This window comes from Variovorax sp. 770b2, from assembly GCF_900115685.1.
Lineage (GTDB): Bacteria > Pseudomonadota > Gammaproteobacteria > Burkholderiales > Burkholderiaceae_C > Variovorax.
This window is the reverse complement of record NZ_FOXJ01000001.1, coordinates 1-57127: the sequence shown is the minus strand read 5'-3', so window position 1 is coordinate 57127 and position 57127 is coordinate 1. Positions and strand designations below refer to the sequence as shown.

The 57127-nt window shown below is 63.0% G+C and carries 53 protein-coding genes and 1 tRNA gene (1 of these 54 cut by a window edge); 26 read left to right on the top strand and 28 right to left on the bottom strand.

Annotation, left to right across the window (positions count from 1 at the left end; translation table 11 throughout):
• The 6 genes from BM133_RS34385 to BM133_RS34380 form a co-directional block, all read right to left on the bottom strand.
• On the bottom strand, positions 1-31 hold the beginning of the coding sequence (locus tag BM133_RS34385; RefSeq protein WP_143100042.1) for a hypothetical protein. The gene continues 410 nt to the left of window position 1, outside the view; only the first 31 of its 441 coding nucleotides appear in the window; its start codon is at positions 29-31; its stop codon lies beyond the left edge, outside the window.
• A 165-nt stretch (positions 32-196) separates the two neighbouring features.
• Positions 197-2476, bottom strand: coding sequence for a phage/plasmid primase, P4 family (locus tag BM133_RS00255; protein ID WP_093430814.1), 2280 nt, complete (start codon positions 2474-2476; stop codon positions 197-199).
• Positions 2473-2778, bottom strand: coding sequence for a hypothetical protein (locus tag BM133_RS00250; RefSeq protein ID WP_093430812.1), 306 nt, complete (start codon positions 2776-2778; stop codon positions 2473-2475). Before BM133_RS00250 ends, BM133_RS00255 begins: the two co-directional genes overlap by 4 nt.
• Entirely contained in the window at positions 2775-2915 is a 141-nt protein-coding gene (locus tag BM133_RS35050; protein ID WP_177224674.1) for a hypothetical protein, read from the bottom strand. The genes BM133_RS00250 and BM133_RS35050 overlap by 4 nt, the downstream gene beginning before the upstream one ends.
• Positions 2912-3298 (bottom strand): hypothetical protein, encoded by a 387-nt coding sequence (locus BM133_RS00245; protein WP_093430811.1) that lies wholly within the window; start codon positions 3296-3298, stop codon positions 2912-2914. The genes BM133_RS35050 and BM133_RS00245 overlap by 4 nt, the downstream gene beginning before the upstream one ends.
• 179 nt (positions 3299-3477) lie before the next feature.
• Entirely contained in the window at positions 3478-3729 is a 252-nt protein-coding gene (locus tag BM133_RS34380; RefSeq protein ID WP_143100041.1) for a MerR family transcriptional regulator, read from the bottom strand.
• Positions 3730-3909: 180 nt separating this feature from the next.
• On the opposite strand from BM133_RS34380, the gene BM133_RS00240 reads away from it, so the two are divergent.
• From BM133_RS00240 to argG, 4 genes are all read left to right on the top strand, one after another.
• The gene (locus BM133_RS00240; protein WP_093430809.1) at positions 3910-4284 is read left to right on the top strand and encodes an ArsC family reductase; all 375 of its coding nucleotides are present in this window, start codon (positions 3910-3912) and stop codon (positions 4282-4284) included.
• A gap of 58 nt (positions 4285-4342) precedes the next feature.
• The gene (locus BM133_RS00235; RefSeq protein ID WP_093430808.1) at positions 4343-5011 is read left to right on the top strand and encodes a hypothetical protein; all 669 of its coding nucleotides are present in this window, start codon (positions 4343-4345) and stop codon (positions 5009-5011) included.
• A gap of 113 nt (positions 5012-5124) precedes the next feature.
• Positions 5125-5451: a pyrimidine/purine nucleoside phosphorylase gene (locus BM133_RS00230; RefSeq protein WP_093430806.1), complete on the top strand. Its 327-nt coding sequence runs from the start codon at positions 5125-5127 to the stop codon at positions 5449-5451.
• A gap of 23 nt (positions 5452-5474) precedes the next feature.
• Positions 5475-6818 (top strand): argininosuccinate synthase, encoded by a 1344-nt coding sequence (gene argG / locus BM133_RS00225; RefSeq protein ID WP_093430805.1) that lies wholly within the window; start codon positions 5475-5477, stop codon positions 6816-6818.
• Between the two features lie 93 nt (positions 6819-6911).
• On the opposite strand, the gene BM133_RS00220 is transcribed toward argG, so the two are convergent.
• On the bottom strand, positions 6912-7748 hold the full coding sequence (locus BM133_RS00220) for a glycine-rich domain-containing protein (RefSeq protein WP_093430803.1): 837 nt from the start codon (positions 7746-7748) through the stop codon (positions 6912-6914).
• 7 nt (positions 7749-7755) lie between these two features.
• Positions 7756-8808: a UDP-N-acetylmuramate dehydrogenase gene (gene murB / locus BM133_RS00215; RefSeq protein WP_093430802.1), complete on the bottom strand. Its 1053-nt coding sequence runs from the start codon at positions 8806-8808 to the stop codon at positions 7756-7758.
• 43 nt (positions 8809-8851) lie between these two features.
• Here murB and BM133_RS00210 point away from each other — a divergent pair, with 43 nt between their 5' ends.
• Positions 8852-9337, top strand: coding sequence for a YajQ family cyclic di-GMP-binding protein (locus tag BM133_RS00210; RefSeq protein WP_093430800.1), 486 nt, complete (start codon positions 8852-8854; stop codon positions 9335-9337).
• 5 nt (positions 9338-9342) lie between these two features.
• A complete protein-coding gene (locus BM133_RS00205) occupies positions 9343-9987 on the top strand; it encodes a retropepsin-like aspartic protease family protein (RefSeq protein WP_093430799.1) in 645 nt (214 codons plus the stop codon).
• A 14-nt stretch (positions 9988-10001) separates the two neighbouring features.
• On the opposite strand, the gene BM133_RS00200 is transcribed toward BM133_RS00205, so the two are convergent.
• The 5 genes from BM133_RS00200 to BM133_RS00180 are packed head-to-tail and all read right to left on the bottom strand — an operon-like array spanning position 10002 to position 13485.
• Complete coding sequence (locus BM133_RS00200) at positions 10002-10355, bottom strand: RidA family protein (RefSeq protein WP_093430797.1); 354 nt, start codon at positions 10353-10355, stop codon at positions 10002-10004.
• 10 nt (positions 10356-10365) lie between these two features.
• Complete coding sequence (plsY, locus tag BM133_RS00195) at positions 10366-11001, bottom strand: glycerol-3-phosphate 1-O-acyltransferase PlsY (RefSeq protein ID WP_093430796.1); 636 nt, start codon at positions 10999-11001, stop codon at positions 10366-10368.
• A gap of 54 nt (positions 11002-11055) precedes the next feature.
• Positions 11056-11868 carry a DUF6348 family protein gene (locus tag BM133_RS00190; protein WP_093430794.1) on the bottom strand — a complete coding sequence of 271 codons (813 nt, stop codon included), beginning with the start codon at positions 11866-11868 and terminating at the stop codon, positions 11056-11058.
• 8 nt (positions 11869-11876) lie between these two features.
• Positions 11877-12368, bottom strand: coding sequence for an aminoacyl-tRNA deacylase (locus BM133_RS00185; RefSeq protein WP_093430793.1), 492 nt, complete (start codon positions 12366-12368; stop codon positions 11877-11879).
• A 55-nt stretch (positions 12369-12423) separates the two neighbouring features.
• Positions 12424-13485: an aldo/keto reductase gene (locus tag BM133_RS00180; RefSeq protein ID WP_093430791.1), complete on the bottom strand. Its 1062-nt coding sequence runs from the start codon at positions 13483-13485 to the stop codon at positions 12424-12426.
• 127 nt (positions 13486-13612) lie between these two features.
• Here BM133_RS00180 and BM133_RS00175 point away from each other — a divergent pair, with 127 nt between their 5' ends.
• On the top strand, positions 13613-14539 hold the full coding sequence (locus BM133_RS00175) for an alpha/beta fold hydrolase (protein ID WP_093430790.1): 927 nt from the start codon (positions 13613-13615) through the stop codon (positions 14537-14539).
• On the opposite strand, the gene BM133_RS00170 is transcribed toward BM133_RS00175, so the two are convergent.
• On the bottom strand, positions 14536-15231 hold the full coding sequence (locus BM133_RS00170; protein ID WP_093430788.1) for an aspartate/glutamate racemase family protein: 696 nt from the start codon (positions 15229-15231) through the stop codon (positions 14536-14538). The genes BM133_RS00175 and BM133_RS00170 overlap by 4 nt on opposite strands.
• Positions 15232-15383: 152 nt before the next feature.
• Between BM133_RS00170 and BM133_RS00165 the strand changes: the two genes are divergently transcribed.
• Together BM133_RS00165 and BM133_RS00160 are read left to right on the top strand one after the other, a co-directional pair.
• Positions 15384-16217, top strand: coding sequence for a MetQ/NlpA family ABC transporter substrate-binding protein (locus BM133_RS00165; RefSeq protein WP_093430787.1), 834 nt, complete (start codon positions 15384-15386; stop codon positions 16215-16217).
• A complete protein-coding gene (locus BM133_RS00160; protein WP_093430785.1) occupies positions 16214-17566 on the top strand; it encodes an LLM class flavin-dependent oxidoreductase in 1353 nt (450 codons plus the stop codon). Before BM133_RS00165 ends, BM133_RS00160 begins: the two co-directional genes overlap by 4 nt.
• Positions 17567-17842: 276 nt before the next feature.
• Here the strand turns inward: BM133_RS00160 and BM133_RS00155 are convergent, their stop codons facing one another.
• From BM133_RS00155 to BM133_RS00140, 4 genes are read right to left on the bottom strand one after another with little or no spacing between them, the layout of a single operon-like run.
• The gene (locus tag BM133_RS00155; RefSeq protein ID WP_093430784.1) at positions 17843-18196 is read right to left on the bottom strand and encodes a hypothetical protein; all 354 of its coding nucleotides are present in this window, start codon (positions 18194-18196) and stop codon (positions 17843-17845) included.
• 25 nt (positions 18197-18221) lie between these two features.
• Entirely contained in the window at positions 18222-19043 is an 822-nt protein-coding gene (locus BM133_RS00150) for a MetQ/NlpA family ABC transporter substrate-binding protein (protein ID WP_093430782.1), read from the bottom strand.
• A gap of 40 nt (positions 19044-19083) precedes the next feature.
• Entirely contained in the window at positions 19084-19746 is a 663-nt protein-coding gene (locus BM133_RS00145) for a methionine ABC transporter permease (RefSeq protein ID WP_093430781.1), read from the bottom strand.
• Complete coding sequence (locus BM133_RS00140; protein WP_093430779.1) at positions 19739-20611, bottom strand: methionine ABC transporter ATP-binding protein; 873 nt, start codon at positions 20609-20611, stop codon at positions 19739-19741. Before BM133_RS00140 ends, BM133_RS00145 begins: the two co-directional genes overlap by 8 nt.
• A 236-nt stretch (positions 20612-20847) precedes the next feature.
• On the opposite strand from BM133_RS00140, the gene BM133_RS00135 reads away from it, so the two are divergent.
• From BM133_RS00135 to BM133_RS00085, 11 genes are all read left to right on the top strand, one after another.
• Positions 20848-21660 (top strand): MetQ/NlpA family ABC transporter substrate-binding protein, encoded by an 813-nt coding sequence (locus BM133_RS00135; protein ID WP_093434920.1) that lies wholly within the window; start codon positions 20848-20850, stop codon positions 21658-21660.
• Positions 21661-21930: 270 nt separating this feature from the next.
• Positions 21931-23035, top strand: a protein-coding gene (gene prfB / locus BM133_RS00130) for a peptide chain release factor 2 (RefSeq protein WP_143100039.1) whose coding sequence is annotated in 2 segments (ribosomal slippage) — positions 21931-22011 and positions 22013-23035 — 1104 coding nt in all. Because the reading frame shifts where the segments join, the coding sequence is not laid out codon by codon here.
• Positions 23036-23037: 2 nt separating this feature from the next.
• The gene (locus BM133_RS00125; protein ID WP_093430778.1) at positions 23038-23724 is read left to right on the top strand and encodes an HAD family hydrolase; all 687 of its coding nucleotides are present in this window, start codon (positions 23038-23040) and stop codon (positions 23722-23724) included.
• The gene (gene pepN / locus BM133_RS00120; RefSeq protein ID WP_093430776.1) at positions 23711-26416 is read left to right on the top strand and encodes an aminopeptidase N; all 2706 of its coding nucleotides are present in this window, start codon (positions 23711-23713) and stop codon (positions 26414-26416) included. Before BM133_RS00125 ends, pepN begins: the two co-directional genes overlap by 14 nt.
• Positions 26417-26452: 36 nt before the next feature.
• On the top strand, positions 26453-27469 hold the full coding sequence (locus BM133_RS00115; protein WP_093430774.1) for a class 1 fructose-bisphosphatase: 1017 nt from the start codon (positions 26453-26455) through the stop codon (positions 27467-27469).
• Positions 27470-27494: 25 nt separating this feature from the next.
• Positions 27495-27570, top strand: a tRNA-Thr gene (locus tag BM133_RS00110).
• A 144-nt stretch (positions 27571-27714) separates the two neighbouring features.
• Positions 27715-30954 (top strand): helicase-related protein, encoded by a 3240-nt coding sequence (locus BM133_RS00105; protein ID WP_093430773.1) that lies wholly within the window; start codon positions 27715-27717, stop codon positions 30952-30954.
• On the top strand, positions 30951-31802 hold the full coding sequence (locus BM133_RS00100) for a DUF4391 domain-containing protein (protein WP_093430771.1): 852 nt from the start codon (positions 30951-30953) through the stop codon (positions 31800-31802). The genes BM133_RS00105 and BM133_RS00100 overlap by 4 nt, the downstream gene beginning before the upstream one ends.
• 7 nt (positions 31803-31809) lie before the next feature.
• Complete coding sequence (locus BM133_RS00095) at positions 31810-33705, top strand: ATP-binding protein (protein ID WP_093430770.1); 1896 nt, start codon at positions 31810-31812, stop codon at positions 33703-33705.
• Between the two features lie 7 nt (positions 33706-33712).
• Positions 33713-35701 (top strand): site-specific DNA-methyltransferase, encoded by a 1989-nt coding sequence (locus BM133_RS00090; protein ID WP_093430768.1) that lies wholly within the window; start codon positions 33713-33715, stop codon positions 35699-35701.
• Between the two features lie 10 nt (positions 35702-35711).
• Entirely contained in the window at positions 35712-38798 is a 3087-nt protein-coding gene (locus BM133_RS00085) for a type III restriction-modification system endonuclease (RefSeq protein ID WP_093430767.1), read from the top strand.
• A 5-nt stretch (positions 38799-38803) separates the two neighbouring features.
• Here BM133_RS00085 and BM133_RS00080 read toward each other — a convergent pair whose 3' ends face one another.
• Positions 38804-39085, bottom strand: coding sequence for a hypothetical protein (locus tag BM133_RS00080; protein ID WP_093430765.1), 282 nt, complete (start codon positions 39083-39085; stop codon positions 38804-38806).
• 281 nt (positions 39086-39366) lie between these two features.
• Here BM133_RS00080 and BM133_RS00075 point away from each other — a divergent pair, with 281 nt between their 5' ends.
• Positions 39367-39939, top strand: coding sequence for a helix-turn-helix domain-containing protein (locus tag BM133_RS00075; protein ID WP_093430764.1), 573 nt, complete (start codon positions 39367-39369; stop codon positions 39937-39939).
• Positions 39940-39942: 3 nt separating this feature from the next.
• On the opposite strand, the gene BM133_RS35395 is transcribed toward BM133_RS00075, so the two are convergent.
• Positions 39943-41001, bottom strand: a complete 1059-nt coding sequence (locus BM133_RS35395) for an HNH endonuclease (protein WP_177224673.1) — start codon at positions 40999-41001, stop codon at positions 39943-39945.
• A 238-nt stretch (positions 41002-41239) separates the two neighbouring features.
• Between BM133_RS35395 and BM133_RS00065 the strand changes: the two genes are divergently transcribed.
• Together BM133_RS00065 and BM133_RS00060 are read left to right on the top strand one after the other, a co-directional pair.
• Entirely contained in the window at positions 41240-42691 is a 1452-nt protein-coding gene (locus tag BM133_RS00065) for an MFS transporter (RefSeq protein WP_093434918.1), read from the top strand.
• Positions 42692-42811: 120 nt separating this feature from the next.
• Positions 42812-43774: a phosphate acetyltransferase gene (locus BM133_RS00060; protein ID WP_093430761.1), complete on the top strand. Its 963-nt coding sequence runs from the start codon at positions 42812-42814 to the stop codon at positions 43772-43774.
• Positions 43775-43795: 21 nt separating this feature from the next.
• Here the strand turns inward: BM133_RS00060 and BM133_RS00055 are convergent, their stop codons facing one another.
• Both BM133_RS00055 and BM133_RS00050 read right to left on the bottom strand, forming a co-directional pair.
• Entirely contained in the window at positions 43796-44164 is a 369-nt protein-coding gene (locus tag BM133_RS00055) for a helix-turn-helix domain-containing protein (RefSeq protein WP_093430760.1), read from the bottom strand.
• Positions 44139-44459, bottom strand: coding sequence for a type II toxin-antitoxin system RelE/ParE family toxin (locus BM133_RS00050; RefSeq protein WP_093434916.1), 321 nt, complete (start codon positions 44457-44459; stop codon positions 44139-44141). The genes BM133_RS00055 and BM133_RS00050 overlap by 26 nt, the downstream gene beginning before the upstream one ends.
• Positions 44460-44623: 164 nt before the next feature.
• Here BM133_RS00050 and BM133_RS00045 point away from each other — a divergent pair, with 164 nt between their 5' ends.
• A complete protein-coding gene (locus tag BM133_RS00045; RefSeq protein WP_093430759.1) occupies positions 44624-45208 on the top strand; it encodes an HD domain-containing protein in 585 nt (194 codons plus the stop codon).
• A gap of 23 nt (positions 45209-45231) precedes the next feature.
• On the opposite strand, the gene BM133_RS00040 is transcribed toward BM133_RS00045, so the two are convergent.
• On the bottom strand, positions 45232-46185 hold the full coding sequence (locus BM133_RS00040; RefSeq protein WP_093430758.1) for a GlxA family transcriptional regulator: 954 nt from the start codon (positions 46183-46185) through the stop codon (positions 45232-45234).
• 116 nt (positions 46186-46301) lie between these two features.
• Between BM133_RS00040 and BM133_RS00035 the strand changes: the two genes are divergently transcribed.
• Both BM133_RS00035 and BM133_RS00030 read left to right on the top strand, forming a co-directional pair.
• Positions 46302-47183, top strand: coding sequence for an NAD(P)H-binding protein (locus tag BM133_RS00035; RefSeq protein ID WP_093430756.1), 882 nt, complete (start codon positions 46302-46304; stop codon positions 47181-47183).
• 223 nt (positions 47184-47406) lie between these two features.
• Complete coding sequence (locus BM133_RS00030) at positions 47407-49206, top strand: Ig-like domain-containing protein (protein WP_256219020.1); 1800 nt, start codon at positions 47407-47409, stop codon at positions 49204-49206.
• A gap of 129 nt (positions 49207-49335) precedes the next feature.
• On the opposite strand, the gene BM133_RS00025 is transcribed toward BM133_RS00030, so the two are convergent.
• From BM133_RS00025 to BM133_RS00005, 5 genes are all read right to left on the bottom strand, one after another.
• Entirely contained in the window at positions 49336-50253 is a 918-nt protein-coding gene (locus BM133_RS00025) for a hypothetical protein (RefSeq protein ID WP_143100038.1), read from the bottom strand.
• Positions 50250-51299, bottom strand: a complete 1050-nt coding sequence (locus BM133_RS00020) for a DUF6708 domain-containing protein (RefSeq protein ID WP_093430752.1) — start codon at positions 51297-51299, stop codon at positions 50250-50252. Before BM133_RS00020 ends, BM133_RS00025 begins: the two co-directional genes overlap by 4 nt.
• On the bottom strand, positions 51296-54304 hold the full coding sequence (locus BM133_RS00015) for a T6SS effector BTH_I2691 family protein (RefSeq protein ID WP_093430750.1): 3009 nt from the start codon (positions 54302-54304) through the stop codon (positions 51296-51298). The genes BM133_RS00020 and BM133_RS00015 overlap by 4 nt, the downstream gene beginning before the upstream one ends.
• Positions 54301-55302 (bottom strand): hypothetical protein, encoded by a 1002-nt coding sequence (locus BM133_RS00010; protein WP_093430749.1) that lies wholly within the window; start codon positions 55300-55302, stop codon positions 54301-54303. The genes BM133_RS00015 and BM133_RS00010 overlap by 4 nt, the downstream gene beginning before the upstream one ends.
• Positions 55299-57127 (bottom strand): DUF2345 domain-containing protein (locus BM133_RS00005; RefSeq protein ID WP_256219019.1); only part of this gene is annotated, 1829 nt, incomplete at its 5' end. The genes BM133_RS00010 and BM133_RS00005, both read right to left, overlap by 4 nt.

The window sequence follows — 57127 nt, the reverse complement described above, 5'->3', positions numbered from 1 at the left end:
CATTCCTAAAGTCTTCACTCGTCCAATTCATTTGATTCTCCAGATTCCAATGGGGTACAGCACCACGCGAGAGCGGAAAGAGCGTTTAGAGCGTCTTTTTTCTACTTGTTTAGAGCGCTAGAAAAAAGTCGGAGGGATTTTTATAGAGCTAGCTCTTCCCGGCGCTCTAAACGCTCTTTCCGCTCTTTTTCCGCTCTCAAAACTTCCCTTTCATACAAATTCCGAGGAAATACCGCTGACCGCTTGATTCGTGGCGTTTGATTTTTCCGTTGGCATAGTTGTCGAGGGATGAATAGAAGGCTTTCGCGCTCTCCGGGATGGCAACGTGCTTTTCGCCGATCTTGAATCTGCGATAGCTCTCATACAGGTCTTTCTGCACTGCCCTCGCCCCGGCGTCGGTGCTGAACTCCCAGCCTTCGAGGTCCATCCACTCGGCCATTTCGTCTTCGGCCTGCTCGTACTCGGCGCGTGCTTCCACCAAATCCGCAGGCATCGGGCCCACGCGTCGGTTTTGGTGCTCCCATCGAACACCACCCTGCACGAGCCACCAAAGCATCCAAGCCTGCGCCTCAGGGTCGTTCTTCATTTCATCGATGTACCAGCGGTCCGCATCGGCAGAGGCGCCCACCGACTGGTCCCGATTCCACGAGCGCCGGAACGGGAACAGCGCGATCCGATCCATCGTCGCCCTGCTGATGTGCGTCAGGTGAGGCATGTAGTTCGTGGTGATCAACAGGTTCGCGCTGAGCTCAACGCTGCCGCCCTCGGCGTAGTTGGCGCGCACTGTCATGCTCTCGCCGCCGGTGAACTCCTTGAAGAATGCCTCGTTAAGGTGGTTCGTCTTCTCAAACTCCTTCGCGAACACCCAACGAGCCCCAATGGCCTTCACGAGATGAGGCTTGGCCGCTTCGGGGTCGCGTGCCTTGTTGGTAGCTACGAACGCTTTGATATCGAGGTCGGCTGCGTAAGTCCCGAGGGCGTGGTGCATTAAGTTGGCGAACGCACTTTTGCCGTTGGAGCCGTGGCCCGACAGAATGTCTGCAGAGGTGGTGGAGTTGAACCCGCGCAGGCCGGAGCCGAGGCGAGTCTGTAGATACCGCTCCCGCTCCGCGTCGGGCACCCCATCCGCCCGAGAGGTCACCGAACGGACAAACTCGCGGGCACGCAATGCACCCGGGGTCTTGGGCTCCACCTCCGAATACCTCGCCGCACAACGCCGCAGGATCAGATCGTCCTGTTCTTCGGCGCGTAGCATTCCGGTGCGCAGATCGACAACGCCATTGGCGACGGCGAGCACATGCGGGTCCTTGTCGAAGTCGGACGACTTGCGCTGATGCTTCGCTCGGTTCGACACATTCGTCAGGAAGTTCGTCATCGTCGCCATGCCTTCGAGCTTGGCGGCCCACTTCTCCAGGGGTACCGCCTGCTTCAGGATGGTCTCGCGCGACTTCTTCGTCACGTCGTCATCCCCCTTGATCGCCGCGGCACTGCTGCGGATCACCTGCGCTCGGCGGGCGTAGTGCATCGACACCTGTACGGCCAGTTCCGTGGGCTTGGTCTTGCTCCGCGTCCAGCGACCCGCCGAGGCGTCCCAGAATGCCCATTCACTCGTGTCGGGCAGGAAGTAGAAATTGCCCTCACCGAACAGTTGAACGAACTTGGTAGCCGCGCCTTGGTCGGTGAAATTCGTCGCCGCTTGCATGAAGCGGTCGGGATTGCTAAGCAGCCATTTGGTGTTCGCCTCAAGGTTCTCCACCTTGATGGGATCAAGCCGGTACAGCGCCGCAAGGTTCGCACTCTCATCGAGATCAACAAACCAGTTCGCGTCGTTCCAGGTCGCGTACCAGTCGTCATAGCCGAGACGCTTCCCGTCCTTGCTGTGGCCGAAATCGGGGACCGTGGTTTTGACGTGGTGCAGTTGGCTTTCGACCACCAGCGCGACAAGCTCACCGCCGACAAGATCGTTGGTGACGGCATCGCCATCGAACGCAACGAACAGTTCGTCACCCTGCTTGATGCGGCTCAGAATCTCCGAGCGCATGTTGCGGCTGGCGCCGTCCTCAGCATCCGACTCGTGCCACCCCGACACGCCGTTGATCGCCACCGTGGGGATGCCAGTGGTCAGCGCGAACAGAGCAGCCTTCTTGTAGCCCTCCACGATGGCCTTCACCGTCGATTTCTTGAAGGCTGCTTCAGCGTTCTCCGGGTCCATAGACGACAAAAACGCGACGGGCGGAGTCACGCCTCTGCTGCCGAGATATTTGTTGTTGGGCCGGTCGATCCTGAGTTGGTTGTAGGTGTCGGTCCAATGGATGCGATATGCGTCGCAGGGCTCCCCAGTTTCGCTGTCGCGGAATGGGGCCACCTCCGGCGGTTTCGGAGACACCACCGACAGCATCTCAACAGTCAGAAGCGAGCGCGCGAGATCGCGCACCATGAAGGGGGCAGGCTCCACCAGTTTGAGATTCGCGCTCATGTGGTTCCCCTCAAGGCGCGCACCAACAGGACAGCACGCTCGTACCGGTCAGCAGGCAGACGCTCAAACGTCGGCGGGGGTGGCTCGACCAAAGGGTCAGGCAGGTACCGGCGCAGCAGTCCCCGGTACTCCTTGCGGAATGACTTGATCCGGCTGCGCGTCCAGCGTTCGTACTGGTCGTGATGGCTTCGATGCTGCTGCGCCCTAAGCTGGTCGTAGCCGCGCGGCTGGACGCCGAGATCGCAGAGCAGTTGAGTTAGCGACCTGCCGGGATACGTGTAGAAACGTGGCGGCAGCTTCATTTGGCCTCCCAGACCGCTAGGCCGAGAAACGCCACGAGAAAGATCAGCAGTCCAAGCTGGGGGTGAATCTCTTTGGCGACCTCGACAATCAGAAATCCAAGAACCATTGCTGAGGCCCCCACAAGGAACTTGATCATTTCCAGCCCTTTGCGGCCTCAGCGTTGAACGCGGCCTCATCAGCCTCAAGCTGAGCTCGCGCGGCCTGCGCTTCCGCCATCACCCGCTGCTCTGCGGCGATACGATTCATTTCCGCTCTCGTCTCAGCGCTGACCCGAGCAGCAATCTCAGCGCGCTTGGCGGCTTTGCGGGCGGGTTCTTCTTCGCGCCACTTGCGGTATGTAGCGAGCCAGCGTTCGGCGGTGTCGTCACTGAACAAGTGCTGTCGGCCAGCGATCAAGTCCGGTTCCAGATTGGGGCACCCCTTGTCGAGAACAACTTGGGAGAAGTAGCCGTGGGAAATGTTCAGTTCGTCGGCCAGGTCAGCCTTCGTCCATTTTCCAAAGGGTCCAGATGCGGGCATTTCAGCTCCATGCGGCAGCGCAACCCGACGGTTGGACTACCAAAAATTGTTTGGGAAAAAGACCCCCGGTGGCCGCGCTGGTCCGGGGGTTTGAGGCGGAATAATCGGCTTTCGCGACCGACGAGTAATCGTAAATTCCGCGCCCTCGAAAGGCGAGAAAAGAACGTCGTGAAGGCCGACTATCGTTCTTGAGGCGTTGGCGCTACGCAGGCAATGACGTCACGCTTCAGGTACCGGTACACGCCGCCCAGTTTCCTGCGAGGTGGAAGCCACTTTTTGCGCTTGTAGTACATGTTCGTCAGCGACTCGGGCGACATGCGAAGGAACTCGGCAACTTCGTTCGTGAGCATTACCTCAGGAAGATCGGCGCCAAGCTCGACAGGTTGCGGGTTAGCCAAAGCTTTGGCTACTTGAGACAGAATTGTGGACACGATAGTGCCCTCCTGCCCGGACCAGGCGAAAGACAACTATCGGGCTACCGCGCCGAATGGGGGTAGTTGGGTCGAGTCCGAACCTAAAGCGTAACCTGATTCTTCTGCTCTCAGAAAGCGATTTCTTGAGGCTAGGCCCCACGGCCCGTTTCCTAGCTTGTTTCCTAGCGACGCAACAAAATGACGAACCCTTCTCCCCCGAAAACCGTGCTTTACGGAATACCGAACTGCGACACCGTCAAGCGCGCCCGCGCCTGGCTCGACGAACACGGCGTGGCCTACGCCTTCCACGATTTCAAGAAACAGGGCGTGCCCGAGGCCGAACTCGACCAATGGCTGAAAAAGCCGGGCTGGGAGGCACTGGTCAATCGCCGGGGCACCACCTGGCGCAAGCTCGACGAGGCCACCCAGAACGCCGTGGTCGACGCCGCCTCGGCCCGGGCAGTGCTGCTGGCCTACCCGAGCCTCATCAAGCGGCCGGTGGTCAACTGGGGCGCCAAAGCCGGCGTTACGACGGGATTCGACGCCCAAACCTGGGCTGTGAACGCCGTGTAAACCCCGGAACCCCGTCTCGCCGGCCGGCCTCCAACCTCGATCTGCAGGAGAGAACACCATGAACAGACACGTTTTTCGCACCCTCGCGGGGCTTTCGGTGATCGGGCTGCTGGCAACGGGCGCAACCGTCGCGCAGGCCCAGCAGGTGGTCCAGGCCCGGGTGATTTCCGCCACCCCGATCCGCGAGACGACCGGCAGTGACGTCAGCTACAACGTCACCTACGAATACCAGGGCCGCCAGTACACGACCCGCACCACCAGCCGGCCGGGCGCCACGATCCCGGTCCAGGCCAGTGCCTATGGCGTGACCACGACGGGCGCGACCAGCATGCCCGTGCAGCCGCAGCCGCAGATCTACCCGGTCGAGGCCAACAACGGCCAGCAGTACCAGCAAGACCCGCAGTACCAGGAACAGTACCAACAGGGCCAGCAAGGCGGCGGCTCCCCCTGGGAGAGCGTCGTGCCGGAGCCCGGCGTGGTGGTTTCAGGGCAGGGCGCGCCGGTCTATGCGCAGCCGGCCCCGGTCTATGCGCCGCCGGTCTACGTGCAGCCCGCCTACGGCTACCCGTATGCACAGCCCTACGTCTATCCGCCGGTCGGCATCTCGCTGAACCTGGGCTATTCGCGCGGCTGGGGCGGCGGCTACTACGGCGGCGGCTACCGCGGCTACCGCGGTGGCTACGGCTATCGCGGCTACGGCGGTTATCGCGGCGGCTGGCACCGCTGAGCAGGCGGGGCCCGGCCAAGCCCCTAAAATCGAGGACTTTCCCAACCCTGACGGGTGCGCCGCCGGTGCGGTGCGTCCTCGATTAGCCGAGCCCCAAGTGCCGGCGCCACCCAATGACGACGACTACCGACACTCTGAACAGCGCCGCAGTGGCCACCAAGGCCAATGTGTACTTCGACGGCAAGTGCGTGAGCCACAGCCTCACCCTGGCGGACGGCACGAAGAAATCGGTCGGCGTGATCCTGCCGTCCACCCTCACCTTCAACACCGGCGCCCCTGAAATCATGGAAGGCACGGCCGGCAGCTGCGAATACCTGCTGACGGGCGCGAGCGAATGGGTGGCCTCGGGCCCAGGCCAGAAGTTCAACGTGCCGGCCAATTCCAGCTTCCAGATCCGCGTGAGCGGCGAGCCCTACAGCTACATCTGCCACTTCGGCTGAACCGCGAACCCGGAACCTCTGACATGTCGACCATCCTCCAAAACGTTCCCGCCGGCCAGAAGGTCGGCATCGCCTTCTCCGGCGGCCTGGACACCAGCGCAGCGCTCCACTGGATGCGCAACAAGGGCGCGATTCCCTACGCCTACACCGCCAACCTCGGCCAGCCCGACGAGCCCGACTACGACGAGATCCCGCGCAAGGCGATGCTCTACGGCGCAGAAAACGCCCGCCTGATCGACTGCCGCACGCAGTTGGCCAACGAAGGCATTGCCGCGCTGCAGGCCGGCGCCTTCCACGTCACCACCGCCGGCGTGACGTACTTCAACACCACGCCGCTCGGCCGCGCGGTGACCGGCACCATGCTGGTGTCGGCCATGAAGGACGACGACGTCAACATCTGGGGCGACGGCAGCACCTACAAGGGCAACGACATCGAGCGGTTCTACCGCTACGGCCTGCTCACCAACCCCGCGCTCAAGATCTACAAGCCCTGGCTCGACCAGGTCTTCATCGACGAGCTCGGCGGCCGCACCGAGATGTCCGAGTTCATGCAGAAGGCCGGCTTCGCCTACAAGATGTCGTCCGAGAAGGCCTATTCGACCGACTCCAACATGCTCGGCGCCACCCACGAGGCCAAGGACCTGGAGCATCTGAGCAGCGGCATGCAGATCGTGCAGCCCATCATGGGCGTCGCGTTCTGGAAGGACGAAGTCGAGGTCAAGCGCGAAACCGTCACGGTGCGTTTTGAAGAAGGCATGCCGGTCGCGCTGAACGGCAAGAGCTTCCCGAGCCTGGTCGAGCTGATCCTGGAAGCCAACCGCATCGGCGGCCGCCACGGCCTGGGCATGAGCGACCAGATCGAGAACCGCATCATCGAGGCCAAGAGCCGCGGCATCTACGAAGCCCCGGGCCTGGCGCTGCTGTTCATCGCCTACGAGCGCCTGATCACCGGCATCCACAACGAAGACACGATCGAGCAGTACCGCGACCACGGCCGCCGCCTCGGCCGCCTGCTCTACCAGGGCCGCTGGTTCGACCCGCAAGCCATCATGCTGCGCGAGACGGCACAGCGCTGGATCGCACGCGCCATCACCGGCGAAGTGACGGTCGAGCTGCGCCGCGGCAACGACTACTCGATCCTGAACACCGATTCGCCCAACCTCACCTACAAGCCCGAGCGCCTGAGCATGGAAAAGGTCGAAGGCGCGTTCACGCCGCTGGACCGCATCGGCCAGCTGACGATGCGCAACCTGGACATCGTCGACACGCGCGAGAAGCTGGCGATCTACACCCGCACCGGCCTGCTGTCGGCAAGCCAGGGCGCGTCGCTGCCCAAGCTGGCGAACGACGACGAGAGCAGCAAGTAAGCCGCTGCGCGCTCAATGACGAACGGGCCCGATGGGCCCGTTTTTCTTTGGTGCGGCGTCTTGAGCGTTGATCGTGCCGATCGCGCCTACCCGTCAGTCGCCGCCGCCTCCGCCGCAGCCGCCTCCGCAACCTCCGCCGCTGTCGCCGCCGCCCGAGTCTCCTCCCCCGCCATCGCCGCCGCCACTGCTCGATTCGCTGCCGCCGAAGCCATCGGCATCGCCCGAGCTGCCGCCGTCCGACGAGGACTCGCCGAACTCGCTGCCGCACTGCGCGGTCGAGCCGTTGTGCCGGTCGACCGCATGGCAATCGGGCACGTACGCGAAGCCGCCGGGAATCGCGAACTTGATGTCCAGCGCGAACAGCAGCGGCAGGCGCGTCGGCTTGCGCGGATCGATGCTTTCTTCCTTGCAGGCCCAATACCAACTGCGGCGCAGGCCGTCGTTGCGCTTGGGGTCCTTGCCCAGCACCTCGGCCGGGCTGTGGTGCAGCATGCCGCCGAAGGCCGCCTTGCACCAGTTCTGGTAACCCTGCGTGTGCAGGATGAATTCATGCCACGCGGTGTCGACCACCTTGGAGGGCATGGCGACGAACTTGCGCCCGCTGCGCAGGTGCGCCATGAAGAACTGGCGCAGGCCCCGCAACACCAGTTCGGCGTCGCGCCGGCTCAATTGCGGATGGGCTTCGCGCAGCTTGCCGATCAGGAACGGCGGCATGCGGGCCTCGCGGATGAACTGCCGGCGCAGGCTGGTTTCCATCCAGCCCAGCACCGCCGCGAACGCAAAGGCGGCGATGAACAGGAGCCCCGAGGTCCACCAGCGCGCCGGCACCAGGAACACCGAGGCGATGCCCGCCACGATGACGATGCGCTGCGCCCACACCAGCGCGGCAATGCGCCGCCGGTAGTTCAGGTGCAGGAAGTCCAGATCCATCGCTTTTTCAGACCACCACCGGCTCGGGCTCCAGCCGGATGCCGAAGCGCTCGTACACGCTGGTCTGGATGGCCTTGGCCAATGTCATCACCTCGCCGCCCGTCACCGGGTTCTCGTTGCCGCCGCGGTTGACCAGCACCAGCGCCTGCCGCTCGTAGACCCCGGCATTGCCCACCGACTTGCCCTTCCAGCCGCAGGCGTCGATGAGCCAGCCGGCCGCCAGCTTGATGCTGCCGTCGGCCATCGGGTAGTGAACGATCTTGGGGTCGCGCGCGATGATGTCCGCGCACTGCTCGGGCGTGACGGTCGGATTCTTGAAGAAGCTGCCGGCGTTGCCCAGCACGCGCCAGTCGGGCAGCTTGGCGCGGCGGATGGCGCAGACCCAGTCGAAGATATCGACGGCGCTCGGCGTGAAGTTGCCGGTTTCTTCCATCTTGCGTTCGAGATCGAGGTAGCCGGCCACCGCCTTCCAGGGCTTGGGCAGCCGGAAGCGCACGCGCGTGATCAGCGCCCGGCCCGCCAGGCCGAAGTCGTTCGGGCCGCTGCGCACATGCTTGAACACCGAGTCGCGGTAGCCGAACGCGCATTGGGCGGCATCGAGCGTGAAGCTGCGGCCGGTGTCCAGGTCGATGGCGTCGAGCGATTCGAAGCGGTCCTGCAATTCGACCCCGTAGGCGCCGATGTTCTGCACCGGCGCGCCGCCCACGGTGCCGGGAATCAGCGCCAGGTTCTCGAGGCCGGGATAGCCGTTGCGCACCATCCATTCGACGGCGTCGTGCCAGATCTCGCCCGCACCCGCTTCGACGATCCAGGCCCGCGGGGTCTCTTCGACCAGCCGCAAACCCTTGATTTCCACCTTGAGCACCAGCGGCTTGACGTCGCCGGTCAGCACGATGTTGCTGCCGCCGCCCAGCACGAAGCGGGGGGCGCCCTGCCAGTCGGGACCGGCCAGAAGCTCGGCGATATCGGCCTCGTCCGTGATGCGCGCCAGGCGCTGCGCGCGCGCGACGATGCCGAAACTGTTGTACGGCTGCAGGGGGACGTTGTGCTCCACGATCATGGGAGAATTGTCGCATCCAGCACAAGTGACATCAGGAGAGCCCATGCCGTCTTTCGATACCGTCTGCGAGCCCAATCTGCCCGAAGTGAAGAATGCGGTCGAAAACACCGCCAAGGAAATCGCGACGCGCTTCGATTTCAAGGGCACGGCGGCCGCCGTCGACCTCAAGGACAAGGAAATCACCATGATCGGTGACGCCGAGTTCCAGCTCGTGCAGGTGGAAGACATCCTTCGCGCCAAGCTCACCAAGCGCAGCGTGGACGTTCGCTTTCTCGACAAGGGCGACGTCCAGAAGATGGGCGGCGACAAGGTCAAGCAGGTCATCAAGGTCAAGAGCGGCATCGAGAGCGAGCAGGCCAAGAAGATCACCCGCATCGTCAAGGACAGCAAGCTCAAGGTGCAGGCCGCGATCCAGGGCGACGCGGTGCGCATCACCGGCGCCAAGCGCGACGACCTGCAGGCCGCCATGGCGCTGATCAAGAAGGACGTGCCGGACATGCCGCTGTCGTTCAACAACTTCCGCGACTGACCTTCATGAAATCCCTCGTCGTCGCAGCGCATCTGCTGGCTGCTGTTGCGATGGCGCACGGCGCCAGCTCGGTGATGCTCACCGGCACCATCGGCAGCCGCGCGATCCTGATCGTGAACGGCGCCCCGCCGAAGACGGTCGCGGTCGGCGAGAGTTTCCAGGGCGTGAAGCTGGTGTCGCTGCAGGCCGAGCAGGCGGTGGTCGAGCTCGAAGGCAAGCGCGTCAACCTGCGCATGGACACGCCGGTCAGCATCGGCGGTGGCGGGGGTTCAGGCGGTGGCGGGAGCCGCATCGTGCTGCCGGCCGACAGCCGCGGCCATTTCATGACGCAGGGCATGATCAACGGCCGCACGGTCACCTTCATGCTCGACACGGGTGCAACGGCCGTGAGCTTGTCCGCAGCAGATGCGCAGCGGATCGGCCTGGACTACAGCAAGGGGCGGCCCGTCAGCATGAGCACGGCCAATGGCACCACACAGGGTTACCTGCTGCGACTTCAATCGGTCCGAGTGGGCGATGTCGAGGTGTACGACATCGACGCCATCATCTCGGAGCAATCGATGCCCTTCGTGCTCCTTGGCAACAGCTTCATCAACCGCTTCTCGATGCGCCGCGACGCGGACCAGATGGTCCTGGAAAAGCGGTACTGAGCTTGCCGCTTCGGTCAGGCCTGCGCGGCCGTGACCACGATCTCGATCTTGTAGGCCGCGTTGGCCATCTTGGCCTGCACCGTCGCGCGCGGCGGCGTGTTGCCGGCCGGAATCCACGCATCCCAGACCTCGTTCATCGCCGTGATGTCGGTGATGTCGGCCAGGAAGATCTGCGTCATGAGGATGCGCGACTTGTCGCTGCCCGCCTCGGCCAGCAGGCGGTCGACCATGGCGAGCACCTGCGTGGTCTGGCCGCGGATGTCCTGCGAGGTGTCGTCGGGCACCTGGCCGGCGAGGTAGACGGTGCCGTTGTGCACGGCGGTCTCCGAGAGGCGCGCGCCGACGTGAAAGCGGGTGATGGAAGCCATGGTGTTTTCTTCAAGCCTTTTTCTTGGAGCCGAGCCTGGACTCCGTGCCGGCCGCGAGCCGGCGGATGTTTTCGCGGTGCCGCCAGATCAGCAGCAGACTCATGATGATGATCGCAATCAGCACCGTGCGGTCGAGCGGCCACGCGATGTTGCCGCCCAGGAGGTAGTAGGCCGGCGCAAAGAAGGCCGCCACCAGCGACGACAGCGACGAATAGCGAAAGAAGACCGCGATGATCAGCCAGGTGGCGCCGGTGGCAAGCCCCAGCCAAGGCGCGATGCCCACCAGCACGCCCGCCGCGGTGGCCACGCCCTTGCCGCCCTGGAATCCGAAGAACACCGGGTACAGATGGCCGAGGAAGGCCGCGAGGCCCGCCACCGCGGCAACGCCCTCGCCCAACCCCCACTGCGCGCCGAAATGGCGGATCAGGAACACCGGCAGCCAGCCCTTGAGCGCATCGAGCAGCAGCGTGGCCAGCGCCGCGCCCTTGTTGCCCGAGCGCAGCACGTTGGTGGCACCGGGGTTGCCGCTGCCGTAGCTGCGCGGATCGGCCATGCCGAGCGACTTGCTCACGATGACCGCGAAGGACAGCGAGCCGATCAGGTACGAGGCCACGATGGCAATGAGGGATGGCAAATGAAAGCTCAAGGGGCGCTCCGCGGGGGATAGTTGTTTTTCTTCGGCGACGGCGGCGTGCCGTCGTCAGGTCTCGGGCGGCGATTGGATCACAACGTATTGCTTCCGGAATTCGAAGCCCCGGTCGGGCCACTGCGCCACGTAGGCGCGCAGGGCCTGCGCACCCGCGGGCCAGTCCTCGCCGTTGACCCGGCAATCGGCCTGCACCTGGCCCTCCGAATCGCGCGCGGCATAGAGGCGAAGGCCGTAGACGCCATCCGATTCGATCTGCGGCTTGTAGGCATCCCAGGTGTTGGTGAAAAGGCAGCAGGGGCAGAACGGATGCTCTTCTTCCTCGGCGGCTTCCTGCGCGGCCTGGTGCGCGACCGGCCCGAACAGCACGCGCCGCTGGCGGCTGCGGTCCTCGCCCTGCTGGGGCTCCCATTGCATCTGCAGCGAAGTGCAATGGGCCAGTTCGGTGCTCAGCGCATCCTTGAACACGACCAGGTCGACCTGCGCCCAGAGGTCGAAGCCCCGGGTCAGCGACGCCGCGATGTCATCGCCATACGAATGCTGGTACTCGAAGGTGCCGGCCGGCAGCAAGCTGGCGTGCGCCACTTCGATGGTGGTGGAGGTGCGCACGCTCCCGTCGTCGGTGGGCTGGTAGCTCGCGATCTGCGGCCACAGCCAGAGCCCTTCGTCGGGCAACAGGAGCCAGCCATCGCGCTCGCGCACCGGCTCGAAGCCGCGCGCGGTCAGCGCCTGGCGCAGAAGCGCGGAGAGATCGAAGACCTCGGTCCACTGCTCGCTGTCGTTCTCGAAACCGACCTTGAAGACCGGCCCGCCGCCTTCATTGGCCGCGCAGTGGGAAGGAAAGAAATCGGAGGGTGTCGACGTCATGGCGCCGGCTATTCTGCCAGCGCACATTCCACCGGCACAGCCCCCAGCAGCGCCACGCACACCTGCGGATCGATGCCGATCAGGTAGCCGCGACGCCCGCCATTGAGCACGATCTTCGGCAGCGCGAGGATGGCCGATTCGACGTAGACCGGCATCTCGCGCCGCGTGCCGAAGGGCGACGTGCCGCCCACCATGTAGCCGCTGTGGCGCTGCGCCACTTCGGGCTTGCAGGGCTCGACCGACTTGGCGCCGATCTGCCGCGCGAGGTTCTTGGTCGACACCGTGCGATTGCCGTGCATCAGCACGATCAGCGGCCTGGCGTCCTGGTCCTGCATCACCAGCGTCTTGATGACCGTGAACGGATCGAGCCCGAGCATCTCGGCACCGCGCTGCGCGCCGCCGTGCGCCATGTACTCGTAAGGGTGCTCGGTGAAGGCGATCCTGTTCGCCCGCAGCAGCTGCGTTGCGGGCGTTTCGGAAACGTGGGCCTTCTTGCTCATTGCGTAAGCCTCGCGCTGCGCGCTGCGGTGTTCGCCTTGGGAACGGCCCGGCGGCTCACGCAGCCGGGTCCCGGATGTCCCAGCGGATCCTGTCGATCTCGGCCAGGATTTCCGGCGACAGCGTGGTGCCGTAGGCGTCGATGTCCTCATCGAGCTGCGCCAGCGTCCGCACGCCGATGATCGTGCTCGCCACCTGCCACTTCGTGTAGCAGAAGGCCAGCGCGAGCTTCGTGGGCGTCAAGCCGTTGTCGCGCGCGAGCTGGTTGTACAGGCGCGCGGCCTTCAGCGCGTCGGGGCGGCCCCAGCGCAGCTTGCGCACCGATTCGTAGCGCGTGATGCGCGCTTCTTCGGGCGCGTCCGGCCCGGTGATGCCGCTCTTGTCGTACTTGCCGGTCAGGAGGCCATAGGCCAGCGGCGAATACGCCAGCAGCGAAACGCCCAGGCGGTGCATCGTCTCGTCCAGCCCGTTCTCGGCGCCGCGGCTCGCGAGGTTGTAGACGTTCTGCACCGTCGCCACGCGCGGCAGGCCGTGCTGCTCGGCCAGCCGCACGAACTCGTGCACGCCGTAGGGCGTTTCGTTCGACAAGCCGATCGCGCGGATCTTGCCGGCCTTCACCAGCCCGGCAAAGGCATCGAGCTGCTCGTGGATCGGGGTCTGCGAGACCTCCTTGGCCGGGTCGTAGTAGATGTTGCCGAAGGCCGGCACATGGCGCTCGGGCCAGTGGATCTGGTAGAGGTCGATCACGTCGGTCTTCAGGCGCTTGAGACTCGCGTCGCACGAGGCCACGATGTCCGCGGCCGTCATGCCCACGCCTTCGCGCACCCAGGGCGTGTTGCGCAGCGGCCCGGCCACCTTGGTGGCGAGCACCATCTTCTGGCGCACGCCGGGGTTGGCGGCGAACCAGTTGCCGATGATGGTTTCGGTGACGCTGTAGGTTTCCTTGCGGGTGGGCACCGAGTACGTCTCGGCGGTGTCGATGAAGTCGACGCCGCGTTCGAGCGAGCGGCTCAGGATGGCGTGGGCGGTGGGTTCGTCCACCTGTTCACCGAAAGTCATGGTGCCCAGGCAGATCGGGGTGACGTGCAGGTCGCTCTGACCGAGTTGGATCTTTTTCATGCGCGGGATGCTACCGCCCTCCCCCGCAACGCGCTGGCCGGCCGGCCAAAACCCGAGCGCCGCGGCGTGCGGCGCCTGTCATGTGCCGGACTGCGCCACGGCGGCGCCCTCCTTATCATCGACGCCCATGTACCAAGCCCTCCGTCCCTCGCGCAGCGAATTCGTGCCCGTGCGCAACCTGAGCTACCACGTGCGCCTCTGGGGCCAACCCTCCGCCGAGCGCCCGCCACTCGTTCTGGTCCATGGCTGGATGGACGTGGCGGCATCGTGGCAATTCGTCGTCGATGCATTGAAGGAAGACCGCTTCATCATCGCCCCCGACTGGCGCGGCTTCGGCCTCACCGAGGGCGGCGGCGTCGACAACTACTGGCTCGCCGACTACCTCGCCGACCTCGAATGGCTGCTCGACCACTACGCGGGCGAAGGAGACAACGCCCGCCCGGTCGACCTCGTCGGCCACAGCATGGGCGGCAATGTCGCCATGCACTACGCGGGCGTGCGGCCCGCGCGCATCCGCCGCCTCGTCAACCTCGAAGGCTTCGGCATGCCGGGGCGCAAACCCGACGAAGCGCCCACGCGCTACGGCCAGTGGATCGACGAACTCAAGGGCCTGCACCGCGGCGAGAAGGCGCTGGCCGGCTACTCGGCCGTGGACGGCGTGGCCCGCCGCCTCATGAAGACCAACCCGCGCCTCACGCAGGACAAGGCCGACTGGCTGGCGAGCCACTGGTCGGCCGGCCATGCGCAGCCGGACGGCAGCATGCGCTGGCAGATCCTGGGCGAGGCGGCGCACAAGATCGTCAACGCCCACATCTTCCGCGTCGATGAAACCCTGGCGCTCTATGCACGCATCACCGCACCGACGCTGATGGTCGAGGCCTCCGACGACAGCCTGCACGGCTGGTGGAAGACCCGCTACACGCTCGAAGAATTCCACGAGCGCCTGAAGTCCGTGCCCTCGGTGCGCATCGAGCGCCTGGACGATGCGGGCCACATGCTGCACCACGACCAGCCGCAGCGCGTGGCGCAGCTGATCGAGGAATTCCTGGCCTAGCCCTGTGTCGCCCGGCGCAACGCCGCACGGGCCAGCAGCCGCGTCGAGTCGAGCGTCGGCAGCGGCGAATTCGCGTCGCTCATGATCAGCGGAATCTCGGTGCAGCCGAGCACCACGGCATCGCAGCCCTCCTCGTCCTTCATGCGTTGCATCACGCGCTGGAAGGTGGTCACGGCCTCGGGCTTGAAGACGCCATAGACTAGCTCTTCCATGATGATCCGGGCAATCTCGTCGCGCTCCTCGATGGTGGGGCGGACGTATGCCAGGCCGCGCGCCGAGAGCTTCTCGGGATACACCTCGCTGTCGGTCAGCCAGCGCGTCCCCGTGATGCCGATGCGCCGGAAGCCGCGCTGCGCGGCCTCCTCCGCGACACACCCGGCGATGTGCAGCCACGGCAGCGGCGAGCGCGCCTCGATGAACGGCAGCGCCTGGTGGATGGTGTTGTCGGGGCAGACCAGGAAGTCCGCGCCGATCTTCGCGAGCTTGTGCGCCGACGCGAGCATCACCTCGCCCACGCCGCGCCAGTCGTCGCGGTAGATGTGTTCCATGTAGTCCGACAGCGAGGGCGTGTGCATCGAGACTTCAGGGTGCGCATGGGGGCCGAGCAGCTTCGCGCCCTCTACGCAGATGGTCTGGTAGCAAAGCGATGCGCCTTCGGCCGAACAGCCGACGATTCCGATGTGCTGGGTCATGGCGGCATCCTACAAAAGGCACGGACCGATGTCATCGCCCCAACTCTCGATATCCGCCGACCGGATATCCAAGCGCGCAAATCTTCGTTCGCGCGGCGGGCACCGCCCCCTAGAGTGCCCAACTCCTTTCGCCGTCTCCCGGAGTTGTCGTCATGCCTTCCTCTTCGCGCGCGCCCTTGTGGCTGCGCCGCTCTGCCCCGCTGTTCGGCGGCCTTGCACTGAGCCTCGTCCTTCAGGTTTCCGCCCACGCCGACGACCTGCGCGTGGGCTTCATGCCCGGCCCGTACCGCGATGCCTTCACGAACGGCATCGAGCCCCAGCTGAAGAAGCTGGGCTACAGCGTCAAGTACGTCGAGTTCAGCCAGGGCGTGCAGCCCAACGACGCGGTGGAGCGCGGGCAGATCGACGCCAACATCTTCCAGCACTCGCTGTACCTCAACGCCACGAACAAGCAGCAGGGCTTTGACTTGGTGCCCGTGGTGCACGTGCCGACGCCGCCGATGGGCCTTTATTCGCAGCGCCACAAATCACTGGCCGCGGTGCCCGATGGCGCCACCGTCACGCTGCCCGCAGACCCGGTGAACGCGGCGCGCGCGCTCAACATCCTCGCGGCCGTCGGCTGGGTGACTCTGAAGCCGGGCGTGAGCCCGCTGAGCGTGTCGGAGCGCGACGTGGCGAGCAACCCCAAGCGCCTGAAGCTGGTGCCGCTGGACGCCGCGCAGGCCCCGCGTTCGCTGGCCGATGCCGACCTTGCCGCCGTGCAGGGCAACTTCGCCGTGGCCTCGGGCCTGAAGCTCACCGAGGCGTTGAAGCTCGAAGACATGACGCTGCCCTACGTCAACGTGGTGGCGGTCAAGCGCAGCAACGAGAACGCCAGGTTCGCGAAGGACATCGTGGCCGCCTACCAGTCGCCCGAGTTCCAGAAGTTCTTCAGGGCCAACCCCGTGTGGGCGGGCTACCGGCTGCCAGATTACTTCAGCCAATGAGCAGCAGCAACACCGCTCCGCGCAGGCAGCTGCATCTCAACGTCAACATCCTGCACTCGGGCTTCGTGCCCTCGGCGTGGCGCCTGCCGGAGAGCGACCCGTGGGCGTTCGCCGACATCCAGCACTACATCCGCACCGCGCAGATCGCCGAGGCGGCCAAGCTCGATGCGATCTTCCTCGCGGACAACGCGGCCATCGTGGACCAGATCCACTTCCGGCCGATCACCGCGCTGGAGCCGACCATCCTGCTGGCCTGCGTGGCCGCGGCCACCACGCACATCGGGCTGATCGCCACGGCCTCCACCAGCTACAACGAGCCCTACAACATCGCCCGCCGCTTCGCCACGCTCGACCATGTGAGCAACGGCCGCGCGGGCTGGAACGTGGTGACCACGGCCGACCTGCCCTCGGCCCGCAACTTCGGCCTGGACGCAACGCCCGATCACACGAAGCGCTACGCGCGCGCCTCGGAGTTCACCGACATCGTGAAGGCGCTGTGGGACAGCTGGGAAGACGACGCCTTCATCGGCGACAAGGCCAGCGGCAGCTTCATCGACCCGGCCAAGGTGCACGCGATTGCGCACCGCGGCGAGCACTTCGCGGTGCAGGGGCCGCTGAACCTGCCGCGCCCGCCGCAGGGGCATCCGGTGCTGGTGCAGGCCGGCGCTTCGGCCGATGGGCGCGAACTTGCGTCACGCCACGCAGAAGCCGTGTTCTCGGCCTCGCAGTCGTTCGAGGAATCGCTGGCCTACGCACGCGCCCTCAAGACCCGCGCCGCAGAACTGGGTCGCGGCCCCGATGCGGTGAAGGTGCTGGCCGGCCTCACCACCATCGTCGGCGGCACGGAAGCCGAAGCGCGCCGCCGCCGCGACGAGCTGGTCGACCTGATTCCGTGGGACTACAGCCTCACGCGCCTCGCCGGCACGCTGGGCATCACGCCCGACCGCCTGAAGCTGGACGAGCGCCTGCCCGACAACCTGCCGCTCCCCGGCAATGGCAACGGCAACCACACCTTCTTCAACGCGGTGGTGGCAGCGGGCCGCACGCACGGCTACACGGTGCGCCAGCTGATCCGCGAACTGGCCGGCGGCGGCGGGCATCGCGTGATCGTGGGCACGCCCGAGCAGATCGCCGATGACATCGAGCACTGGTTCAAGGGCGGCGCAGCGGACGGCTTCAACCTGATGCCCGACGCGCTGCCGCACGGGCTGCAGGACTTTGTGGATGGGGTGGTGCCGATCCTGCAGAAGCGCGGCATCTTCCGCACGGAATACGAGGGGCGCACGTTGCGCGATCACCTCGGGCTGGCGCGGCCTGGCGGGCGGGCGGCGCAGCGGCTGGCGGCTTGAGCACCGTTCAGGGCGACGAGCGCGCCGACGGTGCGCCCTGTTCCGCGAATGTCCCCCGGGCTTCGCCCTCTCCTTGATTTCGCGGAACAGGGCACACCGCCAGCGCGCTCGTTTTCAGAGCCGTCGTTGATCGGCTGTTCACTCAGAGCGTGCCCAAGTGCGCAGGGCATCGGGTGCTCCCGCAGCGAAATCAAGAAGGAGGGGCGAAGCCCCGGGGGACATCCGCGAAGGGGAGTACCCGGTGGCCTGTGCACTCGCCAAAGACCCGAGCCCTCATCACTCCTCGTCGGCGTCGTTCCCTGTAAGGGACAGCACCTCTTCGACAAAGGCCTCGAAGAGCGGCAGCCCAGCAGGCAGCCCATCGAGAGACTCCGCCTCGCCAGCATCGAAGAAATGCGGCTTGTCGGAAGGAATGAAAACCCACTCACCCCCTTCGAACAACAGCCCCAGATACCCCTCGGCAGTAGGCAAATAAAACAGCCCTGCCCCATCGAGCGCGCGCTGCCCCTTCTTCGCCTTCCCCCGCCCCCAACTCACGCCCTGCGTGGCCAGATGCTCGGTGATCCATCCGTCGCACACATGCGTGTCGCGCCAGTTGGCTTGGGCATCGAATACGGCGAGCACGGGCATGAGGGAGTCCTTCGTTGAAAGGTGATTACTGCAGAAAGCTGGGCTTGGCGTAGCCCTGGAACCTGGCGTCGACCACCGCCTTGAAGTCCTTCGAATGGTAGGCCTCCACGATGTCCTTGGCCCACGCCGAGTTCTTGTCGGCGCTCTTCACGGCCACCACATTGAGGTAGTAGTCGGGCGTCTTCTCCAGCACCACGGCCTCGGTGAGCTTCAGGCCCGACGAGATCGCGAAGTTGCCGTTGACGATGGCGTACTCGGTATCGCCCAGCGAGCGCGGCAGCTGCGCGGCTTCCAGCGGAATGAACTTCAGCTTCTTCGGGTTCTCGGCCACGTCTTTTTCAGAGGCGCGGATCGGGTCCACGCCGGCCTTGATGGTGATGAGCTTGTTCTGCTCCAGCAGCACCAGCGCGCGCGCCAAGTTGCTCGGGTCGTTCGGCAGCGTCACGCGGTCGCCCTCTTTCACCTCGGCCAGCGTCTTGCGCTTGGTCGAGTAGATGCCCAGCGGCGCGATCGGGCCCTGCACCAGTTCGGCCAAGTCCAGCTTCTGGTCGGCCGAGAACTTCTTCAGGTAGACCTGATGCTGGAAGAAATTGGCGTCCAGCGAGCCCTGGGCCAGCGCGAGGTTGGGCTGCACGTAGTCGTTGAACTCGACCAGCTTCACCTTGTAGCCCTTCTTCTCCAGGATCGGCACGATGCCGAACTTCAGCTGGTCGTAGTTGGAGCCGGCGGTGCCGCCGATCACGAGGTTCTTCTTGGCGTCTTGCGCCTGCGCCAGCGACAGGCCGCCGAACGACAGCGCGACGAGGGACAGGGCGAGGACGGAGCGGCGCAGCAGTGCGGTTTTCATGGAATGAGCAGGAAAGGGAAAGAAGGGAAAAAGAAGGAAATCAACGCTTGTCCAGCCTGCGCGCCGTGGTGTTCCCCACGAATTGCAGGATCTGTACCAGCACCACGAGCAGCGCCACGGTGAGCACCATCACGTCGGTCTGGAAGCGGTAGTAGCCGTAGCGGATCGCCAGGTCGCCGATGCCGCCGCCGCCCACCACGCCGGCCACCGCCGAGTACGAGAGAAAGCTCACGGCCAGCACCGTCAGCGCCAGCACCAGGCCCGAGCGGGCCTCCACCAGCAGCACGCGGCCGACGATCTGCAGCTCCGAGGCGCCCATGGCATGCGCCGCCTCGATCACGCCGCGCGGCACTTCGCGCAGGCACTGGTCCACCAGCCGCGCCAGGTAGGGAATGGCTGCGAACGACAGCGGCACCGCGGCCGCCAGCGGCCCGATGGAGGTGCCCGCGATCACTCGCGTGAACGGCACCAGCGCCACGAGCAGGATGATGAAAGGGAAGGAACGGACCGTGTTCACGATCCAGTTCAGCACCAGAAACGCCGGCTTGTTCTCCAGCGACTGGCCCGGCCCCAACAGGAACAGCAGGATGCCTAGCGGCCCGCCGATCAGCACTGCGGCCGACAGGCCGATGGCCAGCATCATGAAAGTCTGGCCCGTGGCGACCCACAGCTCGGGAAGGATGGGGGCGATGTTCTCAAACATAGGCCACCTCCTGGGCGTTGCGCTGCGCCGTGAACGGACGCGGCTCGACCGGCAGGCGCGCCTCGCGCTCGCGACGGCGCACCAGCTCGTCGATCTCGCGGCCGAGGGCCGTCTTGCGTTCTTCGCTCGGCGCATCGACCGCGAATTGCTCCACGAGCCGGCCCTTCTCCAGGATGGCCACGTTGCGGCACAGCACCTCGACCACCGAGAGCTCGTGCGTGACGATCACGATGGTCACGCCGATCTTCTGGTTGATGTCGCGCAGCGTCTCGAGCAGTGCGCGGGTGGTTTCGGTGTCCAGCGCCGAGGTGGGCTCGTCGCACAGCAGCACCTGCGGGCGCGGTGCCAGCGCGCGCGCAATGGCCACGCGCTGCTTCTGGCCGCCCGAGAGTTGGGCGGGGTAGGTGTCGATCTTTTCGGCGAGGCCCACGAGGTCGAGGCATTCGCGCACTCGTGTGTTGATCTCGGCCTTGGAATGGCGGCCGTGGATCTTCAGCGGGAAGGCCACGTTGTCGAACACCGTGGCGTTCTGCAGCAGGTTGAACTGCTGGAAGATCATGCCGATGTTCTGGCGCGTGTCGCGCAACTCGCGGCGCGAGAGCGTCGTGAGGTCGCGCCCACCGACGAGCACCTTGCCCGCATCGGGCCGCTCCAGCAGGTTGATGAGGCGCAGCAGCGTCGACTTGCCGGCACCGCTCTTGCCGATCAGGCCGAACACGTCGCCCTGGTGGATGTCGAGCGAGAGCGATTGCACGGCGTCGAACACCTCGCCGCTGGGCAAGGCGAAGGACTTCTGCACCGATTGAAGACGGATGACCGGCGCCGCGTCGTTGCCGCGGGCCGCATCGGGCGATGGGTGGGTCATGGAAAAGAGGCGCGACCGGCGTGAAAGCGGGCCGCGAAGTTCGCAAAAAGGTGCCGAGTATGAAAACAACGGCGCCAAAAGGGAACGAACAAATCGGCGCTTGCTTATGCATGAAAACGCATAAGCATTTCAAAAGGCGTGCCGCGAACGCCATATCGATATGCGCATTGGTTCGTTCCCAAACGCTGGCGGCAATGACACATTCGCGCCTTCTTTTTTTGATTTCGCGCAACACCATGCACACCACTTTCCGCCGCCGCACCCTGGCCCTTGCCACATTGGCAGCCGCCCTTTTCGCCGGCAACACCGCCTTCGCGCAGGACAAGAACACGCTCAAGGTCGGCGTCTCCGTCGGCAACGGCGAGCAGATCTTCGAAGTGGTCAAGAAGGTCGCCGCCAAGGACGGCCTGAACATCCAGGTCGTGGTGTTCAACGACTACCAGTTGCCCAACGCGGCGCTGGCCTCGGGGGACCTGGACGCCAATGCCTTCCAGCACCAGCCTTTCCTCGATAACCAGAACAAGGCGCGCGGCTTCGACATCGTGCCGGTGGGCCTCACGATCACGGCGCCGCTGGGGTTCTACTCGCGCAAGATCAAGTCGATCGACCAACTGCCCGAGGGTGCTTCGGTCGGCATCCAGAACGATCCGTCGAACGGCAACCGCGCGTTGCTGCTGCTGCAGCAGGCCGGCCTCATCACGCTGAAGCCCGAGGCGGTGAAGAACAACAACGCCACGCCGCTGGACGTGGTGACCAACCCCAAGAAGCTGAAGCTGATCGCGCTCGATGCGGCCCAACTGCCGCGCTCGCTGGACGACCTGACCATCGCGTCCATCAACAACGACTACGCCGAGAAGGCGGGCCTGTCGCTGAACAAGGACGCCGTGATCAAGGAAGCCCCGGTGAGCCCCTACGCCAACCTGATCGCCGTGCGCCGCTTGGACAAGGACAAGCCCTGGGCCAAGCGCCTCGTGGCGGCGTACCAGTCGCCGGAGGTGAAGAGCTTCATCGAGACCCAGTTCAAGGGCTCGCTCGTGCCGGCGTTCTGATCCGCGCATCACAGACTTCCCCCTTGCCCCCTGTGCGCGCGCGCCGCGTCCAGGGGGCTTTTTATTTGTCTTGCGCCCTCCCCACCCGGGGAGGGCTGGGGGTGGGGGCTCGCGGCCTCGGCCACTGTCGTGGTGTCAAGGCCGCCTGCCCCATCCCAGCCTTCCCCCAGAGGAGAAAGGAGCAATACAGGGGCTCTCCAGGGCGGGCCTCCCGAGCGTGAGAAAATGCCCGGTTCCCCCGAACACCAACCCACACAGTCAGGACACCCCATGGACGCAGAACAAATCAACCAAATCAGCGCAATGCTCGCGGACCTGAGCGTCCGTACGGTCGATTTACGGAGGTATCTTTGACTACGATGCCAAAGCTGAACGACTGAGGACAGTCAACGCATCGCTCGAAGATCCGAACGTCTGGAACGACCCGAAGAAGGCCCAGGAACTGGGCAAGGAGAAGAAGTCGCTCGACGACGTGGTCGTCACGCTCGACAAGCTCACCAACGGCCTGTCGGACAACACCGAGCTCTTCGAAATGTCGAAGGCCGACGGCGACATGGACGGCCTGCAGGCCATCTCCGATGACGCCGCAACGCTCGAAGCCGACATCAAGCAGCTCGAATTTCGCCGGATGTTCAACAACCCGGCCGACCCGCTCAACGCCTTCGTGGACATCCAGGCCGGCGCCGGCGGCACCGAGGCTTGCGACTGGGCCAGCATGCTGCTGCGCCAGTACCTGAAGTACGCCGAGCGCAAGGGCTTCAAGACGCAGATCGAAGACGAAACCCCTGGCGACACCGCCGGTATCAAGGGCGCGACCATCAAGGTGGAGGGCGATTACGCCTTCGGCCTGCTGCGCACCGAAACCGGCGTGCACCGCCTGGTGCGCAAGTCCCCGTTCGACTCCTCGGGCGGGCGGCACACCAGCTTTGCCAGCATCTTCGTGTACCCGGAAATCGATGATTCGATCGAGATCGACATCAACCCTTCCGACGTGCGCACCGACACCTTCCGTGCCAGCGGCGCGGGCGGCCAGCACATCAACAAGACCGACTCGGCCGTGCGCCTGACGCACATTCCGACCGGCATCGTCGTGCAGTGCCAGGACGGCCGAAGCCAGCACAGCAACCGCGACGTGGCGTGGAAGCGCCTGCGCTCGCGGCTGTACGACTTCGAGATGCGCAAGCGCCAGGAAGAGCAGCAAAAGCTGGAAGACAGCAAGACCGACGTGGGCTGGGGCCACCAGATCCGCAGCTACGTGCTGGACAACAGCCGCATCAAGGACCTGCGCACCAACGTCGAAGTCTCGGCCACGCAGAAGGTGCTGGACGGCGACCTCGATGTGTTCATCGAAGCCTCCTTGAAGCAAGGCGTGTAACGATGACGCTGACGCACGGCAAGGTCGAAGCCTTCATCTTCGACATGGACGGCACCATGATCGACTCCATGCCCTGGCATGCGCGCTCGTGGGTGGAGTTCGTGGCGCGCCATGGCCTCGCGCTCGACGTGAGCGACATTCTCGCGCGCACCACGGGCCGCACCGGCACGGAATGCATGCGGGAGCTGTTCGATCGCGAGCTTTCCGACGAGGAGTGCCAGGCCCTGGTGCACGAGAAGGAAGAGATCTACCGCGCCATGTTCAGCGACAACTTCACCGAAGTCGCGGGCTTCACCGCATTCGCCAAGGCCGCCGTGGCACGCGGCCTGAAGGTGGCGGTGGGCACGGCGGGCGACAAGGGCAACATCGAGTTCGCGATGTCGCGGCTGAAGATGGACCCGCTGCCGCTGGCCATCGTCGGCGGCGACGAAGGCTTCAGCGGCAAGCCGACGCCCGCGATCTTTCTGGAAGCCGCGCGCCGCATCGGCATTGCGCCCGAGCGCTGCATCGTCTTCGAGGACGCGCCTTTCGGCATCGAAGCCGCCCGCCGCGGCGGCATGCGTGCCGTGGCCGTGTGCAGCACCCATACCGCCGCCGAGCTTGCCGGCCCCCATGTGATTGCCGCGGTTCGTGACTACAACGAACTCGCTCACTCAAATTTTCTGGAGACACTCGATGATGTTGCGTGACGGCCAAGGCCAACCAATTGCCATTCGACGCGAAGACTATGCCGCCCCCGGCTACTGGATCGAAACCGTCGACCTGACCTTCGACCTCGACCCCGCCAAGACCCGCGTGCTCAACCGCATGCGGCTGCGCCGCAATCCCGACGCGCCCATCCAGCCGCTGCGCCTGGATGGCGACGAGCTCAACCTGGCACGCGTGCTCGTCAACGGCCAGGGCGCCTCGTTCCGCATGGAAGGCGACCAGCTCGTCATCGACGGCCTGCCGTTCGTCGAGGAAGGCACCTTCGAGCTCGAGATCTTCACCACCTGCTGCCCCATCAAGAACACCAAGCTGATGGGCCTGTTCGTGAGCGAAGACACGTTCTTCACGCAGTGCGAGGCCGAGGGCTTCCGCCGCATCACCTACTTCCTGGACCGCCCCGACGTGATGGCGATGTACACCGTCACGCTGCGCGCCGCCAAGGCCGCGTACCCGGTGCTGCTGTCGAACGGCAACCTGGTCGAGCAAGGCGACCTGCCCGAAGGCCGCCACTTCGCCAAGTGGGTCGACCCCTTCAAGAAGCCCAGCTACCTGTTCGCCCTGGTGGCGGGCAAGCTGGTGGCGCGCGAGCAGCGCATCACCGCGCGCAGCGGCAAGGAGCATCTGCTGCAGGTGTACGTGCGCGCCGGAGATCTGGACAAGACCGAGCACGCGATGAACTCGCTGATCTACTCCGTGCTGTGGGACGAGGCCCGCTTCGGCCTGCCGCTGGACCTGGACCGCTTCATGATCGTCGCCACCAGCGACTTCAACATGGGCGCCATGGAGAACAAGGGCCTGAACATCTTCAACACGAAGTACGTTCTGGCCAACCAGGCCACCGCCACCGATGCGGACTACAGCAACATCGAAAGCGTGGTCGGCCACGAGTACTTTCACAACTGGACCGGCGACCGCGTGACCTGCCGCGACTGGTTCCAACTCTCGCTGAAGGAAGGCCTCACCGTCTTCCGCGACCAGGAGTTCAGCCAGGATTTGTGCGCCGACGCCTCGGCCCGCGCCGTGAAACGCATCGAAGACGTGCGCGTGCTGCGCACCGCCCAGTTCCCCGAAGACGCCGGCCCCATGGCCCACCCGGTGCGGCCCGACAGCTACATCGAGATCAGCAACTTCTACACCGTCACCATTTATGAAAAGGGTGCCGAGGTGGTCCGCATGATGCAGACGCTGGTCGGCCGCAAGGGCTTCGAGGCGGGTATCACCCTCTACTTCGAACGCCACGACGGCCACGCCGTGACCTGCGACGATTTCGCGCAAGCCATTGCCGATGCCAACCCCGATTCGGAACTGGCGCGCCTCTTGCCCCAGTTCAAGCGCTGGTACAGCCAGGCCGGCACGCCGCGCCTTGCGGCGCATGGCGTGTACGACGCGCAGAACCGCAGCTACACGCTGAGCGTGGTGCAAAGCTGCCCGCCCACGCCGGGCCAGCCGGGCAAGGAGCCGTTCGTCATTCCGCTGAACATCGGCCTGCTCGATGCGCATGGGCGCGAACTGCCGATCCAGCTCGAAGGCGAGAGCGACGTGACGCGCGGCACCCGCACCGTCGTGCTCTCGCGCGCCGGCGAACAGCTCACCTTCGTGGGCCTCGACGCCGAGCCCGTGCCTTCGATATTGCGTGGCTTCAGCGCGCCGGTGATCCTCGACTTCGACTACACCGACGCCCAACTGCTCACCCTGCTGGCCAACGACCCCGACCCCTTCAACCGCTGGGAAGCCGGCCAGCGCCTGGGCCTGCGCGCCGCGCTGCATGGCATTGCAGCCCTGGCCACCGACAGCACCCCGGTGCTGAACGACGCCTACATCGATGCCATGCGCAGCGTGCTGCGCAACCCGCAGTTGGACGCCGCCTTCAAGGAGCTGGTGCTCACGCTGCCGTCGGAAACCTACATCGCCGAACAGCTCGATGTGGTCGACCCGCAGCGCGTGCACCTGGTGCGCGAAGCCATGCGCGCCCAGCTGGCCACCGCCCTTTTTGCCGACTGGGAACAGGTGTACGAAGAGAACCACGACACCGGCGCGTACACACCCGACCCGACCTCGTCGGGCCGCCGCGCGCTGGCCGGCATGGCGCTCAACTTTTTGTGCCTGGCGGCGCGCGCCTCGGGCGACACCGTGTGGCCCGGCAAGACGCTGCAGCGCTTCAAGGACGCGGGCAACATGACCGACCGCTTCAACGCGCTCAACGCGCTCGTGTCGTCAGGCCACACGCTCGCGGCGCAGGCGCTCGCGCGATTCCACGCCATCTTCAAGGACGAGGCGCTGGTCATCGACAAGTGGTTCTCGCTGCAGGCCGGCGCCAGCGACCGCGGCGGCGACATCCTGCCGCTGGTGAAGCAGTTGATGAAGCACCCGGACTTCTCGCTCAAGAACCCGAACCGCGCGCGCAGCGTGATCTTCAGTTATTGCAGCGCGAACCCCGGCGCCTTCCACCGCCCCGACGCGGCCGGCTATGTGTTCTGGAGCGACCGCGTGATCGAGCTGGACGCCATCAACCCCCAGGTGGCCGCACGCCTTGCGCGCGCGCTCGACCGCTGGAGCAAGCTGGCCGAGCCGTACCGCAGCGCCGCGCGCGAAGCGATTGCGCGCGTGGCTGCCAAGCCGGACCTCAGCAAAGACACCCACGAAGTCGTTACCCGCGCGCTCGCCGGTAACTGATCAAGCTAGCAAGCAAGCAAGGAACACGAAAAGCACATGGCTCAACAACACAAGATTTCCCTCACCCGCTACCTCGTCGAACAACAGCGCGCCGACGGCCTCATTCCGGGCCAGCTGCGCCTGCTGCTCGAAGTGGTGGCCCGCGCGTGCAAGAGCATCAGCCAGGCCGTCAACAAGGGCGCGCTGGGCGGTGTGCTCGGCTCGGCCGAGAGCGAGAACGTGCAGGGCGAGATCCAGAAGAAGCTGGACATCATCGCCAACGAAGTGCTCATCGAGGCCAACGAATGGGGCGGCCACCTCGCGGCCATGGCCAGCGAGGAAATGGACAGCATCTACGTGGTGCCCAACCGCTACCCGCAGGGCGAATACCTGTTGATGTTCGACCCGCTGGACGGCAGCAGCAACATCGACGTGAACGTGAGCATCGGCACCATCTTCAGCGTGCTGAAGAAGCCCGACGACACCCCCGGCGTGCAGGAGGCCGACTTTCTGCAGGCCGGCACGCAGCAGGTGGCCGCGGGCTACTGCATCTACGGCCCGCAGACCACGCTGGTGCTGACCGTGGGCAACGGCGTGGCCATGTTCACGCTGGACCGCGAGCAAGGCAGCTTCGTGCTGACGCAGGAAGACATCCAGATTCCGGCGGATACCAAGGAATTTGCGATCAACATGAGCAACCAGCGCCACTGGGACGAGCCCATGAAGCGCTACATCGACGAATGCCTGGCCGGCAAGGAAGGCCCGCGCGGCAAGGACTTCAACATGCGCTGGATTGCCAGCATGGTGGCCGACGTGCACCGCATCCTGATGCGCGGCGGCGTGTTCATGTACCCGTGGGACAAGCGCGAGCCCGAGAAGGCCGGCAAGCTCAGGCTGATGTACGAGGCCAACCCGATGAGCTGGCTGGTCGAGCAGGCTGGCGGCGCGGCCACCAACGGCAAGCAGCGCATCCTGGACTTGAAGCCCACCAAGCTGCACGAGCGGGTGAGCGTGATGTTGGGTTCGCGTAACGAAGTTGAGCGTTTGACCCAGTACCACGCCGAAAAGGCCTGATGAGGTGGCTATAATCTGAGGCTTCGCCGGTGTAGCTCAGTCGGTAGAGCAGCTCATTCGTAATGAGAAGGTCGGGTGTTCGATTCATCTCTCCGGCACCAATTAAAAGCCCCGTTGCTATCAACAAGATAGCAACGGGGCTTTTTCATTTGGCAAGCCGGGCGGGGGGCATCGGAGTCGACAGAGCGAAAGCGGGCCTAATATCGGCGCGCAAGAATTACACCCGCTCCGGAGGAACCAAGCTCATGAAGTTCATCAGCAATGCAGGAACAGATCGCGTTTTGGATCTGGTGCGCCCATGGCTGAAAGTGGGACACCGGCTCGATATCGTCTCCAAGACAATCTCTCTTTTCGCATTTGCCGAAGTGCTGTCGGAGTTGCCCCGTCTCACTCAGGCCCGCCTGGTGGTGCCTCCAGCATCAAAGAACACCTCCGCGGGGAGCGAGCAAACCCAGTTAGGTCTGCTGGGCACCACCGCAGATCGCGCGACCCGCAACAAGCTGCAAGCGCCTTGGTTGGCTCGCAGACTCGCTGAATGGCTGGAAGCCCAGGCTGAAGTACGCCATTCGCACGGGACCATTCCTCAAGGCACGCTCGTATTGCGCGATGAGCAAGGCATCGCTCAACAAGCCGCGCTCGGGTCCTTTTCGTTCAGCACCGAGGGCTTCGGGCTAACGCCCGGTAACCCGTTGAGCCTTATCCAAGCATCCGAGAACGCAGCCGAAGCCGAAACGCTGAGCCAATGGTTCGATGCGCAATGGCCCACGCTCCCGGGTCAGCCCGATGAAGCCAAGATCGCCTTGATTGCGGCCGTCAAAGAACTGTCCACACATCGCGATGCTTCGAGCGTCTACGCGCTGATGCTGCAGCACCTGTTCGCTGCAACCGGGGATGGCCTCGACGAGGAGCGCGTCGTCAAATCTGCAACGGGTATTCGCAACACCGTCGTATGGAAGAAGCTCTACAAGTTTCAGCGTGACGGCGTGGTCGGAGCAATCGATAAGCTGGATCGCTTTGGCGGCTGCATCATTGCCGACAGCGTGGGCCTCGGTAAGACCTTCGAAGCACTGGCGATCATCAAGTACCACGAGCTACGCAATGACCGTGTGCTGGTGCTATGCCCCAAGCGCTTGCGCGACAACTGGACACTCTACAAAGCAAACGACCGCCGCAACATCCTGGCGTCAGACCGGCTGAACTACGACGTTCTGAACCACACCGATCTGTCGCGCGACGATGGCCATTCCGGGGACATCGATCTCTCGCATGTGAACTGGGGCAACTACGACCTCGTCGTCATCGACGAGTCGCACAACTTTCGCAACAAGAAATCGCCGCGCCAAGGCAATGAAACGCGCTACGACCGACTGATGCGCAAGATCATTCGTGAAGGTGTCAAGACGCGCGTCCTGATGCTTTCCGCGACCCCGGTCAACAACCGCCTGGCCGACCTTCGCAACCAAATTGCGTTCGTTACCGAAGGCGATGACACCGCCCTTTTTAACCATGGCATTGCCAGCATCGACAGCACAACGCGCAGGGCTCAGAAGGCATTCAATCGTTGGCTCGACCTGCCCAACGAGGAGAAGACTCCCGCACTGTTGGTGGAGATGCTTGGCTTCGATTACTTCGCGCTACTCGATCACCTGACCATTGCGCGCTCACGACGCCACATCGAGAAGTACTACGGCACCACCGAAACAGGCAAATTTCCTGAGCGGCTACCGCCCATCAACATCAAAGCCGATGTGGATCGAGCTGGTGAATTCAGGCCTATTCGCGATATCAATCTGGAAATTCGCCGCCTCAATTTGTCAGCCTACGCACCGCTTCGCTATGTACTCCCGCACAAGCAGGAGTCATACGACGCGAAGTACAGCACCCAGATTCGCGGTGGCGAGAGTTTTTTTAGGCAAGCCGATCGCGAAGAAAGCCTGATTCACCTGCTCCGCGTCAACGTCCTCAAGCGGATGGAAAGCGCTGTCTCCTCCTTCGCACTTACCGTGCAACGCCAGCTCAGGGACGTGGAGGCCACGCTGGCACAGATCGAAGCACACAGCGAAGAGATTGAAGAGTACGACATCACCGATGTAGACATCGACGATCCGGCGTTCGAAACACTGCTGGTTGGTCGCAAGGTCAAGGTTCTGCTCAGCGACGTAGATCTGCTGCGCTGGAAACAAGACCTCATAGAAGACCGCAACCGTCTCGCCACGCTGCATGCGGCGGCTGAGCAAGTCGATCCACAACGTGACGACAAGCTGCTCAGATTGCGTGATCTGATTGAACAGAAGTGCAAGCACCCCATCAATCCCGGCAATCGCAAGTTGATCGTCTTCACTGCCTTTGCCGACACAGCCATTTACCTGTACGAGCATCTCGCCGGTTGGGCGAAGTCAGAGCTGGGTGTGCACGCTGCGCTCGTTACGGGCGCCGGTCGGAATCAAACGACCTTGCCCAATTTGAAACGCGACCTTGCCAGCATCCTTACGGCCTTTTCACCTCGCTCCAAAGAGCGCCCCGAAGAACTTGCGTACGAGGGCGAGCTGGACCTTCTGATTGCCACCGACTGCATCAGCGAAGGCCAGAACCTGCAGGACTGCGACTGGCTCATCAACTACGACATTCACTGGAATCCGGTTCGCATCATTCAGCGCTTTGGCCGCATCGACCGGATTGGGTCCACCAACGAGCGAATTCAGTTGGTGAACTTCTGGCCCAACATGGAGCTGGAGGAGTACATCAACCTAGAACAGCGCGTCAGCGGTCGAATGGTGCTGCTGGACATTTCCGCAACGGGTGAAGAAAACATCATTGAGCAGCAATCGGGCAACCAGATGAACGACCTGGAATACCGACGCAACCAATTGCTGAAGCTTCAAGAGACCGTCATCGATCTTGAAGACCTGTCTAGCGGCGTTGCCATTACAGATCTGACGCTGACCGACTTTCGCATCGACTTGGCAGAGTACGCGCGCGCAAACCCCGGCAAGCTCGATTCCTTGCCACTTGGCAGCTTTGCCGTGACCTCGAGCATCGATGCGGACATTCCACCCGGTGTCATTTTTTGTCTTCGTGCCGAAGATGCGGCAGCTGAAAGTGCCATCGACCCAAGCTACCCGTTGGCCCCCCACTATCTCGTCCACGCAGGTGAAGACGGCACCGTGTTGCTGCCTTACACGCAGGCAAAGCGCATCCTCGACCGGCTCAAGCGCTTGAGCCTGGGACGAGATCTGCCCGATGCCACGGCATGCGCCCGTTTCGACCGGGCGACGGGGCACGGTGAAGACATGCGCCAAGCGCAAAAGCTGCTGTCCGCCGCTGTCGCGTCCATCGTAGGCAAATCAGAAGAGCGCGCGATTGCGAGCCTGTTTTCGCCCGGTGGCACCCACGCCATGAAAGGCGAATTCGCAGGCTCCAACGACTTTGAGGTACTGGCCTATCTGGTGGTCTTGCCCAATGCTCCGGAAGCCGCCACCTCATGAGCAGCGCAGGGAGCGTTCTTTCCGCCATCGATGTGATTGAGGCGCTGGACCTGCCGCCAGCAGCACTCGTGAACCAACGCGTGGCCAAGAAGATGTTGCTGCAAGGCATGGGGGGTGGGGGGGTTCCCACCACGGCCGACCGCAAATTGATCCAGGAATACGTCGACGAAATGAGCTGGGTCGCTGCACTCAAACCCGTGAATTCCGGTGTGCCCCAATACCAGGACGAACAGCACAGCTACCTCGAAGTGATCGTGATGAGCGTTACCCTGCGCGCCCCCGCACAAGCAGGTGGTTCGTCAGAAACCAAGTCTGCAAAAGTCGGCCGAGTGGCCGAGCTGCTGCATCGCGCCATTCCCTACCCACTGATCTTGCTCGTGCAAGACGCAGACAAACTCTCCATGTCGCTGGCACACATTCGCCGAGCCCACAACGAAGCCGACAAGATCGTGCTCGACAGCGAATCCGTGCTTGTCACTTTCACCCCGACAGCGGGGCATGACCAAGCAGACAACACCACCGCGCTCGCTGTTCGCTCCGACTTTTTGGCCTCGTTGCCCTTGAACAAACAACCTCGCGCCAACCTCCGCGCGCTGTACCAAGGCTGGATGGATGCACTCAGCGCGCTGGAGGCGGCTGCGATCACCGGCCTCTATGTACGCAGCGACTCCCCGATGCAAGCCACAGAGCGCCGAGCAGCGCTGCGTCGCTACCGCGAACTGGATGCTCAAATTGCCAGGCTCCGAGCGCTCGCGGGCAAAGACAGACAAATGGCTCACCAAGTTGCCGCCAACCTTCAAATACAGGCCCTGATGGCTCAACGCCAGCAGGCCACCTCAGCACTATGAAAACTTCATGATTCGCTCCGCAGAAGACTTGTTGCAAGAACTTTTGTCTTTGGACGAGTCGCATCGCATCGAGGCCAAACGCTGCACGCAGATTGACCGCTCCGTCATGGAAACCGTCTGCGCATTCGCCAATGAGCCCGGCTTGGGCGGCGGCTACTTGCTGTTGGGCGTGGCGCGAGACCCGCAAGACCTGTTCAGCAACGCTTACCAAGTTGTAGGCATCGAGAACCCCGACAAGCTGCAATCCGACCTGGCCAGTCAGTGCGCGAGTGTTTTCAACCGCGCAGTTCGCCCGCGCGTATCGGTGGAGGCCCTTCACGACAAGACCGTCGTCGTCGTTTATGTGCCCGAGTCTGCCCCCACCGAAAAACCCATTTACTTGTCGAATCTGGGGCTGCCCCGCGGTGCCTACCGACGCATTGGCCCCACAGACCAAGAAGGCAGCGAGGACGACCTGATTGCTCTGTACGCGGGACATCAGGTCGACACCTTCGATGCAGCAGTGTTGGCAGATGCCGATCTGGACGACATCGACCCCGCGGCCATTGAAGACTACCGAAAGCAGCGCCAACAGATCAACGCCAGCGCCGAAGAGCTCACCTGGACAGACCATGACTTGCTCCGCGCCCTCGGCTGCGCACAGCGCGACGGCAATGCGCTGAAGCCCACCGTTGCCGGCGTCTTGCTGTTTGGCACGCCCATGGCTTTGCGGCGCTGCTTTCCCATGATGCGCATCGACTACATCCGCGTGCCCGGCCGTCAGTGGGTGGAAAACCCCAACCACCGCTTTGACACCCTGGAGATTCGCGCTCCCTTGTTCACAGCCATTCGCCGCGCAACCAATGCCGTGCGCGACGAACTACTTCAGTCCTTCTCGTTGCCAGAGGGCGCACTGGCGCGCGAAGACGAAACCACCCTCCCCTTGCGCGTGATTCGCGAGGCCATCGTCAACGCCGTCATGCATCGGAGCTACCGCATCCACGGAGCGATTCAAATCATCAGGTACGCCAACCGACTCGAAATTCGCAACCCTGGCCACTCTATCAAAGCCGAAGAGCAGTTGGGCGAACCTGGCAGCGAAACTCGCAACCCCCGCATTGCCGCAGTGCTGCATGAAGTCAACATCGCAGAAACCAAGGGCAGTGGCATCCGCGCGATGCGGGAGCTGATGCTGGCGCACGACCTCCTGCCGCCCACCTTCGAGTCTTCTCGCCGACCCGATCAGTTTGTTGCCACCTTCTTGTTCCACCATTTCCTGGGACCGGATGACCTGACCTGGCTGCGCCGTCTGACCGGGGAGGCCATTTCCGACGAGGAAGCACGCGCCCTGGTGTTCGTGCGCGAGCTGGGTGCCATCGACAACGGGGCCTACCGCACCATCAACCGCACCGACACCCTCAATGCCTCAGGCCACCTGCGCCGCTTGCGCGACCTGGGCTTGCTGGAAATGAAAGGCAGCGGAAGTCGCACGTACTACGTCCCGGGCGCCGCCATGGTCGCGACGAACGTGTCGTCCAAGGCGAATGGACAACAACCGCCGCAAGAATCCGCACCAGCCCTAGAGAATTCGCACCAGTCTCTGACAGAATCCGCACCAGCCAACCAGAGTCCGCACCAGCCTCCAGACGAAATTCCCGCTCAAATCAGGTCTGAACTCGACCAATTGAGCCTCAAGCCCCGCCGGGCGCCTTTGCGCAAGTTGCTTCTGGATTTGTGCGCGCTCCGACCCTTTGGCGCCAAAGAACTTGCGGCATTGCTGGGAAATCGTGATCCCAAACACTTGGTCCGCGACCATTTATCTCCCATGGTGGCGGAGGGTGCCTTGGCCTACACGATTCCAGAAATGGAAAATCATCCCGAGCAGCGCTATATCGTCCCAGCGGATCTGCTTTCCAAAGACTGAACGACACATGACATTTAAAAAAATCGAAGCCAACTCGCCCAAAGCTCAAAGCGAGGACCTGATTGCCGACAACATTGCAAAGTTGAAGGCTCTTTTTCCCGAGTTGCTGACGGAAATCGGCAAAGGCGTCACGCTTAATTTTGATATTCTCAAGGAATTGGTAGGCGATGCAACGACTACCGATTCCGAGGAAAAATACGGTCTAAATTGGCACGGCAAGCGGCGTGCTCGGCAGATTGCATTGACGCCCAGTACCGGCACGCTGCGGCCATCCCTGGAAGAGAGCGTAGGTTGGGACACTACTCAAAACTTGATGATCGAAGGTGACAACCTCGAAGTGCTCAAGCTGCTGCAGAAAAGCTATGCGGGCAAGGTCAAACTGATCTACATCGACCCACCGTACAACACCGGTAAGGACTTTGTATATCCGGACAATTTTCAGGATGGCATTAGAAACTATCTCGAATTAACTGGCCAAACCGAAGGCGGCATCAAGATAACAACAAATACAGATGCCAGCGGTCGATTTCATACCGAATGGCTAAACATGATCTATCCCCGCCTTAAGCTCGCCAGGACGCTCCTAGCAAGCGAGGGGGTAATTGCAATTTCAATCGGTGAAGGCGAGATTTCAAATTTACTTCATGTCTGCCATGAAATATTTGGAGAAGAAAATCAGATCACAATATGCTCACGCGTAATGAAAACTGGGGGACAAAAAGGAGCACACTTCTCCCCTTGCATTGATTACATAGTCCTGCTGGCCAAAGACAAAATTGAACTGAGCCCTTTCAGGGAACAAATCAGTCAAAATCTAATCGACACGGTTTATACAAAAATTGCATCCACAGGCCCAAGGAAAGGAGAGCGATATCGATCCATGGGTTTATATCAAGCCATGCTTGACAGAAGAGCAAATCAACGATTTTTTATCGAATGCCCCGATGGAGAATTGGTAATTCCCCCGGGAGATTCATTCCCTGAAATTCGGAACGACGGCAGCCAAGTTACCCCGAACGATGGAGATGGCGTCTGGCGGTGGACGTATCCCAGATTCGCAGAAGAAAAAACTGCAGGCAATGTCGAGTTTATTAAAAGCGAGCGAACCTCACTGGTTAAACACGATGGCACGCCCGCGACATGGAATGTTTATTACAGAATCTGGCTGAATGATCGACTCGAAGACGGGCAATTACCTGGGAATATTTTGGAAAAATTCGAAAGCCGGCATGGCTCAGCGGAGTTAAAACAACTAGGAATTCCATTTGACTTCCCCAAGCCTTCGGCGCTAATTAAATTTCTGATGAGTGTTTGCGGTGTTCGAACCGGAGACATCACTATGGATTTTTTTGCTGGATCTGGCTCTACCGCTCATGCGGCGATGGAGTTAGCTGCAGAAACCAACGAGAAATATCCGTCCATCTCCATTCAACTACCAGAGCCAACCGGCACTGACTCCGAGGAATACAAGGCCGGTTTTACAAGCATTTCCGAAATCACAAAGGAGCGGATACGAAGGGCCGCCAAAGCGATTAAAAACAATCACCCAAATTGGACCGGAGATGCAGGCTTTCGGGTTTTCAAACTAGATTCCTCGAATATTCGACCTTGGCGCCCAAATGCGGGAGATTTGGATAATACCCTTATCGCTCATCTCGATCACATTGATGGCACACGTTCGACCGAAGATATACTGTACGAGCTCTTGCTAAAACTCGGGTTGGAGCTATGTGTTCCTGTAGAAATTCGCAAGCTATCGGGCAAATATGTTTATAGCATTGGTGGCGGCACACTAATTGTTTGCCTTGACGAAAAAATAAAAATCGTCGATTCCGAACCACTAGCTCTTGAAATTTCGGCTTGGCGTGAGGAGCAAAACACCGCAGGCGAAACAACTGTCGTTTTTCGCGACAGTGCCTTTGAGAATGACGTTGCAAAGAGTAATTTGGCTGCAATTCTCGAGCAAAACGGACTCAAACAAGTGCGTAGTTTGTGAGAAATTACCCATGAAGCTTCACTTCGAATCTGATTTGCCTTATCAGGCGGCCGCCATCGAAGCAGTTTGCGATATTTTTCTGGGTCAAGAAATTTGTCGCTCGATATTTACGGTTACCGCCCAAATTTCAATCAACGCAACTCAACAGAGTTTTGAAGGGAAACAATTCACCGCCCAGGGCGGCATCGGCAATGCCTTGCAATTAATTGTGGACGAAGAGTTGAGCGACAATATGCAAGGAATTCAATTGCGAAATGGCTTACCTCCTTCTGATAGACTGACAGCCAAGCAGCCTCTCGATTTCACTGTGGAAATGGAAACCGGCACGGGCAAGACCTATGTGTATCTACGCTCTGCCTTCGAACTAAATAAGCGGTACGGATTCACCAAATTCGTGGTGGTCGTGCCCTCAGTCGCAATCAAAGAGGGGGTGAACAAAACACTCCAGATTACCCGCGAGCATTTCGAAAGCCTATTTCCCGACGCCAAGGGCTACGAATTCTTTCAGTACGACTCGGACAAGCTTGGCCAAGTGCGTAACTTTGCCACCAGCCCAAACATCCAGATCATGGTCATCACGGTGGGGGCGATCAACAAGTTTGGTGACGAAGCCGCAGCTGCGGCCGAAGAATCAGACGAGGCCAAGCGGCGCGAGAAATCCAAAAACAAGATGTACCGCGCCAGCGAAAAAACGGGTGGGGAGCGGCCCATTGATTTGATCCGCAACACGCGCCCGATTTTGATCGTGGACGAACCGCAAAGCGTAGATGGAGGCATCGACGGCAAAGGCCGAAAGGCTTTGGCACACATGGATCCCTTGTGCACGCTGCGCTACTCCGCCACGCATGTCGACAAGCACAACATGGTCTATCGGCTGGACGCCGTCGATGCCTACGAGCAAAAGCTGGTCAAGCAAATCGAGGTGGCAGCCGCCACCGTGCAAGGCGGCAATAACAAGCCGTATGTGAAGCTAATCTCGGTGAGCAACAGGAAAGGCGGCATCTTCGCGAGCATCGAAGTCGACCGGCAAAACACCGCCGGCGCTGTTCGGCGCGAGGTCATCACTGTGCAAAACGGGTTTGACCTGGAGCAGGAGACCGGGCGCCCGCTGTACGCCAACATTCGCATCGGCGAAATTCGCACGGCAAAAGCCGACCAATTTCTGGAGCTGAAAGTCCCGAACGACGAGGTATATCTGCGCGTGGGCGAGCCTTGGGGCGATGTTGACGCGAGTGCCATTCAGCGCGAGATGATTCGCCGCACGATCAAGGAGCACCTTGACAAGGAAAAGCGCTTTCACGGCATGCCGCAGCTTGGCGGGGTCAAGGTGCTGAGCCTCTTCTTTATCGACGAGGTTGCCAAATACCGGCATTACGACGCGCAAGGAAATGCAGTGAAGGGCGAGTACGCCTTGATGTTCGAAGAGGAATACAAGCGCTGGGTTCGCCACCCGGACTACCAGAGCCTGTTTGGCGAAGTCGATGCCAGTGCGTCATCCGACCTGGTGCACAACGGCTACTTTTCCATCGATAAGAAGAAGGTGGGCGGCAAGACAGTAGAGATGGTGAAAGACACCAGCGGCACGACGGCGGCCGACGACGACACCTACAACCTCATCATGCGCGACAAGGAAAAGCTGCTGAGCTTCGAGTCGCCGTTGAAATTCATCTTCTCGCATTCGGCGTTGAAGGAAGGCTGGGACAACCCCAACGTCTTTCAGATCTGCAACTTCTCGACGCGCGAGACGGAACGCTGGCGCCGCCAGACCATTGGGCGTGGCTTGAGGCTTTGCGTGAACCAACAAGGGGAGCGCATCAGGGGCTTTGAGGTCAACACGCTGACCGTCATTGCCAATGAAAGCTACGAGCAGTTTGCCGAGAACCTGCAACTGGACATCGAGAACGACACGGGTATTCGGTTCGGCATCGTTCAGGACCATGAGTTCGCTGTCATCGGCGTGGTTGCAGCGAACGGCAAGATCACACCGCTGGGGTTTGACGCCTCGAAGGTTTTGTGGACGCATCTGAAGACTCAGGGCTACATCAATGACAAGGGAAAGGTGCAAAACGCCTTGAAAACCGCGTTGAAGAACGACGCGCTCGTGTTGCCGGTGGAATTTGAAGCGCAGCGCGCACAAATCGAGAATCTGCTCAAGAAGCTTTCGGGCAAGCTCGAAATTAAAGACGCAGACCAGCGCAAGGCAATTGCAATTCGCAAAGCAGTTTTGATGAGCCCCGAATTCAAGGCGCTCTGGGATCGCATCAAGCACAAGACCACTTACCGCGTGCAGTTCGACAACGAGAAGTTGATTGAGCGCTGCATCGAGGCATTGAACGACGCGCCACCGGTTGCAAAAACCCGGCTGCAGTGGCGCAAAGCGGGAATGTCCATCGGCAAGGCCGGCGTCGATGCCACCGTGCTCGTGGTTTCCGAACCCATTGCACTGTCGGAGTACGACATTCAGCTGCCAGACCTGCTGACCGAGCTGCAAGACCGCACCCAACTCACCCGCAAGACCATTGTTCGCGTTCTCACCGAAAGCACGCGCCTGAACGAGTTCAAGCGCAACCCGCAGCAGTTCATCGAGATGGCTGCCGATGCGATTAACCGCTGCAAGCGCCTGGCCTTGGTGGATGGCATCAAGTACCAGCGCCTGGGCGATGACCAGTTCTATGCGCAAGAGCTCTTTCAAACTGCCGAGCTGACCGGCTATCTCAAGAATCTTGTGCAAGACACGCAGAAATCGGTGTACGAGCACGTGGCCTATGACTCAAACGTCGAGCGGGACTTTGCGCAGGCGCTGGAGCAGAACGAGGCCATCAAGGTCTACGCCAAGTTGCCCGGTTGGTTCAAGGTACCTACGCCGCTAGGCAGCTACAACCCGGATTGGGCGGTGCTGGTCGAAAAAGACGGACAGGAGCGCCTGTATTTCGTTGTTGAAACGAAGAGCAATCTCTTCGGCACCGATCTTCGCCCCACGGAGGAAGGCAAGATCAAATGCGGCGCAGCGCATTTCAAGGCGCTGGCCGTCGGAGAAAACCCGGCCATCTATGAAAAGTTCAAAGACGTGGACGGGTTGCTGACATGGGAGCAGTGAGCGACCTATGGGATCGGCGCCGCGTTTGTGTCGGCGGTTGTGCCGCGTCCGATGACTTGCTGAAGCAGGCCCTCTGCATCTGCAGTTAGATCTGCCGCAAGCCACATGATGTTGCCCCGATGCCTCGGCCCAATCGCCTCGAACAACTCCTGCTCATCCCCATAGCAGCAGTGAAGCAGAGATCGCAGTTGGGTCAACTTGTTCTCAAGAATGTCTGACGCGTCCTGCTCGTTGGTTGCGTTGCGGGAGGTGGGCAAGTTTTGCCCGGCGATAATTCGATCAGCCATTTGATGTGCTTTCCTGCAAAGTTACTGCACGTTGATTGGTCAGACGGCCATGGTGTTAGCGCACCTTGGCCGTCGCCTTTTCTGCCTCACATCGACATCGCTGCGGTGTGCACTTCGATGTCCCGCCGTGAGGCGCGGCGGTCGACAAATATAAGAACAGAAGCGCTTCAAAGCCGCGCTCGCGCACCGAACAAATCGCGCATCGCGCCAACTTTGCCCACATCGGCAAAGCAAAACAAAATGCCTTCTGTCGCGGCAATAAACCGGCAATGAATTGACATATGCAAGACGCACTCGACACCCCTGCCAGCGCTGTCACTTTCACATTGGGCACAGCGTTGAAGCGCTGGCGCCTGCTGCATCGCGTGAAGCAATCGCACGCGGCAGAGCTCTTCAACGTCAATCAATCGACCATCTCGCGCTGGGAGTCCGGCACGCAGGCAATGGAGCCCGCCGAGCGCGCACGTGCCGAGGCGCTGTTGTCGGCGCGGCTCGATGCGGCCGCCGACCATGCGCTGGCCAGGCTCGTCAACGAGAGCCCGCGGCCGGTGCATCTGGTGTGCGACATCACGCATCGCCTGCTGGCCTCGTCCGCGCGCAGGGCCGCCGAGTTCGGCGCGCCGCTCTCGCTGCTGCTGGGCCGCTCGCTCTGGCGCTATGCCACGCCGGAGATCGCGGGCAAGGAGGCTCTGCTCGATGGCATCGGCTGGCGCGATGCGCTCGCGCCGCCCTCGCTGGAGTTCACGACGGGCACCAACGATTCGCAGCTCGTGCCCATTGCGCAGAGCCTTTGCCGGTGGACGCGGCTCACGCTGGCCGATGGCACGGCGGCGCGGTTGGTCGAAACGCTTTAACTGCTAGCCAAAGTGATTTTGGCGATGGCAGTTTGGGCAGAGAGCTAGGGCATTGGCCACAGTGTCGTAGCCGCCTTGTGCCAAAGGCTTTCTGTGATGCACCTCAAGGTAGGGGTTGCCAGTGGCCTTGCTAACGAAAGGCGCGTTCTGATCGCACCCTTCACATTTCCCCTTCGCTCGCAAGAGGACTTCGGCAATCACATCAGGATTTCTCACAAATGCGGTCGCAACCGTCCGAATGATCTTGGGCTTCTTCGGCGCTTTGGCTAAGCGCTCAAGGCGCTGTTGCTGTGACTGCGTCAATGCCAGCGCCACATGGTCTTGCAACTGCTGCTGCACATACCCGGCATCAGCGACTACCTCGTCGGAGCTTGCGAGCATGAGGTCGAACCACTTCGAGCCGTCCGCCTCCCGGCGTATGTCGTGTTTCGAGAAAGCGCCTGCGTAGATAAATTCGCCCTGCGCCTTTTGTCTAACAAAAGCGAGTACCGGCAGATTCGGTATCTTCAAGATGGCGGCGTTGGGCTTGTATTTCTCACCAAACTCAACGCGTCCATCCTTTAGTTTTTTGCTCTTCAGAAAATACTTCAGCCTACGCCCCTGATCCAGCCACTCGTTCGCATACCTGCCCCCGCTCAGGGTTGCTTTGATGACAACTGCTGTTGGCTGTCCACCCGATTCAATGACAAACATGCCACCAGCCCGGGTGTCGTAGTTCGCCGAGAAGATGAGGATGTCGTACGCGCTGTAGGTCTCGCCGATCACGAAGTCCGACGCGCGCATTCGGTCGCCGACCCAATCGCCGAATCGCTCCCCGAAAGGCTTAACGATGTCCTCGAATGTCTGCAGCCCGAGCGCATGCATTTCAAGGTAAATCCCATCCTGCTTGTCGGTGCTGAATCGCTGCAGGTACGCATACAAGTCACCCACGCGCTTGAACTGCTTCAGCCAGGTGTTGGAGTTTCGAACCTTGGCTTTGGTCGACTCGGGCAAAGCGCTAGCCAGTGCGGGCCGTTGGACGGCTTCTAAAACGTACTCGCGCGCCGCGTGGATGGGGCTCATTGTGTTCATCGCTTGGAATGGACACATTGTGGTGTAACTTGTCAGCAGTTTGCTTCGGGGAAACATTCGTTGTCGCCTCGATGTCCCATCCGCCACCCCTCCTGAGCCCGCATGGCGTCTTCATTCCCCCCGTCACCCGCGCTGTCCGATGGCACGTCGGCACGGTTGGTGGAGACGCTTTAGGCATGCGCAGGGGTTCCTCCGCAACTGGCGCAGCGTCGCTATGCTCGGCAAGCCCATGACCTCTGCCACCCCCGCTCCCGCTGCGCCGGCCGTCGACCCGCCGCGCAGCCGGCGCATCGCCTTCCTCGTTGCCGCCGCGTTCTTCATGGAGAACCTCGACGCCACCGTCATCACCACCGCCGTGCCGGCCATGGCGCAGAGCTTCGGCGTCGCGCCGGTGGCGCTGTCGATCGGCATCAGCGCCTACCTGCTGGCGCTGGCCGTGTTCATTCCGGTGAGCGGCTGGGTGGCCGACCGCTTCGGTCCGCGCCAGGTGTTCGCGGGCGCGATCCTCATCTTCACGCTGGCCTCCGTGGCCTGCGGCCTCGCGCAGAGCCTGCCGATGTTCGTGGCGGCGCGCATCCTGCAGGGCATCGGCGGCGCGCTCATGGTGCCGGTGGGCCGGCTGGTGGTGCTGCGCAGCACGCCCAAGAGCGGGCTCGTGAAAGCCATTGCCACCATCACCTGGCCCGGGCTGGTCGCGCCCATCCTGGGCCCGCCGCTGGGCGGCTGGATCGCCAGCGCATGGACCTGGCACTGGATCTTCTTTCTCAACGTGCCGCTGGGCGCCGTGGCCCTGGTGCTGGCCCTGCGCTGGATCGACGGCGCACCGGGGCAGCGGCGGCCGTTCGACTGGCACGGCTTCGTTGCCAGCGGCGCGGGGCTTGCCGCGCTGATGTACGGGCTCGATCTGCTGAGCCACACCGCGATCGACTGGCCCCAGGCGCTGGCCTTCGTGGCGGGTGGGGCGTGTTCGCTCGCGTGGGCGCTGCGGCACCTGCGGCGCACGAGCCACCCGCTGGTCGACCTGTCGGCCTTCGGCGTGCAGACCTTCCGGGTGTCGGTGTTCGGCGGGTCGCTGTTTCGGGTGGCGATCAGCACGGCGCCGTTTCTGCTGCCGCTGATGTTCCAGCTGGCCTTCGGCTTCAGCATGGTCGCCTCGGGCTTCATGATGCTGGCGCTGTTCGCGGGCAACCTGGGCATGAAGCCGGCCACGAGCTGGGTGATGCGGCGCCTTGGCTTTCGCGGCACGCTGGTGGTCAACGGCGTGCTGGTGGCGCTGGGGTTCGTGGCGTGCGCGGCGCTTTCGCCGGACACGCCGCGCGCGGTGATGGCCGCGGTGATGGTGGTGGGCGGCATGTGCCGCTCGATGCAGTTCACGGCCTTCAACACGCTCGCCTTTTGCGACACCACGCCCGCGCAGACCAGCAGCGCGACGACGCTGTTCAGCATGTTCCAGCAGTTGAGCGCGGGCATCGGCATCGCGTTCGGCGCGATCGCGCTGGGCGTGGCCGAACGCTTCACGGGGCACGCGGGCCATCCGGGCGTGACGGACTTTCGCATCGCGCTGGGGTTGGTGGCAGCACTGGCGCTGCTGGCGCTGATCGACGCAGCGGGGCTGCCGCGCGACGCGGGCGCGCGTGTGAGCGGGCACCGCGACGCTGCTGCGCCGCAGGCTTTGCGATGAACGCCTGCTTGCGCCCGGCCCTTGGCGGGGGTGCTTGCTGCAAACTCCGCTGACCGCGTCCGCCCAGCCGTCCACTCGTCCACTCGCCCGTTTGCCCATCACCCATCTTCCGGAGCCCGCATGGCGTCTTCATCCACTCCCACCGCTGCACCGCACCCCCACTACGACCGCCTGATCGCCGCCGCCCGCGCCCTCCCCCCGCTGCGCGTCGCGGTCGTCCACCCGGCCAACGCCGTGTCGCTCGAAGCGGCGCTGGCTTCGGCCGCGCTGGGCCTCATCGCGCCGGTGCTGGTCGGGCCGCGCGCGAAGATCGAGGCGGCGGCGCTGGAGGCCGGCGCCAGCATTGCGCACCTCACCATCGTCGATGCGCCGCACAGCCACGCCGCGGCCGACGCCGCCGTGGCCATGGCCTTGCGCGGCGAGGTCGATGCGTTGATGAAGGGCAGCCTGCACACCGACGAGCTGATGGGCGCGGTGGTGCGGCGCGAGGGAGGCCTGCGCACCTCGCGGCGCATCAGTCACTGCTTCGTGATGGACATTCCGGGCCACTCGCAGCCGCTGGTCATCTCCGACGCGGCGATCAACATCGCGCCCACGCTCGAAGAGAAGGTCGACATCGTGCAGAACGCCATCGACCTCGCGCATGCGCTGCACATGCCGGCCGTGCGGGTGGCGATTCTCTCGGCCACCGAAACGGTGAACGCCAAGGTGCCCTCCACGCTCGACGCCGCCGTGCTCTGCAAGATGGCCGACCGCGGCCAGATCACCGGCGCGCAACTGGACGGCCCGCTCGCGCTGGACAACGCCATCGACGCCGAGGCCGCGCGCATCAAGGGCATCGTCTCGCCGGTGGCCGGCCGCGCCAACGTGCTGATCGTGCCCGACCTGGACGCGGGCAACATGCTCGCCAAGAGCCTCACCTTCCTGGGCGGCGCCTATGCGGCGGGCATCGTGCTGGGCACGAAGGTGCCGGTGATCCTGACGAGCCGCGCGGACTCGGAGGCGGCGCGGCTGGCTTCGTGCGCGGTGGCCTCGATGTTGGTGAAGGCGGGGCGGGAGCGGTTGATCAAGGCGGTGGGGTGATGGCGCCGGTGGGGCGGAAGCTCAGGCCTTGATCTGCTTGGCCTTTGCGCGGCCGGACACAACACGTCGCGGCATCTTGTAATTCGGGTCGGCCGCCCTGAGCGCTTCAGGCATCTTTTCGGCGATGGCAATCAGCGTCTTCGCTGCGCCCGTTGGCTCGCGGCGGCCCTGCTCCCATTGCTGCAACGTACGCACCGACACGCCAAGCAATTCGGCAAAGCCGGCTTGCGACAGGCCTGCGTTCTCGCGCGCGGCAACCACGGGCGTGTAAACCTTGCGCGTTTTTCCGGCACCCATTTCTCGCGCCGACTGCGCGAGCAGAGCATCGAAGTCCTGACCCGCCTCGAAGGCGGCCAGTTCGGTATCACTCATCGGCTTTTTCTGCGGCATCGCGCAACTCCTTCAAGGTTTCGCCGGAGATCGAATCGAGGTTCGCCTTGGCGTAGATCAACATCAGGACAACTTCACCGGGCCTCTTGCGATTGAAGTACACGATTCGCACGCCGCCGCTCTTGCCCGAACCGGCGCGCCCCCAGCGCACCTTGCGCACGCCGCCCGATTTCTGGACGGGGTCTCCGGCGTCAGGGTTCTCGGAGATGTAAGCGGCAAATTCACCTCGCTCTTCCTCTGTCCAATAGTTCGGCCATAGCTTCTGGAAAGTTGGGGTTTCGACGACGGTGAGCACGGCCGGAAGCATACGCCACTGGCGTACATTCTACAGTTATAGAAACGTGACCGCCGTCACGGATTCGGCACAAGAAATTTTCATCGCGCAGATCCCGGCGAGACATGCACCACGCATATTTCATGCGTGGACACCACCGCCCCGCCTCCCTACGATCCCCGCCGATGAACATCGAGCAACTCAAGGGCAAGCTCGCCTTCCTGCGCGAGGCGGAAAAACTGAAAGACGTGCTGCGCAGCGGCCACACCTCCTCGGGCCGCGCGGAGAGCACGGCCGAGCACAGCTGGCGCCTGTGCCTGATGGCGATGGCCTTCGAAGAAGAGCTGGCCGGGCTCGACCTGCTGCGCGTGCTCAAGCTGTGCGTGGTGCACGACCTGGGCGAGGCGATCAACGGCGACATTCCGGCGGTGAGCCAGCACGCGCACCCCGACAAGAGCGAGCGCGAACGCCGCGACCTGCTGACGCTGATGGCGCCGCTGAACGACGCGTTGCGCAGCGAGTTGCTCGCGCTCTGGGACGAGTACGAAGCCGCCGCTTCGCCCGAAGCCAAGGCGGTGAAGGCGCTCGACAAGCTCGAGACGATCCTGCAGCACAGCCAGGGCGCGAACCCTGAAGATTTCGACTACGCGTTCAACCTCGGATACGGCAGGAAGCACACGGGGACCACGCCGCTGTTCAGCGCATTGCGCGAGCTGGTCGATGACGACACGCGGCGCAGGATGACGGCGCCTTCGGCGCCTGCGCACTAGCCGGCTCGCCCGCGCGCAGATCGTCAGTCTTCTGTCGTCGCCGCGCCGATCTTCGCGTTCCTTCGCATGGCCTGCGGCGGCTGCCCGAAGGCCCGCAGGAACGCGCGCCGCATGCGCTCCCTGTCCGCAAAGCCGGTCTCGCTGGCGACGACTTCGATGGGGTGGCGGCTCTGTTCCATCATCACCCTCGCCGCCTCCACCCGCAGGGTTTCAATGGCCTTGGCGGGGGACTGGCCAGTCTCCGCGCGGAAGGCGCGGCTGAACTGGCGCGGGCTCAGGTGCGCGGCCTCGGCCAGATGCTCGACCGCGAGCGGTTTGTGCAGGTTGCGCCGCGCGAAGGCGAGCGCGCTCTGTATGCGGTCGGTCTTGGCATCGAGGTCGAGCAAGGCCGAGTGCTGCATCTGCCCGCCGCCACGACGCTGGTACACCACGAGCCGCTTGGCGACCGTGCGGGCGTGCTCGGTGCCCAGGTCGCGCTCGACCATGCCCAGGGCAAGGTCGATGCTGGCGGTCATGCCGGCAGAGGTCCACACGGGGCCGTCGACAACGAAGATGCGGTCTTCCTCGACCTTCACTTGCGGGTAGTTGGCCTGCAGGTCGCGGGCGTAGCTCCAGTGCGTGGTCGCGCGCCGGCCGTTCAGCACGCCGGCCTCTGCAAGCACGAAGGCGCCGGTGCAGACGGAGGCGATCCGGCGCGATGAAGTCGCCGCTCGGCGGAGGAACGCGAGGAGCTTCTTCGGGGCCGGTTCGATGTCGAGCGCGCCGGCTGCAATCACCGTGTCGAACGACTTGCGGCCGGCCAGTTCGGTCGGCATCGGGATGCCCATGGAGGTCTGCACCAGGCCACCTTCTGCGGAGAGCAGGTGCACGTCGTAGTAAGGCTCGGGGGCGATGCGGTTGGCCAGTTCGAAGACGGTCATGCCTGCGAAGACCATGACCTGAAAGTTCGGGACGACCGTGTAGGCGATGCGGTGCATGTGCGCTCCTGCGGTCATGGCCGGAAAGGTTGCATATAAGACATTGTAGACATCGAGGTGTTTTTCTAAAGTTCGGCAACGGTCGGCATCCCGCTGGCAAACCTGAAAGAACTTTCATGTCGATCATTGCAATCGCCGGGGGAACCGGCACGGTGGGGTCCAGGCTCACGCGGCAGCTCATCGAGAGCGGCGCGCGCGTTCGCGTGCTGTCGCGCAACCCTGAAAAGGCGCGCGCCCTGTTCGGCGCGAACGTCGACGCGGTGGGCATCGACTTCGACAACGCGAAGTCGATGCAGCAGGCGTTCGAGGGCGCGGACAAGGCGTTTCTGAGCACCGCGACGAGCGCGCGCCAGGTGCGCGACGAGAAGGCGCTGATCGACGCCGCGGTCGATGCCGGCGTGCCGTACCTGGTCGGTCTTTCGGTGGGCGGTGCGGGCGCAAGCATTGCGAGCAACGTGCTCGAATGGCACACGGAAATCGACGCGCACCTGGCGAGCAAGAACGTGGCCTGGACGCTGCTGCGGCCCGCCACTTTCACGGACACGCTGGTTCGCGTGGCGTCCAGCTTCGTGCCCAAGGGCGTGTGGGGCGGTGCGGCGGGGGACGGCCAGATCAGCGCGATCGACACGCGCGACGTGGCGGCGTGCGCGGCCGCCGTCCTGCTCGAAGGGGCCGAGCGCCATGGCCACAAGATCTACGACCTGACGGGACCCGCGCCGGTGACGATGGACGGCATCGCGGCGCTTCTGGCGGAAGGCCTCGGCCGGCCGGTGGCGTACATCCGGCGCACGGAACAGGCGCAGCGGGCGTTCTACGCGGCGGTGGGCCTCCCGCCCCTCACGATCGACGTGCTTCTGGGGCTGGACCATCTCACGCGCACGAATGTCTACGCCACGCCAACGCCTGGCGTGATGGCGCTGACGTGCCAGGTTCCGCGCTCGGTGGCCGCATTGGTGCAGGAGCGAATCGCGGACATTGCGATGCCCGCCAAGACCTGATTCGCCCCCGCCTCGGCACGCCCGGCGATCGGCATCGCCATGGAGTAAATGTTGCAATAAACCTACAAAATATGTTTCTGCAATGTAAGTAACAGATGGTTGTGACACTTCAATCACACTAAACTTACATTTTTGAAACAACTTTGTGGGCTGGATGCGCGCCTTCTTTTCGCTGTCTGGACGTGCGCGTCACCTGGCTGTGCTGGCGCTTGGCTGCTGCGCCATGCTCCTCGGCCCGGGCGCCTGGGCGGGGTTGAACGAAGTCGGCAAGGCGCCACCCAGCGTTCATCGGCTGAAGCTGTTCGTCGACCCGCAACTGGCTGACGACATCGGCCCCGCGGAAGCGGGCCGGCGGCTTGCGCAGTACGTGGCCGACGTCAACACGGTGTTCACGCGCGAGACGGTGCGCAGCTTCGTGTTCGACCCGGTCAACGACCTGCAGCTCGTTGCCCCCGCCGCGGCGCCGCAATGCAGCCACAGCGGCCTGGTCAATGGCGAGATCGTGGTGTGCATCTCGAAATCGACCAAGGGCTACAGCCACGGCGGCCTCGCGGCGAGCTGGACCTTTCCGCAGAAAGGCGCGGCCTGGAACCTGAACTGGATCGCGATTCACGACCCGCTGCGGCTGTCGCGCGCCATCACCAAGGCCGCGCCCGAGTCCACCGAAAAAGACTACCTGGGCCGCCAGCTCAAGACGCTGCTGCACGAGCTGGAACATGTGTTCGGCGCCGGCGCGGGCGAGTACTACAACGCCTCGATGGTGAAAGACACCACCGGCACCGCCCCGCTGGCCGACCTGGCGCTGATGAGCGACACCGACCGCTACTGGTGGACACGCCAGAGCTGGCGGCTCGATCCGCTGCTGGGCACGGTGTTCGAACAACGGCGCGACCCGGCGACGAACCGCGTCATCACGCTGAACATGATCCGCTTCACGGCGGGCACCAAGGCCAACATCAACACCGACTGGAGCGATTGGCCGAAGTACGGCACGTCGAAGTTCATGGCGGGGACCACGGCGACGCAGGTGCGCATTGCCGATCGCGCGACGGGCGCCGCGCTGCCCGGAGCGCAGGTATCGGTGTGGCGGAACGCAGGCACTTCGACAGAGCAGCCGATGGTGTTGCTGGCGCAGGGCGTGGCCGATGAGGCGGGTCGCTTTGCCTTCGACTGGGCGTGCGGTTTTACGTGCTTCAACAGCGCGAAGTCGACGCTGCTGGTGAAGGCCTCGGCACCAGGGCGCTCACCGACGGCGAGCTGGTTCACGATCTTCGATGCGTTCGAGCAGAAGGCGGTGAAGGGGCAGTCGACGTTCACGATCGACATGGCATTGGGCGGCCTGGACAACGTGCCACCGACTGTGTCCGTGTCGGCGCCCGCGATGGCCACGCTGGGGCAGCCGGTGACCATTGCACCGGCCGTGGTGGACAACGTGGGCGTGTGGGGCGTGAAGGTGGCGGGGGCGGATGGGATTCCGATCTGCACGTTCGAAGCCCCGCCTTTCACCTGCACGTGGACGCCGATGACGCCGGGCATGCAGACGATCCGCGTGATCGGCGTGGATGCGGCGGGGAACTCGGCGATGGCTACGGCGAATGTGATGGTGAATGCGCCTGCGGATCTGGCGCCGCCTGTGGTGTCGGTTGCGGTGCCGGCGGCGACAGGGGTCAGCCGGACGACGACTCTTTCCGCTGCGGCGCAGGCGAATGCAGGGATCGCGGAGCTTCAGTTCATCGTGGATGGGAAGACGCTGTGCACGGTGAAGGCCGCGCCGTATACGTGCAACTGGACGCCTGGGGCGGCGGGCTACGCGAGCATCGAGGCGCGGGCTGTGGATGCGATGGGGAACATTGCGAGCGTGTCGGCGAATATGCAGGTGAATGCGCAGATCACGCCGTATCGGGCGTTGGCGATGAAGGAGGGGGAGAAGGATGTGGTGGATGGCGTGCTGGCGCAGGCGCCAGCGCCGGTGGTGCTGAAGGTGCGGACGGCTGTGGCTTCGCGGGATCGGAGCGGGTCGTGAGGCTGAGCGAGTAACCGCCGGGCGCGAGTCGCACCCGTCGCCGATCGCTGCGATTGCCCTTGGTCGACATCGCTTGCCAACGTGCGACCCTTGCACGCTGAATCGAGAGCTACCAGCCGCAGCAAACGCTCACGAAATCATCGATAGCTTTCCGTCTTCGATGGCTTGTTTGTAGTCATGCGTATTCCGGATACGTTCTGACGAGACATCCAGAATTGCCGGCCGCGGAGGAAGCGTGAAGGTTCCTTCTCGCAACTCTCGCACTTTGGATGCCACGAGCTTGCTGCGCTTTCGCGATTCCACGAGAGAAAGCTGATAGTTGTTCAGATTGACCTTCTCAGGCTCCGCAAAGCCCAGAAGCCGGAACACTTCAGTAGAGGGCTTTGCAAGTGTCTGCATGTCCTTGTTGGCCCAGAGGGCCAAGCCTGCCGTCAATACGGCTGCACCCGTCATGCCCAACGCCTGGTATTTGACGAAGCCCACATGCTCCTTGACGAAAAAATAGCTCAATGCCCAGCAGATGCTCGCAAACGCGAACCCCCAAAAAGCAAGCTTCCAGTTCGCGCTTATCTCCGCACCGCCGCCCCAGGCGTGCCCCACCCAGACCAGTCCTTGCTGCTCGTCCAGGATTCCGCGCGCAACAACCACATCACCACTGCGTGACGCAGCCAACCGAACCCGGTTGCCTTCCTTGAGCAGCTGCGCCCCAGCGAACTGCCCGCACACGACCTGATCGCCAATCAGACACGCGAAGTTCTGCATATCTTCACCGTCATACATTGCCAGCATCGCGGCGTTGGCGGCTTGGCCGAACAGGTCGCCCACCGCCGCACCGACGCCTGCGAGCACACTCGTTTGCTTGTAGTGCTTGTCGATTTTCCGTAGCAGGTTCTCGCGGCCCTCTGACACGTGCAGTTCGGCAACGACACCTTCCAGCAGAAACATGCCCGAGTCAGGCCCGAAGTTCGGTTCTGGCAAAACGGAGCAGGTCTTGAGATCGGATAGCTCATCGCGGTGCGGCGAGTCGCCTACCTGAGAGCTCTTCATACCGGCTCAGACGTCATGCTCGGACCTACAGCGCGTTTCACCTCTTGTGGCCAATCGACGTCGATCGCAGTCTTGTAGCTCAACCAATTTCCCGTGCCCCAGAGCAAAAACATCGGCAGGGTCACCGGCAGTGCCAAGTGCATGAACCACATGTAGCCAGGCTGTTCGTTCCAACGTTTCATATAGCCCGCACCGAAGGGGCCGGTAGCGCCCACGCTATGCCACCAGTTGCGTGGTGCTTCCATGCTGGCCAATGGTTCTGAGGGCAGCGGCAGGTGCGAGCCACCCTCCTCCATGAAACGACGAATGTGCTCCCACATGGCTGGCACGAGGGTTTCACTCAAGGAACTGGCATTGGCAATCTGGAAGCTGTCGATGATGGTCGGGTCGCTTGCGCTCTTGCGGACGATGAACATCAGGAAATGATTGCGCACGATGGTCGCCCCCGTAGAGAGCACTTCCGTCTCGTGCTCGGCATCGACGAGCTCCCAGTCGTACTCGCAAGCCAGTACGGGCCAGAGCTTGAACAGGCCGCGCCAACCGGGTTTTTCCTCGCGCAGGATGCGATAGATCTTGCCGTGTTTGCGGTCGAAGATGATCGGCAGGTCCGATGGTTTAAATAGGTCGACGCGCAGGCCGAAGGTCGTTATCCAAAGGGAGAAGACCAGCGCTACGGGACCAAATGCCGCATCAAGCAGCGCAAGAAACCAATCATTGGTCGTGAAAAAGTCGATCGCCGCTATCGCGCTTACCGCAAATCCAACGCCCCCAAAAAACACCGCCAGGAAGAACCCATAGCCGCGCAATTCCTTCGTCATCCCCGTGTACTCAATGGCATCTTTGTAAGTCGCCTTGATCCAGCCCAGTGCTTGCGGGAAACCTTCGGCCGTTCGGTTCTTTCGGTAGCGTTTGACGATTCCGGAGACTTTTCCGCCAGGGCGCTCCTCGTCGGTGCTGGCGCCCATCGCACCTTCGGTGCTTCCGGGTGATGGCTGATATTCGATGCGCACGCGCTCGCCGTGCTTGAGAAGCTTGAGTTCCTTCATGCCATTTGCGGCCCGGGTGGTGGCTCACTGCCAGGAATGAAGATTGGGAAGATCATTGTCGGGATGGTTGGCGCTGCAGGTGTTTTCTTCTCAGGCGGCGAGAACAATTTGTTCAGCTCGGCTTCCTCTTCTGCCCAGTTCGTGAACTTGCCACCGAATCTGTTGCCGAAGCGAGTGCGCTTAGCCCACTTCTCCATTTCGGTCGGCGTCATGATGACAGCCCCAACCTCGAAAAGTACAGCCAAGCCGAGCAGGACGGTGCCCCAACCGCTCAACGAACCAGCGATAACGCCCTGAGCACCGAAGCGCGCAGCAATGCGAATAGCGACTGCGCGCGCAACTCCCTTGGCAACCATACGGTCTGCAAGAGCGCCGACAGCCAATGCGCCAAACGTACCTGTTGTTCCCAGAAAGGCCCAACTGGAAGCTCTATACAAGCGCCCCACCCACTTCTGCTCAGCCTCACTGGCATCATTCGCCCTCATCCAGTTCATCCCTGCATTCGCAAGACCCGCCACCGCGCCCAATACATGCCCCGCCGCACGCAGCGAGTGAACCGTGATCGAGCGTTCTACCGCCCCCTGTCCCACTTGCAAGGTGAGCCTGGCTTTGAGCGCCACCTCCCACACTCCGGCCAGACCGCCCAGCACGCCAGAGGCACCGTCTACCAGCCCGAACCATGCGGCCCGGCGCACCTCTTCACGCTCATCGTTGATCTGCCCGAAACTGCCGATGAGCCCAAGGCCATTGAGCAACAAGCCGCCGACCGCCAATCGACCGTCGAGCGTGGTGATGATGGCCTGCTTGCCCTGCATCATTTCAAGCGCGGCAGCCTTTGCATTCGCCGAACTCATGCGGCCATCGAGCCAGAGTCTGTCGAAGTCGGGGCCGCGAAGCTGCATTCCGCGCCATGCGGTCGACCCCATGACGATGGCCGGCTTCGGGTTGGCCGGCGTATCGATTCGCCCGGCGCCATCCCGAATGGCATCTGCCACGTTGCCACCGTACTTGGCCATTTCGAGGTTGTCGGTCAGCAAGGTGATCTCGATAGCGCCTCCGCGAACCAAGCCCGCAGCCTGCGAGTAAGTGTGCGTGCCACGGTCGCGAAAGAGCATCAGGATGCCCTTGCCGGCCGGATAGTGCATGGTGATCTGCAAGGGCACGCGCAGCACATCGCCGTCGATGAAGCCTTTGAGCACGAGGTCGGTCGTGCGTTGAACCATCGCAAGGCCTTGCGCGCGCGCAACCAGCTTTCTGCCTCTGTCGGTTGACAGAAAGGCCGCACCAAGACTGGCGCAGAGCGCCGAAACCGCCCCAGTCAGGCCCTGGGCCACCGTCAGGCTGTAACCGCCGAACAGATTGCCAAGTGCAGGAGCAAGCCAGCTGTAGCGCGGCTTGGAAGCCAGACCCGACGACTCGAGCTTGCGCAGCAATCCCACACCCAGGTCGAACAGCTTGTCGTTGCGGCTTTCATGTGCGTAGACGCCAGCCTTTTCAATGGCCCATATCGGCTGCAGTTTCTTGAGAATTTCCTTTTGATTGGCGGCCAACGCTCTGACCATGACGGAGGATGGCTGGCTCGGATCTCCTGCAAGTTCTTCGACGTAGGCCTCGAGCACCTTACCCGTGGTGAGGGGCGCCGGCGTCGTCGATATCGAGACCTCGCGCGCATAGACCAGCCCACACGAATGCGTTTGCAACAGCGCATTCGGGTCCGTCTCGTCGAAATGCATCTCGAAATAAAGTTTAAAGCTGTCGCTCTTGCGTGTGGCCCACCAATCGGCCTCGAACCTGGCGACGACATCGAGATGCTCGCGTTTCATCCGGTCATGGAAATCCTTCACCCATTGCGCACGACCGGTTTCGCTGTACTCGTCTGCGATGTCCCCCCACGATTTCGCCAAGGCCTTGTCCGCCTCCAGACGAACGCGGTCCGATCCCCCTGTTGGCCATACCCTTCCGAGCGGATTGGCCTCCGCGCTGCGCCCCTCTCCTTCGATCTCTTCCCAGGTGCGACCTTCATACCGAAACGGAGCAATGGTGGCGCCAAAGAAAGGATTGCCGGGCTTGGGCTCCGAGTACTCCTTGAAAGAAACGACCGGAGCCAATTTCTCTAGCGCCTTCGCATATTCCACCCGCGCCTGCAATTCCTTGAGCCCCAGCATCGCCTCGGAGCTTTTGAGTGCATGCTCGTTTTCCGGCTTGGCGGCCTCTGCCTCGATGGCACGCCTTGCAATCTCGTGCCTGCGCAATCGCAGTGCATTCAGTTCGGCCGTCAGACCCACCGGGTCGGGCAGCACGACCGCCCTCTCCTTGCCCGCCGTAAGTGGATGGCATGCGGCCGCCCTCACCAGGTTGTCGGCAAGGCTGTCGACGATAGGCGCCAGACTGTTGAACTGGAAGTCGTGATCTGTCGCCTTGTTGAGGCTCAGGTTGTTCAGCGCGCATTCAAGTACGCTGCTGCGAAGCCGAGACGCTGTCGGCAGGAAGCTTCCTGGCGTAGTACCACCGGCAAGATCCACTTGCATCATGGCTTCAGGGTTGGCCCGGTTCTGCTTCTTGAGTTTTTCATTCCACAGATTGGCGCTATAGGCCATCCACACAGTCGGGATCTTGTGTGCCTGCGGGATGTGCAGCAGGCGCATACCGGCTGCGTTGTGCGCCGTGTTTGAGCAGGCCGGCGGCGCAGGCATTTGCGCAAACACGGGATTGCCCTGCTCGACGAGATCCGCGTTGTCGGTGACGCGGTAGACCAGCCATTCCTTGACACCCTGCGGAGGGTTTGGAATGTAGACGTGCACATAGCCAGCACGCAACAGGCGCAGCACGTAGCGGCTTTCCGTCAGCGCGTGACCCGGCACGAGGCCGCTTTGATCGGTCTGCAGTGCTTCCGAGCCCGCCGGAACCAGAAAGCCCGCGATGGCGATGGGGCTCGGCCGCAGCAACAACAGCGACAAACCGCTCCTGTTGCAGTTATCGCAGCCGGCAGGAGTGGTCGTGCTCATGAGGAGGTGCCTTTCAACATCAAGGCGCGCAAGGCGATGCTCAGGGTGTGCATGGTTTCGTCCGATTGGCCGTCTTCTTCGGGCCGAGCCTGCAAAGCAGCCCGCACGCGAGCGTCATGTTCAATGTCGGCATGCAAGAGGCTCAAGGCGGCCCATGCATCTTGATCACGAGCACGCACGAAGCGTGTCGGCCACCGCTGTGCCGCCCGCTCCGCGCGGCCAAGGGCTGCGGCGACCTGTGCGTAGACCTCGCGGTCTTGCTGCGAACTTTTGCACGGGGCCTGATCGCTCAAGAGAGCGAGCTCGCCGAGCCAGCGCGCGGTGGTCGCATGCATCCGCTCGCCGCGCATGAAGAACTTCCACTCGTCGCCGTCGAGCGTCAGTCGCTCGACTCCGTCGTCGGCATGAGTCAGTTGCGCAAGTTGGCCGCATGCATCCAGGTAGACCCAGCGTCGAAGGCGCCCGAACTGTGCCGAAACGCGTGCATCGCCCACCACATGCCGCAGCCAACCGAAGACGCGACGGTCTGCAAGCCGCATGTAGCGCGCATCGGTCCAGGCTGACGTGTCGACACGAAGCATCTGCGCTACGACCGCTGCAACGTCCTCGGCAAAGAGGCTCGTTTGCAACCAGCTGACGCGGTGTACGCCCCTTCCGTCGGACGCGAGGCCATCAGCTTGTGATGCGTGGCGCTCGGCCTGCGCAATATCCAATGTGTCGGCGAGCCATTCATCGTCCGCCCCTTGCAGCGTCACGACGTAGGGTTGCTGCGCCTGCGCCAGCGGAACGCGAGGGTCCAGCAGCACTGTTGTGACTTGACGGCCCCAAGCTGCTTCGCGCGCCGCTTGCGTTGCGGCGAGGCTATCCGGTGCATCGACAGACACCGGGATGGGTTCGCCCTGCATGGGGTCGACCAGCACGTAGATGGAGGTCGCGCTGTCGAAGGTCGCCTGCAATTGCGCAAGCGTTGCGACGCTGGAGGGTGACGACGTCGTCATATCGCACTGACACCTGCGGCCCCGGCGGCCGCGAGCTTGAAGGGACAGGCGTGGTACTCCCCTTTTTCTACGCTGTTGCTCGCACTGTCTCCTTGCGGCCCGACGAAGTTGTGCATCCCCCTGAACGTCACCTTCCCCGGCGCGTGGATCTTGATGCTTGCGCCTTCGAGCTTGATGTACGCCCCGGCGCTGGTCAGCAGCACGTGCTTGGGCGCCTCCACATCCACGTTCTTCGTCGTGCTGGCGATCGTCACCTTCTTGTCCGCCGCGATCTTCGTCGCACCCTTTTGGCTTTGCAGCATCACGCTGCCGCTGGCCGCGTGCAGCGTGATGCCGCGTTCCTGGTTCGGCTCACCGCCTCCGCTCGCCTTGGCGCCCAGCGTGTACAGGCTCACGCCCTTGGCCACGCTCACTGCGATCTGTCCTTGTGCCGGCAGATCGATGTCCTGATTGGCGACGATTGCGGTGTGCTTGCCGCTCACCGCAATCGCCTCCTTCGGTGTGACGAAGCCGATGCCCATCGGCGCGCTGAACTGCAGGTGCGGCTCGCTGTACGCGGTGACGCTGCCTTGTCCACCTTCGGTGGCCTTGATGTCGCCACCGCCGTTCGATTGCGCCGCGCTGCCTTCTTGCTGTGCCCCCAGCACTTCCGCCACGTGTTTCAGCGCCTCGATGGCCGGCAGCTTGTCCGGTGCCTCTTCATCCTTGATCTGCGCCTTCTGTGTCTGCGCACTCTTGGCTAGTGAAGTCGCAAGTTCTTCGGCCTGTTTCGTTTGCTGCTGCGCCTCGCGGCTGGCCATGAACGCACCCTTGGCGTTTTGTTGGGCATGCGCGCTCACCAGCAGCCCTGCGCCGGCGCGGATCGCGCCTTGTGCGGTCGTGGCCAGCTCGGCCCCATGCCCCCGCGCCTTGCCACGCGCGTTGTCGTCCTGCTGCTTGTGGTGCCCCAGGTGCAGCCGGCTATGTGCCTGTGTGGTCGCGAGACTGGTGCTGCCCTGGCCGGGGGTGTCGTCGAAGACCAGTTGGTTGTAGCCGCCATCACCGCTCTGGCTGGCACTCAGTTCCTGGGTCTTGATGCCGGAGAAGACGGCGTTGTGCGCGTGTTCCTTGGCCTCCTTGCCTTCGCCAGCGAACCAGGCGGGGGCGTTACCGGTGGATTGCGCTGCGCCTGCGGATTTCTCGTTGTGCTGGGCATCGACTTGTCCGGCGCCGTTGTACAGCGCTGCGACGACCACCGGGCGGTCGATGTCGCCATGATGGAATTCCACCAGCACTTCCTGCCCCACGCGCGGCAGGGTGACCTGCCCCCAGTTGTCGCCCGCAGCGCTGGCGGCCACGCGCACCCAGGCGCCCAGGCGGTCGGCGGCGGGCGCGTTGTCCTGACCGTCTGAGCGGGGTTGTCGGGCGCTGGCGGCACTGCCGCGCTGCCAGTGGAACTGCACCTTGACGCGATGGTCGCGCTCAGTGTGCACGGGGGCGTTCTCGCCCACGCCGATGACGATGGCGCTCTGGCTGCCGTGCACGCTGGGCTTGGGGTGGATGCGCTGGCCGTGGCCGTCCACGCTCAGCGGGCGGTAGGGGATGGCGGCGCGAACGGTGGTGAAGTCGTTGCGGTAATGCGTGACGCTCTCAGGATTCGCCGTGGCATTGCCGCTGTCCTCCGATGCATCGAACACGGTGGCAATGTTGGGTAGGCCGAGGCGTTCACTGACACCTGCCTTCAGGGCTTCGTCGAAGTTGTTGCGCGCGATGTGGCGCACGGCCAGCACCGCGAAGCGGCGGTCTTCTTCGCTGTCCTTGTCGTGCTGCTCGTGACCGGTCAGGG

Bases quoted from the DNA above. Each gene is read 5' to 3' on its own strand.
- BM133_RS00230 (WP_093430806.1), top strand. From the start codon at position 5,125: ATGACGACGACTACCGACACTCTGAACAGCGCCGCAGTGGCCACCAAG.
- murB (WP_093430802.1), bottom strand. From the start codon at position 8,808: ATGATCGTGGAGCACAACGTCCCCCTGCAGCCGTACAACAGTTTCGGC.
- BM133_RS00030 (WP_256219020.1), top strand. From the start codon at position 47,407: ATGCTCCTCGGCCCGGGCGCCTGGGCGGGGTTGAACGAAGTCGGCAAG.
- BM133_RS00125 (WP_093430778.1), top strand. From the start codon at position 23,038: ATGACGCTGACGCACGGCAAGGTCGAAGCCTTCATCTTCGACATGGAC.
- BM133_RS00040 (WP_093430758.1), bottom strand. From the start codon at position 46,185: ATGCACCGCATCGCCTACACGGTCGTCCCGAACTTTCAGGTCATGGTC.
- BM133_RS00175 (WP_093430790.1), top strand. From the start codon at position 13,613: ATGTACCAAGCCCTCCGTCCCTCGCGCAGCGAATTCGTGCCCGTGCGC.
- BM133_RS00200 (WP_093430797.1), bottom strand. From the start codon at position 10,355: ATGGCTTCCATCACCCGCTTTCACGTCGGCGCGCGCCTCTCGGAGACC.
- BM133_RS00140 (WP_093430779.1), bottom strand. From the start codon at position 20,611: ATGACCCACCCATCGCCCGATGCGGCCCGCGGCAACGACGCGGCGCCG.
- BM133_RS00095 (WP_093430770.1), top strand. From the start codon at position 31,810: ATGATTCGCTCCGCAGAAGACTTGTTGCAAGAACTTTTGTCTTTGGAC.
- BM133_RS35395 (WP_177224673.1), bottom strand. From the start codon at position 41,001: ATGAGCCCCATCCACGCGGCGCGCGAGTACGTTTTAGAAGCCGTCCAA.
- BM133_RS00180 (WP_093430791.1), bottom strand. From the start codon at position 13,485: ATGAAAAAGATCCAACTCGGTCAGAGCGACCTGCACGTCACCCCGATC.
- BM133_RS00220 (WP_093430803.1), bottom strand. From the start codon at position 7,748: ATGGATCTGGACTTCCTGCACCTGAACTACCGGCGGCGCATTGCCGCG.
- BM133_RS00145 (WP_093430781.1), bottom strand. From the start codon at position 19,746: ATGTTTGAGAACATCGCCCCCATCCTTCCCGAGCTGTGGGTCGCCACG.
- BM133_RS00205 (WP_093430799.1), top strand. From the start codon at position 9,343: ATGAAATCCCTCGTCGTCGCAGCGCATCTGCTGGCTGCTGTTGCGATG.
- BM133_RS00105 (WP_093430773.1), top strand. From the start codon at position 27,715: ATGAAGTTCATCAGCAATGCAGGAACAGATCGCGTTTTGGATCTGGTG.
- BM133_RS00245 (WP_093430811.1), bottom strand. From the start codon at position 3,298: ATGCCCGCATCTGGACCCTTTGGAAAATGGACGAAGGCTGACCTGGCC.
- BM133_RS00100 (WP_093430771.1), top strand. From the start codon at position 30,951: ATGAGCAGCGCAGGGAGCGTTCTTTCCGCCATCGATGTGATTGAGGCG.
- BM133_RS00210 (WP_093430800.1), top strand. From the start codon at position 8,852: ATGCCGTCTTTCGATACCGTCTGCGAGCCCAATCTGCCCGAAGTGAAG.
- BM133_RS00090 (WP_093430768.1), top strand. From the start codon at position 33,713: ATGACATTTAAAAAAATCGAAGCCAACTCGCCCAAAGCTCAAAGCGAG.
- BM133_RS00035 (WP_093430756.1), top strand. From the start codon at position 46,302: ATGTCGATCATTGCAATCGCCGGGGGAACCGGCACGGTGGGGTCCAGG.
- BM133_RS00185 (WP_093430793.1), bottom strand. From the start codon at position 12,368: ATGAGCAAGAAGGCCCACGTTTCCGAAACGCCCGCAACGCAGCTGCTG.
- BM133_RS00255 (WP_093430814.1), bottom strand. From the start codon at position 2,476: ATGAGCGCGAATCTCAAACTGGTGGAGCCTGCCCCCTTCATGGTGCGC.
- BM133_RS00150 (WP_093430782.1), bottom strand. From the start codon at position 19,043: ATGAAAACCGCACTGCTGCGCCGCTCCGTCCTCGCCCTGTCCCTCGTC.
- BM133_RS35050 (WP_177224674.1), bottom strand. From the start codon at position 2,915: ATGATCAAGTTCCTTGTGGGGGCCTCAGCAATGGTTCTTGGATTTCTG.
- BM133_RS00060 (WP_093430761.1), top strand. From the start codon at position 42,812: ATGGCGTCTTCATCCACTCCCACCGCTGCACCGCACCCCCACTACGAC.
- BM133_RS00075 (WP_093430764.1), top strand. From the start codon at position 39,367: ATGCAAGACGCACTCGACACCCCTGCCAGCGCTGTCACTTTCACATTG.
- BM133_RS00055 (WP_093430760.1), bottom strand. From the start codon at position 44,164: ATGCCGCAGAAAAAGCCGATGAGTGATACCGAACTGGCCGCCTTCGAG.
- BM133_RS00135 (WP_093434920.1), top strand. From the start codon at position 20,848: ATGCACACCACTTTCCGCCGCCGCACCCTGGCCCTTGCCACATTGGCA.
- BM133_RS00165 (WP_093430787.1), top strand. From the start codon at position 15,384: ATGCCTTCCTCTTCGCGCGCGCCCTTGTGGCTGCGCCGCTCTGCCCCG.
- BM133_RS00020 (WP_093430752.1), bottom strand. From the start codon at position 51,299: ATGAAGGAACTCAAGCTTCTCAAGCACGGCGAGCGCGTGCGCATCGAA.
- pepN (WP_093430776.1), top strand. From the start codon at position 23,711: ATGATGTTGCGTGACGGCCAAGGCCAACCAATTGCCATTCGACGCGAA.
- BM133_RS00190 (WP_093430794.1), bottom strand. From the start codon at position 11,868: ATGACGTCGACACCCTCCGATTTCTTTCCTTCCCACTGCGCGGCCAAT.
- BM133_RS00170 (WP_093430788.1), bottom strand. From the start codon at position 15,231: ATGACCCAGCACATCGGAATCGTCGGCTGTTCGGCCGAAGGCGCATCG.
- BM133_RS00010 (WP_093430749.1), bottom strand. From the start codon at position 55,302: ATGACGACGTCGTCACCCTCCAGCGTCGCAACGCTTGCGCAATTGCAG.
- BM133_RS00160 (WP_093430785.1), top strand. From the start codon at position 16,214: ATGAGCAGCAGCAACACCGCTCCGCGCAGGCAGCTGCATCTCAACGTC.
- BM133_RS00240 (WP_093430809.1), top strand. From the start codon at position 3,910: ATGACGAACCCTTCTCCCCCGAAAACCGTGCTTTACGGAATACCGAAC.
- BM133_RS00015 (WP_093430750.1), bottom strand. From the start codon at position 54,304: ATGAGCACGACCACTCCTGCCGGCTGCGATAACTGCAACAGGAGCGGT.
- BM133_RS00045 (WP_093430759.1), top strand. From the start codon at position 44,624: ATGAACATCGAGCAACTCAAGGGCAAGCTCGCCTTCCTGCGCGAGGCG.
- BM133_RS00115 (WP_093430774.1), top strand. From the start codon at position 26,453: ATGGCTCAACAACACAAGATTTCCCTCACCCGCTACCTCGTCGAACAA.
- BM133_RS00250 (WP_093430812.1), bottom strand. From the start codon at position 2,778: ATGAAGCTGCCGCCACGTTTCTACACGTATCCCGGCAGGTCGCTAACT.
- BM133_RS00080 (WP_093430765.1), bottom strand. From the start codon at position 39,085: ATGGCTGATCGAATTATCGCCGGGCAAAACTTGCCCACCTCCCGCAAC.
- BM133_RS00235 (WP_093430808.1), top strand. From the start codon at position 4,343: ATGAACAGACACGTTTTTCGCACCCTCGCGGGGCTTTCGGTGATCGGG.
- BM133_RS00025 (WP_143100038.1), bottom strand. From the start codon at position 50,253: ATGAAGAGCTCTCAGGTAGGCGACTCGCCGCACCGCGATGAGCTATCC.
- BM133_RS00155 (WP_093430784.1), bottom strand. From the start codon at position 18,196: ATGCCCGTGCTCGCCGTATTCGATGCCCAAGCCAACTGGCGCGACACG.
- argG (WP_093430805.1), top strand. From the start codon at position 5,475: ATGTCGACCATCCTCCAAAACGTTCCCGCCGGCCAGAAGGTCGGCATC.
- BM133_RS00085 (WP_093430767.1), top strand. From the start codon at position 35,712: ATGAAGCTTCACTTCGAATCTGATTTGCCTTATCAGGCGGCCGCCATC.
- BM133_RS00065 (WP_093434918.1), top strand. From the start codon at position 41,240: ATGACCTCTGCCACCCCCGCTCCCGCTGCGCCGGCCGTCGACCCGCCG.